General features: G+C 71.8%; 50 protein-coding genes and 1 riboswitch. Of the genes, 7 read left to right on the plus strand and 43 right to left on the minus strand.

Annotation, left to right across the window (positions count from 1 at the left end; translation table 11 throughout):
• Nucleotides 1-20: 20 nt before the first annotated feature.
• From ACFVS6_RS31470 to rpsB, 9 genes are all read right to left on the minus strand, one after another.
• On the minus strand, nucleotides 21-1,049 hold the full coding sequence (locus ACFVS6_RS31470; RefSeq protein ID WP_389709212.1) for an ABC transporter ATP-binding protein: 1,029 nt from the start codon (nucleotides 1,047-1,049) through the stop codon (nucleotides 21-23).
• Nucleotides 1,049-2,665, minus strand: a complete 1,617-nt coding sequence (locus ACFVS6_RS31475) for an ABC transporter permease (RefSeq protein WP_389709213.1) — start codon at nucleotides 2,663-2,665, stop codon at nucleotides 1,049-1,051. Before ACFVS6_RS31475 ends, ACFVS6_RS31470 begins: the two co-directional genes overlap by 1 nt.
• A gap of 56 nt (nucleotides 2,666-2,721) precedes the next feature.
• Nucleotides 2,722-3,822: a thiamine ABC transporter substrate binding subunit gene (locus ACFVS6_RS31480; RefSeq protein WP_389709214.1), complete on the minus strand. Its 1,101-nt coding sequence runs from the start codon at nucleotides 3,820-3,822 to the stop codon at nucleotides 2,722-2,724.
• Between the two features lie 85 nt (nucleotides 3,823-3,907).
• Nucleotides 3,908-4,017: riboswitch (TPP riboswitch) on the minus strand.
• A gap of 65 nt (nucleotides 4,018-4,082) precedes the next feature.
• Complete coding sequence (gene rlmN, locus ACFVS6_RS31485) at nucleotides 4,083-5,195, minus strand: 23S rRNA (adenine(2503)-C(2))-methyltransferase RlmN (protein WP_281207361.1); 1,113 nt, start codon at nucleotides 5,193-5,195, stop codon at nucleotides 4,083-4,085.
• Between the two features lie 157 nt (nucleotides 5,196-5,352).
• Nucleotides 5,353-6,429: a phosphatidate cytidylyltransferase gene (locus tag ACFVS6_RS31490; protein WP_389709216.1), complete on the minus strand. Its 1,077-nt coding sequence runs from the start codon at nucleotides 6,427-6,429 to the stop codon at nucleotides 5,353-5,355.
• Nucleotides 6,429-6,986 carry a ribosome recycling factor gene (gene frr / locus ACFVS6_RS31495; RefSeq protein WP_389709308.1) on the minus strand — a complete coding sequence of 186 codons (558 nt, stop codon included), beginning with the start codon at nucleotides 6,984-6,986 and terminating at the stop codon, nucleotides 6,429-6,431. The genes ACFVS6_RS31490 and frr overlap by 1 nt, the downstream gene beginning before the upstream one ends.
• Nucleotides 6,987-7,081: 95 nt before the next feature.
• Complete coding sequence (gene pyrH / locus ACFVS6_RS31500; protein ID WP_281207363.1) at nucleotides 7,082-7,861, minus strand: UMP kinase; 780 nt, start codon at nucleotides 7,859-7,861, stop codon at nucleotides 7,082-7,084.
• A 163-nt stretch (nucleotides 7,862-8,024) separates the two neighbouring features.
• Nucleotides 8,025-8,861 carry a translation elongation factor Ts gene (gene tsf / locus ACFVS6_RS31505; RefSeq protein ID WP_281207364.1) on the minus strand — a complete coding sequence of 279 codons (837 nt, stop codon included), beginning with the start codon at nucleotides 8,859-8,861 and terminating at the stop codon, nucleotides 8,025-8,027.
• A gap of 135 nt (nucleotides 8,862-8,996) precedes the next feature.
• Nucleotides 8,997-9,908 (minus strand): 30S ribosomal protein S2, encoded by a 912-nt coding sequence (gene rpsB, locus ACFVS6_RS31510; RefSeq protein ID WP_389709218.1) that lies wholly within the window; start codon nucleotides 9,906-9,908, stop codon nucleotides 8,997-8,999.
• 251 nt (nucleotides 9,909-10,159) lie between these two features.
• Here rpsB and ACFVS6_RS31515 point away from each other — a divergent pair, with 251 nt between their 5' ends.
• Entirely contained in the window at nucleotides 10,160-11,284 is a 1,125-nt protein-coding gene (locus ACFVS6_RS31515) for a peptidoglycan DD-metalloendopeptidase family protein (RefSeq protein ID WP_389709220.1), read from the plus strand.
• Nucleotides 11,285-11,546: 262 nt separating this feature from the next.
• On the opposite strand, the gene ACFVS6_RS31520 is transcribed toward ACFVS6_RS31515, so the two are convergent.
• The 18 genes from ACFVS6_RS31520 to proS all read right to left on the minus strand — a co-directional run bounded on the left by ACFVS6_RS31520 (nucleotide 11,547) and on the right by proS (nucleotide 26,288).
• The gene (locus tag ACFVS6_RS31520) at nucleotides 11,547-12,104 is read right to left on the minus strand and encodes a TetR/AcrR family transcriptional regulator (protein WP_389709309.1); all 558 of its coding nucleotides are present in this window, start codon (nucleotides 12,102-12,104) and stop codon (nucleotides 11,547-11,549) included.
• A gap of 71 nt (nucleotides 12,105-12,175) precedes the next feature.
• Nucleotides 12,176-13,012 (minus strand): RNA polymerase sigma factor WhiG, encoded by an 837-nt coding sequence (gene whiG, locus ACFVS6_RS31525; RefSeq protein ID WP_389709222.1) that lies wholly within the window; start codon nucleotides 13,010-13,012, stop codon nucleotides 12,176-12,178.
• A 209-nt stretch (nucleotides 13,013-13,221) separates the two neighbouring features.
• Complete coding sequence (gene dprA, locus ACFVS6_RS31530; protein WP_389709311.1) at nucleotides 13,222-14,421, minus strand: DNA-processing protein DprA; 1,200 nt, start codon at nucleotides 14,419-14,421, stop codon at nucleotides 13,222-13,224.
• A 38-nt stretch (nucleotides 14,422-14,459) separates the two neighbouring features.
• On the minus strand, nucleotides 14,460-16,085 hold the full coding sequence (locus ACFVS6_RS31535; RefSeq protein WP_389709224.1) for a YifB family Mg chelatase-like AAA ATPase: 1,626 nt from the start codon (nucleotides 16,083-16,085) through the stop codon (nucleotides 14,460-14,462).
• Nucleotides 16,085-16,456, minus strand: a complete 372-nt coding sequence (locus ACFVS6_RS31540) for a YraN family protein (RefSeq protein WP_389709226.1) — start codon at nucleotides 16,454-16,456, stop codon at nucleotides 16,085-16,087. Before ACFVS6_RS31540 ends, ACFVS6_RS31535 begins: the two co-directional genes overlap by 1 nt.
• Before the next feature lie 150 nt (nucleotides 16,457-16,606).
• A complete protein-coding gene (locus ACFVS6_RS31545) occupies nucleotides 16,607-16,915 on the minus strand; it encodes a DUF2469 domain-containing protein (protein WP_281206306.1) in 309 nt (102 codons plus the stop codon).
• Between the two features lie 55 nt (nucleotides 16,916-16,970).
• On the minus strand, nucleotides 16,971-17,438 hold the full coding sequence (locus ACFVS6_RS31550; protein ID WP_389709312.1) for an NUDIX hydrolase: 468 nt from the start codon (nucleotides 17,436-17,438) through the stop codon (nucleotides 16,971-16,973).
• A gap of 61 nt (nucleotides 17,439-17,499) precedes the next feature.
• A complete protein-coding gene (gene lepB, locus ACFVS6_RS31555; protein WP_389709228.1) occupies nucleotides 17,500-18,282 on the minus strand; it encodes a signal peptidase I in 783 nt (260 codons plus the stop codon).
• A gap of 44 nt (nucleotides 18,283-18,326) precedes the next feature.
• The gene (lepB, locus tag ACFVS6_RS31560; protein WP_389709230.1) at nucleotides 18,327-19,223 is read right to left on the minus strand and encodes a signal peptidase I; all 897 of its coding nucleotides are present in this window, start codon (nucleotides 19,221-19,223) and stop codon (nucleotides 18,327-18,329) included.
• Nucleotides 19,224-19,336: 113 nt separating this feature from the next.
• Complete coding sequence (lepB, locus tag ACFVS6_RS31565; RefSeq protein WP_389709232.1) at nucleotides 19,337-20,050, minus strand: signal peptidase I; 714 nt, start codon at nucleotides 20,048-20,050, stop codon at nucleotides 19,337-19,339.
• 310 nt (nucleotides 20,051-20,360) lie between these two features.
• A complete protein-coding gene (lepB, locus tag ACFVS6_RS31570) occupies nucleotides 20,361-21,098 on the minus strand; it encodes a signal peptidase I (RefSeq protein WP_389709234.1) in 738 nt (245 codons plus the stop codon).
• Nucleotides 21,099-21,142: 44 nt separating this feature from the next.
• The gene (gene rplS / locus ACFVS6_RS31575) at nucleotides 21,143-21,493 is read right to left on the minus strand and encodes a 50S ribosomal protein L19 (RefSeq protein ID WP_030227407.1); all 351 of its coding nucleotides are present in this window, start codon (nucleotides 21,491-21,493) and stop codon (nucleotides 21,143-21,145) included.
• 133 nt (nucleotides 21,494-21,626) lie between these two features.
• Entirely contained in the window at nucleotides 21,627-22,448 is an 822-nt protein-coding gene (trmD, locus tag ACFVS6_RS31580) for a tRNA (guanosine(37)-N1)-methyltransferase TrmD (protein WP_389709236.1), read from the minus strand.
• Nucleotides 22,448-23,017, minus strand: a complete 570-nt coding sequence (gene rimM / locus ACFVS6_RS31585; RefSeq protein ID WP_389709238.1) for a ribosome maturation factor RimM — start codon at nucleotides 23,015-23,017, stop codon at nucleotides 22,448-22,450. The genes trmD and rimM overlap by 1 nt, the downstream gene beginning before the upstream one ends.
• Nucleotides 23,018-23,183: 166 nt before the next feature.
• Complete coding sequence (locus ACFVS6_RS31590) at nucleotides 23,184-23,423, minus strand: RNA-binding protein (RefSeq protein WP_030011889.1); 240 nt, start codon at nucleotides 23,421-23,423, stop codon at nucleotides 23,184-23,186.
• Between the two features lie 2 nt (nucleotides 23,424-23,425).
• Nucleotides 23,426-23,866 carry a 30S ribosomal protein S16 gene (gene rpsP / locus ACFVS6_RS31595; RefSeq protein WP_281206312.1) on the minus strand — a complete coding sequence of 147 codons (441 nt, stop codon included), beginning with the start codon at nucleotides 23,864-23,866 and terminating at the stop codon, nucleotides 23,426-23,428.
• Nucleotides 23,867-24,071: 205 nt separating this feature from the next.
• A complete protein-coding gene (locus ACFVS6_RS31600) occupies nucleotides 24,072-24,671 on the minus strand; it encodes a hypothetical protein (RefSeq protein ID WP_281206313.1) in 600 nt (199 codons plus the stop codon).
• A 204-nt stretch (nucleotides 24,672-24,875) separates the two neighbouring features.
• On the minus strand, nucleotides 24,876-26,288 hold the full coding sequence (proS, locus tag ACFVS6_RS31605) for a proline--tRNA ligase (RefSeq protein ID WP_389709241.1): 1,413 nt from the start codon (nucleotides 26,286-26,288) through the stop codon (nucleotides 24,876-24,878).
• Nucleotides 26,289-26,419: 131 nt separating this feature from the next.
• Here proS and ACFVS6_RS31610 point away from each other — a divergent pair, with 131 nt between their 5' ends.
• Nucleotides 26,420-27,100, plus strand: a complete 681-nt coding sequence (locus tag ACFVS6_RS31610) for a methyltransferase type 11 (RefSeq protein WP_389709243.1) — start codon at nucleotides 26,420-26,422, stop codon at nucleotides 27,098-27,100.
• 54 nt (nucleotides 27,101-27,154) lie between these two features.
• Here ACFVS6_RS31610 and ftsH read toward each other — a convergent pair whose 3' ends face one another.
• The 6 genes from ftsH to ACFVS6_RS31640 form a co-directional block, all read right to left on the minus strand.
• On the minus strand, nucleotides 27,155-29,050 hold the full coding sequence (gene ftsH, locus ACFVS6_RS31615) for an ATP-dependent zinc metalloprotease FtsH (protein WP_389709314.1): 1,896 nt from the start codon (nucleotides 29,048-29,050) through the stop codon (nucleotides 27,155-27,157).
• Nucleotides 29,051-29,310: 260 nt separating this feature from the next.
• Nucleotides 29,311-30,885 (minus strand): signal recognition particle protein, encoded by a 1,575-nt coding sequence (ffh, locus tag ACFVS6_RS31620; protein ID WP_389709245.1) that lies wholly within the window; start codon nucleotides 30,883-30,885, stop codon nucleotides 29,311-29,313.
• A 209-nt stretch (nucleotides 30,886-31,094) separates the two neighbouring features.
• Nucleotides 31,095-33,536, minus strand: coding sequence for a [protein-PII] uridylyltransferase (locus tag ACFVS6_RS31625; RefSeq protein WP_389709246.1), 2,442 nt, complete (start codon nucleotides 33,534-33,536; stop codon nucleotides 31,095-31,097).
• A 17-nt stretch (nucleotides 33,537-33,553) separates the two neighbouring features.
• Nucleotides 33,554-33,892, minus strand: a complete 339-nt coding sequence (locus ACFVS6_RS31630; protein ID WP_362875886.1) for a P-II family nitrogen regulator — start codon at nucleotides 33,890-33,892, stop codon at nucleotides 33,554-33,556.
• On the minus strand, nucleotides 33,889-35,232 hold the full coding sequence (locus ACFVS6_RS31635) for an ammonium transporter (RefSeq protein ID WP_281206319.1): 1,344 nt from the start codon (nucleotides 35,230-35,232) through the stop codon (nucleotides 33,889-33,891). The genes ACFVS6_RS31630 and ACFVS6_RS31635 overlap by 4 nt, the downstream gene beginning before the upstream one ends.
• A 305-nt stretch (nucleotides 35,233-35,537) precedes the next feature.
• The gene (locus ACFVS6_RS31640) at nucleotides 35,538-37,019 is read right to left on the minus strand and encodes a hypothetical protein (RefSeq protein ID WP_389709249.1); all 1,482 of its coding nucleotides are present in this window, start codon (nucleotides 37,017-37,019) and stop codon (nucleotides 35,538-35,540) included.
• A 406-nt stretch (nucleotides 37,020-37,425) separates the two neighbouring features.
• On the opposite strand from ACFVS6_RS31640, the gene ACFVS6_RS31645 reads away from it, so the two are divergent.
• Nucleotides 37,426-38,094 (plus strand): bifunctional DNA primase/polymerase, encoded by a 669-nt coding sequence (locus ACFVS6_RS31645; protein WP_389709315.1) that lies wholly within the window; start codon nucleotides 37,426-37,428, stop codon nucleotides 38,092-38,094.
• 88 nt (nucleotides 38,095-38,182) lie between these two features.
• Here the strand turns inward: ACFVS6_RS31645 and ftsY are convergent, their stop codons facing one another.
• Nucleotides 38,183-39,406 (minus strand): signal recognition particle-docking protein FtsY, encoded by a 1,224-nt coding sequence (ftsY, locus tag ACFVS6_RS31650; protein ID WP_389709251.1) that lies wholly within the window; start codon nucleotides 39,404-39,406, stop codon nucleotides 38,183-38,185.
• Between the two features lie 157 nt (nucleotides 39,407-39,563).
• On the opposite strand from ftsY, the gene ACFVS6_RS31655 reads away from it, so the two are divergent.
• Nucleotides 39,564-41,036 (plus strand): cytosine permease, encoded by a 1,473-nt coding sequence (locus tag ACFVS6_RS31655; protein ID WP_389709253.1) that lies wholly within the window; start codon nucleotides 39,564-39,566, stop codon nucleotides 41,034-41,036.
• 59 nt (nucleotides 41,037-41,095) lie between these two features.
• On the plus strand, nucleotides 41,096-42,082 hold the full coding sequence (locus tag ACFVS6_RS31660) for an LLM class flavin-dependent oxidoreductase (protein ID WP_389709256.1): 987 nt from the start codon (nucleotides 41,096-41,098) through the stop codon (nucleotides 42,080-42,082).
• 45 nt (nucleotides 42,083-42,127) lie between these two features.
• On the opposite strand, the gene ACFVS6_RS31665 is transcribed toward ACFVS6_RS31660, so the two are convergent.
• The 4 genes from ACFVS6_RS31665 to ACFVS6_RS31680 all read right to left on the minus strand — a co-directional run bounded on the left by ACFVS6_RS31665 (nucleotide 42,128) and on the right by ACFVS6_RS31680 (nucleotide 48,602).
• A complete protein-coding gene (locus ACFVS6_RS31665; protein WP_389709258.1) occupies nucleotides 42,128-43,558 on the minus strand; it encodes a sugar porter family MFS transporter in 1,431 nt (476 codons plus the stop codon).
• A 195-nt stretch (nucleotides 43,559-43,753) separates the two neighbouring features.
• Nucleotides 43,754-47,518, minus strand: a complete 3,765-nt coding sequence (locus tag ACFVS6_RS31670; protein ID WP_389709260.1) for an AAA family ATPase — start codon at nucleotides 47,516-47,518, stop codon at nucleotides 43,754-43,756.
• Between the two features lie 237 nt (nucleotides 47,519-47,755).
• Complete coding sequence (locus ACFVS6_RS31675; RefSeq protein WP_030227372.1) at nucleotides 47,756-47,971, minus strand: hypothetical protein; 216 nt, start codon at nucleotides 47,969-47,971, stop codon at nucleotides 47,756-47,758.
• Between the two features lie 349 nt (nucleotides 47,972-48,320).
• Complete coding sequence (locus ACFVS6_RS31680) at nucleotides 48,321-48,602, minus strand: acylphosphatase (protein WP_389709262.1); 282 nt, start codon at nucleotides 48,600-48,602, stop codon at nucleotides 48,321-48,323.
• Between the two features lie 130 nt (nucleotides 48,603-48,732).
• Here ACFVS6_RS31680 and ACFVS6_RS31685 point away from each other — a divergent pair, with 130 nt between their 5' ends.
• Nucleotides 48,733-49,641 (plus strand): CAP domain-containing protein, encoded by a 909-nt coding sequence (locus ACFVS6_RS31685; protein ID WP_389709264.1) that lies wholly within the window; start codon nucleotides 48,733-48,735, stop codon nucleotides 49,639-49,641.
• Nucleotides 49,642-49,666: 25 nt separating this feature from the next.
• On the opposite strand, the gene ACFVS6_RS31690 is transcribed toward ACFVS6_RS31685, so the two are convergent.
• The gene (locus ACFVS6_RS31690; RefSeq protein WP_389709266.1) at nucleotides 49,667-50,281 is read right to left on the minus strand and encodes a flavodoxin family protein; all 615 of its coding nucleotides are present in this window, start codon (nucleotides 50,279-50,281) and stop codon (nucleotides 49,667-49,669) included.
• Nucleotides 50,282-50,399: 118 nt separating this feature from the next.
• Between ACFVS6_RS31690 and ACFVS6_RS31695 the strand changes: the two genes are divergently transcribed.
• Entirely contained in the window at nucleotides 50,400-50,804 is a 405-nt protein-coding gene (locus ACFVS6_RS31695; protein ID WP_389709268.1) for a winged helix-turn-helix transcriptional regulator, read from the plus strand.
• Here ACFVS6_RS31695 and mutM read toward each other — a convergent pair.
• From mutM to ACFVS6_RS31715, 4 genes are all read right to left on the minus strand, one after another.
• Nucleotides 50,777-51,646 carry a bifunctional DNA-formamidopyrimidine glycosylase/DNA-(apurinic or apyrimidinic site) lyase gene (mutM, locus tag ACFVS6_RS31700; protein WP_389709270.1) on the minus strand — a complete coding sequence of 290 codons (870 nt, stop codon included), beginning with the start codon at nucleotides 51,644-51,646 and terminating at the stop codon, nucleotides 50,777-50,779. The genes ACFVS6_RS31695 and mutM overlap by 28 nt on opposite strands.
• 159 nt (nucleotides 51,647-51,805) lie before the next feature.
• Nucleotides 51,806-52,639, minus strand: a complete 834-nt coding sequence (rnc, locus tag ACFVS6_RS31705) for a ribonuclease III (protein WP_389709272.1) — start codon at nucleotides 52,637-52,639, stop codon at nucleotides 51,806-51,808.
• Nucleotides 52,640-52,658: 19 nt separating this feature from the next.
• Nucleotides 52,659-52,832: a 50S ribosomal protein L32 gene (gene rpmF, locus ACFVS6_RS31710; RefSeq protein WP_003965982.1), complete on the minus strand. Its 174-nt coding sequence runs from the start codon at nucleotides 52,830-52,832 to the stop codon at nucleotides 52,659-52,661.
• A 2-nt stretch (nucleotides 52,833-52,834) separates the two neighbouring features.
• Nucleotides 52,835-53,370, minus strand: a 536-nt coding sequence (locus ACFVS6_RS31715; RefSeq protein ID WP_389709274.1) for a YceD family protein, incomplete at its 5' end; no start/stop codon positions are given.

Raw genomic sequence — 53,370 nt, forward strand, 5'->3', positions numbered from 1 at the left:
CCGCCGCTTCCTGCCGGGGTTCAGCCGGTCCCCGTCGGCAGTACGACCACCTCTGCCGGGGAGAAAGCCACCGACACCCGGTCGCCCACCGCCGGCGCCCCGGCCAGCCCGCATTCGGCCTCCAGGACGGGCCCTGCCTCGGGCCGCAGCGACAGCGCGACGTGCGTGCCGCGGAAGGTGCGGGACAGCACCTCGCAGCGCAGCCCCTCCTCCCGCAGGAGCACCCCGGCGGGCCTGATCAGCAGCTGCCGTTCGCCCTCCGCCGATCCCGCCGGTACGGGGACCTTGCCCCACGGGGTGGCGGCGCCCCCCGCCGTCACGGTCGCCGGGACCACGTTCTCGAAGCCGAGGAACCTGGCGACGAACTCCGACGCGGGCCGCTGCCACACCTCCAGCGGGGTGCCCGTCTGGGCGATCCGCCCGTCCCGCATCACCACGACCCTGTCGGCCAGCGCGAAGGCCTCCCCCTGGTCGTGGGTCACCGCCAGCACGGTCGTGCCCAGCCGGGAGAAGAGCCCCTGGAGCTCGACGACGAGCCGCTCGCGCAGCCCCCGGTCCAGCTGGCCCAGCGGCTCGTCCAGCATCAGGAGCCGCGGCGACGGGGCCAACGCCCTGGCCAGCGCGACCCTTTGCTGCTCGCCCCCGGACAACGAGGCCACGGCCCGGCCCTGGGCTCCGGGGAGCCCGACCAGCTCCAGCAGCTCGGCGACCTGGCCCTCGTAGGCCTTCTTCGCGGAGCCGCGCATCCGCAGGCCGAAGGCGACGTTCCCGCCGACGTCGCGGTGCGGGAACAGCTGGTGGTCCTGGAACATCAGCCCGACGCCCCGCCGGTGGACGGGCACCGCGTCCTGGTCGGCCCCGGCCAGCAGGACCCGGCCGGCCGACATCCGCTGGAGGCCGGCCACCACCCGCAGCAGGGTGGACTTGCCGCTCCCGCTCGGCCCGAGCACGCACACGATCTCGTGCTCGGCGACCTCCAGGTCGACGGCGTCCACGACCGCGCGCCCGCCGAAGCGGACCGTCACCCCTTCGAGGCGGAGCAGGGTCATCAGAACTCTCCCGAGGTCTTGTCGGGGCGCAGCCGCTCCAGCACCAGCAGGGACACCGCGCACACCAGCATCAAAATCGTGCTCAGGGCCATGGCCTGCCCGTAGTTCAGCTCACCGGCCCGTCCCAGCAGCCGGGCGACGGCCACGGGCAGGGTCGGGCTGTCCGGCCGGGCGATGAAGACGGTCGCCCCGAACTCGCCGAGGGACACCGCGAACGCGAAGCCCGCCGCGATCAGCAGCGCCCGCCGCACCAGCGGCAGGTCCACCTCGCGCCAGGCCCGCAGCGGTGAGGCGCCCAGCACGGCCGCGGCCTCCCGCAGCCGTCCGTCCACCGCCCGCAACACCGGCAGCATGGTCCGTACGACGAAGGGCACCCCGACGAGCGCCTGCGCGAGCGGCACCAGGATCCAGGAGGTCCGCAGGTCCAGCGGGGGTTCGTCCATGGTGATCAGGAAGCCGAAGCCGACGGTCACGGCGGACACCCCGAGCGGGAGCATCAGCAGCGCGTCGAAGCCGCGCACGAAGCGCCCGCCGCGCCGGGTCAGCGCGGCGGCGGCGAGGCCACCGATGAACAGGGCGATGGCGGTGGCGGCCAAGGCGTAGCGCAGTGAGTTCCCGATGGCCTCCAGCGGCGGCACGAGGAACGTTCCGCCACCGGAGCCCGCGTCCTGCAGGGCCCGGTAGAAGCCGAACCCGTAGCCGCCGGGGGCGTCGAAGGACCGTTCGACGAGTACGCCCAGAGGCAGCACGATCAGCAGCGCCACCGTCAGCAGCACCCCGCCGAGCAGGCTCCGCTGGGCCCAGCCGCGCGGCCGGTGCGCCGTGCCCGCCGGGTCGACCAGCCGCAGCGCGGTCTCCCGCCGGCGCACGGTCCAGGCGTGCAGGGCGAGGATCGCGCCGACCGCGACGAACTGCACCATCGTCAGGACGGCGGCCGTCGGCAGGTCCAGCAGCTGCGCGGTCTGCCGGTAGACCTCCACCTCCAGGGTGGAGTACGCGGGACCGCCCAGGATCTGCACGACGCCGAAGGAGGTGAAGGTGAACAGGAAGACCATCAGCGAGGCGGCGGCGACCGCGGGCCCGAGCGCCGGCAGCGTCACCCGGAGCCAGGCCCCGAAGCGTCCCGCGCCGAGGACGCGGGCCGCCTCCTCCTGACGGGGGTCGAGCTGGGCCCAGAGCCCGCCGACCGTACGGACGACCACGGCGTAGTTGAAGAAGACGTGCGCCAGCAGGATCGCCCAGACGGTGGTGTCGAGGCGGACGCCCCACAGCTCGTCCAGCAGACCGCCGCGCCCGACCAGCGCCAGGAAGGCCGTGCCGACGACCACCGTCGGCAGCACGAACGGAACGGTGACGACCGCGCGCAGCAGTTGCTTGCCGGGGAACTCGAAGCGCGCGAAGACGTACGCCCCGGGCAACGCGATCAGCAGGGTGAGCAGCGTGGAGGCGAGGGCCTGCCAGGTGGTGAACCACAGCACGTCGGCGATGTCGGGCCGGGCCAGGACCTCGCCGATCCGGCCGAACTGCCAGCCGGAGTCCGTCTTGAGTCCGCGGCCGACGATCGCCGCCACGGGGTAGGCGAAGAACAGCCCGAAGAAGACGAGCGGCACCGCCATCAGGCCGAGCCTGACGGCGGTGGCGCGCCCGTTCTCCTTCGGGGAGCTCCCGCGTCCTACTTCACGACGAGCGAGGACCATGCCTTGACCCACTGCTCACGGTTCTTGGCGATGGCGTCCGGGGTGACGTTCTCCGGCTTGTCGATCACCACGCCGTGCTTCGTGAAGATCTCCGGCAGCTGCGCGTCCTTGACCACCGGGTTCACGAACATCTGGAGCGGCATGTCCTCCTGGAACTTCTTGCTCACCAGGAAGTCGAGGAGCGCCTTGCCGCCCTCGGGGTTCTTCGCCCCGTTCAGCAGGCCCGCGAACTCGACCTGGCGGAAGCAGGTCCCGGTGGAGACGCCCGTGGGGGCCTCGGCCGGCTGCGGCTCGCCGTAGAGCACCTCGACCGGGGGGCTGGAGGCGTAGGAGACGACCAGCGGACGGTCGCCCTTGGCCTTCTTGCCGCCCGCGGAGCCCGAGAAGCGCTCGTTGTATGCCTGCTCCCAGCCGTCGACGACCTCGACGCCGTTGGCCTTGAGCTTGCTCCAGTAGTCCTTCCAGCCGTCCTCGCCGTACTTGCCGACGGAGGCGAGGAGGAACCCGAGACCCGGCGAGGAGGTCGCGGCGTTCTCCGTGACCAGCAGGTTCTTGTACTCCGGCTTGATCAGGTCGTCCAGCGTCTGCGGCGGGGCGATCTTCTTGTCGGCGAAGTACTGCTTGTCGTAGTTGACGCAGACGTCACCGGAGTCGATCGGCGTGACGCGGTGCTGCGGGTCGAGCATGAACTCGGTCTTGATCCCGTCCATGCCCTTGACCTGGTACGGGGTGAAGATCCCGTTGTCGAGGGCCCGCGAGAGCAGCGTGTTGTCGACACCGAAGAAGACGTCGCCGCGCGGGGAGCCCTTGGTGAGGATCTCCTGGTTGAGCGCCGTGCCCGCGTCCCCGGACTTCAGCCGCTTGACGGTGTAACCGCTCTGCTGCTCGAACTCCTTCAGGACCGAGTCGGTCACGTTGAAGGAGTCGTGGGAGACGAGCGTGACCGTCTTGGACTTGGGGGCGTCGCTCGCGCCGGCGGTCTTGTCGTTGGCGTCGCCGCCGCCGCAGGCACTGAGCGTGGTGACGCCGAGCGCGGCCGCGAGCGCGGCGCCCGCGATCTTCTTGGTGGTGCTCACTGGTTGATTCCTCCTGGGATGACCAGGAGAAGACGCGGCCCTGCCCGGCGCTCTGCGAGAGCGGACGCCGGGCAGGGCGCAACAGCATGAGTGGTGACCGAACTTCCTACCCCGAATGACCGGGGCGAGGTTCAGAGGGTCTGCGGATGACGGATACCGCACTCTCAGCGCTGTGGCGCTCCCCTGTCGGAATATGAAATTGGTTCGGCCACAGGGTACCCCTGCGGCCGAATGTGATCGACCATGGCCGAATTTCGGCCTTATCGCTCCGAGGCGGCCAGCTGGCCGCACGCACCGTCGATCTCCTGACCGCGGGTGTCGCGGACGGTCACCGGCACGCCGTGGCGGGCGATGGCCTCGACGAACGCCTTCTCGTCCTCGGGCCGCGAGGCGGTCCACTTCGAGCCCGGGGTCGGGTTCAGCGGGATCAGGTTGACGTGGACCCGCTTGCCCTTGAGCAGCTTGCCGAGCAGGTCACCGCGCCAGGCCTGGTCGTTGATGTCGCGGATCAGGGCGTACTCGATGGAGATCCGGCGACCGGACTTCTCGGCGTACTCCCAGGCCGCGCCCAGGACCTCGCGGACGTTCCAGCGGGTGTTCACCGGGACGAGGGTGTCGCGCAGCTCGTCGTCGGGGGCGTGCAGCGAGACCGCCAGGCGGCACTTGAAGCCCTCGTCGGCGAACCGGAGCATGGCCGGGACCAGGCCGACGGTGGAGACGGTGATCCCGCGCTGCGACAGGCCGAGGCCATCGGGCTCCGGGTCGGTGAGGCGACGGATGGCGCCGACGACGCGGTTGTAGTTGGCGAGCGGCTCGCCCATGCCCATGAAGACGATGTTCGACAGGCGCGCCGGGCCGCCCGGTACCTCTCCGTCGCGCAGGGCGCGCATGCCGTCGACGATCTGGTGCACGATCTCGGCGGTGGAGAGGTTGCGGTCCAGGCCGGCCTGGCCGGTGGCACAGAACGGGCAGTTCATGCCGCAGCCGGCCTGCGAGGAGATGCACATCGTGACCCGGTCGGGGTAGCGCATCAGCACGGACTCGACGAGCGTGCCGTCGTGCAGCTTCCACAGGGTCTTGCGGGTGGTGTCGTTGTCGCAGCTGATGTGCCGCAGAACGTTCATCAGGTCGGGCAGCAGCTCCTGCTGGAGCTTCTCGCGGGAGGCCGCGGGGATGTCGGTCCACTCCGCCGGGTCGTGGGCGTAGCGGGCGAAGTAGTGCTGGGAGAGCTGCTTGGCCCGGAACGGCTTCTCGCCGATCGCGGCCACCGCCTCCCGGCGCTCGGCCGGGGTGAGGTCGGCGAGGTGCCGGGGCGGCTTCTTGACCCCACGAGGGGCGACGAAGGTGAGCTCTCCCGGAACGGGGCGGGCCATGGCAGGTACTCCTTGTAAGACGAAAGGCGCGCCGCAGAAGCAGCGCGCCCTTCAAGAGTAACCGCCCCGCCCGACCGGAGCTTTTCCTCCGATGCCGCCCCGGTACCGCGGGGGGGCGGAGGATCGGCCGGTGATCAGCCGTGGACCGGCGGGTGGATCAACCGGTGCCGACGAAGGCCGCCAGCAGCAGCCACACGACGGGGGCGGTCGGCAGGAGCGAGTCGAGCCGGTCCATGATGCCGCCGTGACCCGGCAGCAGCGTGCCCATGTCCTTGATGCCCAGGTCCCGCTTGATCATCGACTCGCCCAGGTCGCCCAGGGTCGCGCTGACCGCAACGGCCAGACCGAGGATCAGGCCCTGCCACCAGGAGCCCTCCTCGATCAGGAACTCCATGCACAGCGCGCCCGCGGCCATCGCGAAGGCCACGGCGCCGAACAGTCCTTCACGGGTCTTCCCGGGGCTGATGCGCGGCGCCAGCTTGGTCTTGCCGAAGCGCCAGCCCACCGCGTAGGCCCCGGTGTCGCTGACGACGGTCAGGACCAGGAACGTGACCACGCGCTGCGGGCCGTCGTCCGCGGTGAGCAGCATCGTGACGAAGGTGGCGAGGAACGGCACGTAGAACGCCGCGAACACGCCGGCGGTGACGTCCTTGAGGTAGTCCTCGGGCGGTTCCGTCATCCGCCACACCAGGACCGCGAGCGCGGTCAGGGCCATGGCGACCCAGGCGCCCTCGGCCCCGCGGACGTAGCCGGCGATGACCATGGCGGCGCCACCGACCGCGAGCGGGACGAGCGGCGCCTTGATGCCCTTCTTCTCCTGGAGCCGGGAGGTGAGCTCCCACAGGCCCACCACGACCGCGACGACGACGACACCGACGAAGACGGCCTTGACGATGAACAGCGAGGCGAAGATCACCGCTCCGAGGCCGACGCCGACCCCTATGGCGGCACGCAGATCCCGCCCCGCGCGCTTCTTCTGCGGCGGCGGGGAGGCGTCCTGCGGTGCCTGCGAAGGCGGAGGCGGAGGGCTGGGCATGGGCTCCTGCAACGGCGTCTCGGCGCGGAGCGGGGGGGCGCCCGCGAAGGCGGCCCCCCGATCGCGTGCTTCCCGGTCGTCGAAGGCACGGCCGGCGGCATCGGGCACGATGGGCATGGGCCGAGTGTGCGGGCCCACCAGCGCATCGTATGCGGGACCCGCCGGAACCGGCTCCGTGGCCCAGGGAGAGTCGTTCATCAGACCTCTAGGAGCTCGGATTCCTTGTGCTTCAGCAGCTCGTCCACCTGCGCGACGTACTTCGCGGTGGTGTCGTCGAGCTCCTTCTCGGCGCGGCGCACCTCGTCCTCGCCGGCCTCCTTGTCCTTGACGAGCTTGTCAAGGGCGTCCTTGGCCTTGCGGCGCACGGACCGGATGGAGACCTTGGAGTCCTCGGCCTTGTTCTTGGCGACCTTGATGTACTCCTTGCGGCGGTCCTGCGTCAGCTCGGGGAAGGTCACCCGGATGATGCGGCCGTCGTTGCTCGGGTTGACCCCGAGGTCGGAGTCGCGGATCGCCTGCTCGATGTTGCGCAGCGCCGACGCGTCGAACGGCGTCACGATGGCCATGCGCGGCTCGGGAACCGCGAAGGACGCGAGCTGGTTGATGGGCGTGATGGCACCGTAGTAGTCCGCCACGATCTTGTTGAACATCGCCGGGTGCGCACGGCCCGTGCGAATCGCGGCGAAGTCTTCCTTCGCCACGAGGACTGCCTTCTCCATCTTCTCCTCGGCTTCGAGGAGGATTTCTTCGATCACCACGTGCTCCTGCATGTCAGATATGGATGGTTCGGGCGGGCGGGGCGGGTCGGGCCGCCCGGACCGGGCCGGTGGACGACCCGGTCACGGAACGCTCAGGCCCGGGTGCCCTGGTCGCTCACGAGCGTGCCGATCTTCTCACCCTTGACGGCGCGGGCGATATTGCCCTCGGCGAGGAGTTCGAAGACCAGGATCGGGAGTCGGTTGTCGCGGCACAGCGTGATGGCGGTGGCGTCGGCGACCTTGAGGTCCCGGGACAGCACCTCGCTGTACTCCAGCGCGTCGAACTTCACCGCGTCCGGGTTGGTCTTCGGGTCGGAGTCGTAGACCCCGTCGACACCGTTCTTGCCCATGAGGAGGGCCTCGGCGTCGATCTCCAGGGCGCGCTGGGCGGCCGTGGTGTCGGTGGAGAAGTAGGGCATGCCCATGCCGGCGCCGAAGATGACGACGCGGCCCTTCTCCAGGTGCCGGACGGCACGGAGCGGGATGTACGGCTCCGCGACCTGACCCATGGTGATGGCGGTCTGGACCCGGCTGTCGATGCCCTCCTTCTCCAGGAAGTCCTGGAGGGCGAGGCAGTTCATGACGGTGCCGAGCATGCCCATGTAGTCGGACCGCGCGCGGTCCATGCCGCGCTGCTGCAGCTCGGCGCCGCGGAAGAAGTTGCCGCCGCCGATGACGATCGCGATCTCCGCGCCGTCACGGACCACGGCCGCGATCTCACGGGCGATGGCGTGCACGACGTCAGGGTCGACGCCCAGCCCGCCGCCGCCGGAGAAGGCTTCGCCGGACAGCTTCAGCATGAAGCGGCGACCCTTCTTGCCGTGGTCGCTCTTGTCGTCGGAAGCGGTGTGGGGGTCCACGCCCTGATTCATGGAGATCTCCTCGTGCACATACGAAGAAGGCCATTGCCGGTGGGTCCTCGCGGGTTCCCTCTTCGGCAATGGCCTCCTCGTCAGATCTGCGGTCGCCTCGCGCGTGCGCGGACGACTGCTTCAGACCCTATCGGGGTCCGGTGTCCGTCGCTTACGGACGGACTCAGATGCCGACCTTGATGCGCGCGAAGCGCTTCAGGGTGACACCGGCCTCGTCCAGAACCTTCTGGACGGACTTCTTGTTGTCCAGCGCGTACGGCTGGCCCAGGAGCGTGACGTCCTTGAAGAAGCCGTTGACGCGACCCTCGACGATCTTGGCGATCGCGGCCTCGGGCTTGCCCTCGGCGCGGGTGACCTCTTCGGCGACGCGGCGCTCGGACTCGACGACGTCGGCCGGAACCTCGTCGGCGGTCAGGTACTTCGGCGCGAACGCGGCGATGTGCTGGGCGATGCCCTTGGCCAGGTCGGCGTCGGCCTTGTCCAGCTCGACCAGGACACCGATCTGCGGGGGCAGGTCGGGCATGGTGCGGTGCATGTAGGAAGCCACGAAGGCACCCTGGTACTGCGCGAAGCGGTCCAGGACGATCTTCTCGCCGAGGTTGGCGTTGGCCTCGTCCACGAACGCCTGGACGGTCTTGCCGGCCTCGATCTCGGACGCCAGCAGCGCCTCGATGTCCGCCGGGGAGGTGGCGGCCACGTGGGCGGCGAGCTGGTCGGCGACGACCAGGAACTTCTCGCTCTTGGCGACGAAGTCGGTCTCGCACTTGAGCTCGAGCAGCACACCGGAGGTGGCGTCGGCGGCGATCAGGGAGGTGACGGCACCGTTCTCGGCGGAACGGCCCTCGCGCTTGGCGACACCCTTCAGGCCCTTGACGCGCAGGATCTCGTTGGCCTTGGTGACGTCACCGTCGGCCTCGACGAGCGCGTTCTTGCAGTCCAGCATGCCGGCGCCGGTGAGCTCGCGGAGCTTCTTGACGTCAGCGGCGGTGTAGTTCGCCATGAGTCTGTGATTCTCTCTCGAAGTCGTAGATCTACGGGTGAACGGCGGAGGAGTCGCGCTCGTGGCGCGGCTCCCCCGCCGTCATCGTCCGTGCTGCGAGTGCCCGGCGGATGAACGCCGGGCTCTCTCAGAGGGTCAGGCCTGCTCGGCGTCGGCGGCCGGAGCCTCGACGACGGGCTCGGCGACGGCCTCGGCCGCGGGGGCCTCGGCGGCAGCGTCAGCCTCGACAACGGCCTCGGCCGCGGGGGCCTCGGTGTCGTCGGCCTTCTTCTCGCCCTCGAGCAGGTCGCGCTCCCACTCGGCGAGCGGCTCGGCGGCGGCCTTCTCGCCCGGCTTCGAGTCACCGGTGGCGGCACCGGAACGGGCGATGAGGCCCTCGGCGACGGCGTCGGCGATCACGCGGGTGAGCAGGGTGACGGAGCGGATCGCGTCGTCGTTGCCCGGGATCTTGTAGTCGACCTCGTCGGGGTCGCAGTTGGTGTCGAGGATCGCGACGACCGGGATGTGGAGCTTGCGCGCCTCACCGACGGCGATGTGCTCCTTCTTGGTGTCGACGATCCAGACGGCGCTGGGAACCTTCGACATCTCGCGGATACCACCGAGGGTCTTCTCCAGCTTGATCTTCTCGCGAGAGAGGACCAGGAGCTCCTTCTTGGTGAGACCCGAGGCCGCGACGTCCTCGAAGTCGATCGCCTCAAGCTCCTTCAGACGCTGGAGGCGCTTGTAGACGGTGGAGAAGTTGGTGAGCATGCCACCGAGCCACCGCTGGTTGACGTACGGCATGCCAACGCGGGTCGCCTGCTCGGCGATGGCCTCCTGGGCCTGCTTCTTCGTACCGACGAACATGATGGAGCCACCGTGCGCGACGGTCTCCTTCACGAACTCGTAGGCGCGGTCGATGTACGACAGCGACTGGAGCAGGTCGATGATGTAGATGCCGTTGCGCTCCGTGAAGATGAAGCGCTTCATCTTCGGGTTCCAGCGACGGGTCTGGTGACCGAAGTGGACGCCGCTTTCCAGCAGCTCCCGCATCGTTACGACGGCCATGGCCATCTCCTTGGTTTCTCGGTTTGGTTCCTGACGCCCCGACGCGCCCTGCCCCGAAGAGGGACCGAGAGGCGCTTTCACCCGACCTGGTACGGGTCGGTGCTGGGGCGTGCGAAGTCGACCCGGTGACCCGGATCGCCACAAGAAGTGTACGGGACCCGGTGGTATGCCGGGTGACGCCGTTGTCCACACCCCCGCTGCCGTCCACAGGCACGGACGCGTCGAGCCCCGGTGGCGGGACCCTGTGCGACATGACGAAACTGCTGCTCATCCTGCTCGTGGCCCTGACGTCCCTGCCCCTCGCACCGGCGGTACGGGCCCCGCTGCCGCCCCGCCCCGGGGCCCTCGCCGCGGCCGTCCACCCGCTGCCGGAGCCACGGGCCCCGGCCCCGGAGACCCGCGCCCCGACCCCGACGGGAGGCCACACCCCGAGGGGTCACCCGGCGCTCCTCCCGCGGCCCGTCCCCGCGGCCGCCCACCCCGCGCCCTCCGCCCCCGCCCCGCCGGACCGCCCGCCGGCCTCGCCCCCTGCCGGGGCCGCCGGCCCGGCGGACGGCGGCCCCGTGCGCCCGGCCGGAACCCGGGGGGCGGCCCCCGGTGGCCGACCCCTGCCCGCGCCGCTGTCCGTGCTGCGCTGGTGGGACCCGCCGCCGACCCCGTACGCGGCCGGGCACCGGGGTGTCGACCTGGCCGCCCCGGTCGGCGCGGAGCTGCGCGCCGTCGGCCCGGGTCGGGTGCACCACGCGGGGCCGGTGGCAGGCCGCGGGGTCCTCTCGCTCACCCTCCCGGGCGGCCTGCGCACCACCTACGAGCCGGTCCGGCCGTTGGTCGCGGAGGGCGAGGCGGTGGAGGCGGGCCAGGTCGTGGCGGTCCTCACCGAGGGCTCCCACTGCGCGACCCCTTGCCTGCACTGGGGCCTGCTCGCGGGCGAGGACCTCTACCGCAACCCGCTCGCCCTGCTCCCCCGCCCGACGCCCCGACTGCTCCCGACCACGACGGGCCCCGAGGGACCGACACCCACGCCGGCCCCGAAGGCCCCGACGGACGAGGGCTCGCCCGCCCGACCGGGAGGACACCTCGCGGCCGACACGGGCAGCGACTCCTCCCCGCCCGGCACCGACCGACACCGGTCCGCCGTGACTTCGCGGGCCACAGGCCGGCGGACGGGGTTCCGCGCACGCCCCCGCGCCGAACCGCGAACCCGGCAGCGCCGCCCCGCGCCGCAGCGGCGAGCGGGGTCGGGGCCGGACGACGGCCGGCGGCCCGGGTGGGGGCGACCATCGGCCGCAAGGGGGCCGGAGCCGAACGGCGGCCGGTGGCCCGGGGTGTCGGCCGTCGGCCGTCGGCCGTCGGCCGCAAGGGGGCCGGGGCATTGACCCGGTCACGGCCACCCGTCATGACGTCGATCCGGACCGGCGGAGACCGAAGACGGGGAACGGGGAACAGGGAACAGGGGACGGGAACCCCGGACCGGACCTGAGCCCCCGTGAGCGCCGCCCGGCCATGGCCTGGCCCCACCCTTGCCGGCGGATCGCGCTGCCGAGCCGAAGGTCTCGACCGCGGCCGGCGAACCGGGGCCACGGGCCGGGCGCCCCGGCCCGAACCGGTGGGTCGGGGAGCGGGCCCCCGCCCGGGCGATCAGCCGCGCACGCCCCGCAGGGCCATGGCGACAGCAGCGTCCGTGACCACGACGGGGTCCTCCGCGGCGCCGAGCTCGATCCGCCGGACGGCCGCGTCGACGACGCCCTGCAGCAGCATCGCGGCCAATCGCGGCTCGTTCTGCCCGAGCGCCGCCAGCGCCTCGACGATCATCGCCACCAGGCCGCCGTGCGCGGCGCGGATCTTCTCCCGCGCGCCCGCGTCGAGCTCGCTCGCGGAGATCGCCACCACCGCCCGGTGTCGCCGGTCCCCGACCAGTCCCAGCTGACTGCGCACGTACGCCTCGATCTTCGCCTCCGGCGTCTGCGCCGCCTCCATCGCGGCTTCGATCTCGGCGGCCCAGACGGGGAAGTCCACGGCGCAGAGCTCTTCGACGACAGCCGCGCGCGAGCGGAAGTACTCGTACACGGACGACCGGGCGAGGCCGGTGCGTTCCGCGAGGGCGGGGAAGGTCAGCGCCTCCGTCCCGCCTTCGGACAGCAGGGAACGCGCGGCGTCCAACAGGGCGCCGCGCTGCATCGACCGGTGCTCGGCCACGGAGGCCGCTCGAATCCTGGGCACGTGACCACTCTACGGAGGTTCTGCGAGGTCATCACGGGCTGTTCGGCTCAGCGGCCGACATCGGCCAGCTTCGCGCGCAGCTGGAGGACCGATTTGGTGTGGATCTGACTGACCCGGCTCTCGGTGACGCCCAGGACGTTGCCGATCTCGGCGAGCGTGAGGCCCTCGTAGTAGTAGAGGGTCACCACCGTCTTCTCCCGCTCCGGCAGGGTGTTGATGGCGCGGGCGAGCAGCCTCCGCAACTCCCGGTCCTCGGCCACCGCCACCGGGTTGTCGGCGGCGTGGTCCTCCAGGGTGTCCATCAGTGAGAGGCGGTCACCGCCCTCGCCCCCGACGTGCAGCAACTCCTCCAGGGCCACCACGTTGGCCAGGGACAACTGGCTGAACACCGTGTGGAGTTCCTCCACCGCGATGCCCATCTCCGCGGCGACCTCGCCCTCGGTGGGGGTGCGCCGCAGCTGCGCCTCCAACGTGGCGTACGCGCGCTCCACGGCCCGCGCCTTCTGTCGTACGGAGCGCGGGATCCAGTCCAGCGCCCGGAGTTCGTCGATCATCGCGCCGCGGATCCGGGTGATCGCGTACGTCTCGAACTTGATGGAACGCTCGATGTCGAACTTCTCGATCGCGTCGATCAGGCCGAAGACCCCGGAGGAGACGAAGTCGGCCTGCTCCACGTTGGGCGGCAGACCCACGCTGACCCGGCCGGCCACGTACTTCACCAGCGGCGAGTAGTGCAGGATCAGCTGCTCCCGCAGCCGCTCGTCACCCGAGTCCTTGTATGAGCGCCAGAGGACCTCCAGGGACGAGGGCGCGGTGGACCGCACGCTGCCACGAGCAGCGGGGGGCACCGCAGCGCGGTCGGACCCTGAGGTGTGCTGGGGCATGCTTCGCCTTTGCCGGAGCGGGATTCCTTGGGAGCGTAGCGTGACGGAAGTGTCGCGGTGCGCGAAGAGTACGGGATGGCACGGGGCCGCCGGGGCGCCCGGACTCGCGCGGGCGGCCCGGGACCGGCGCCTGGCGCTCGGCCCCGGCGGTTGCCACCGGGAAGACCGCGTCTCTCATCGCCGTCACTCTTTCACCGGAACGCCCCAGGTCAACGACCGCCTCGCCGGGCGGCTCCCGATTGCGCCCCCTCTCCCGGCCCCGGCCTGGTCAACTGCCAAGCGTCGCCCTGCCGTTCGACGAACCCCAGGGAGTGAAGTTCGTACAGTCTGCCGATGACTTCATCGGTACCGACGCCCGCGGCGAGGGAGATCGCGTCGAGGTCCGCGGGCCGGCCGGCGGGCAGGGCTTCGAGCACCCGTGCGGTGCCACGGTTCAGGAGGTCGCGGGCGAGTACCGGGCCGCGGCGCTCGGGTGCCAGCTCCCCGATGGCGCCGACCAGTTCGACGACCTCGGCGGCGTCCGTCACCAGCAGCCCCTCGCCGCGCAGGAGTTCGTGCACCCCTCCCGACAGCCCGCTGGTCGCGGGACCCGGGACGCCCATGGTCAGGCGGCCGAGCTGCATGGCCCGCCGCGCCGTGACCAGCGAGCCGCTGCGGTGGGCCGCCTCCACGACGACGGTGCCCCTGGTGAGGGCGGCGATGACGCGGTTGCGCAGCACGAACCTGCTCGGGGTGGGATGGCTGCCCGGCGGCAGTTCGCCGAGGACGAGTCCCTGGTCGCCGATCCGGCCGAGCAGCTCCGCGTGCCCGCGCGGGTAGGCCACGTCCACCCCGCAGGCCAGCACCGCCGCGGTGGCGCCGCCCGCGGCGAGCGCGCCGCGGTGGGCGGCGGCGTCGATCCCGTACGCCGCCCCGGACACCACGACCCAGCCGCGCTCCGAGAGCCCCGCGGCCAGGGTCTGCGCCATGTGCGCCCCGTACGGGGTACAGGCGCGGGCCCCGACGACGGCGACCGAACGCAGGACCCAGGTCCGCAGGTTGGGCCTGCCCCGCAGCCACAGGCCGACGGGGCGCGCGTCGCCGAGGTCGTCGAGCTGGGTCGGCCACTCCGGGGATCCGGGGCGGACGAACCTGCAGTCGGCCTCCGCGGCCTCCGCGAGGTCGCGTCGGGGATCGGCGGCGACGGCCCGCCCTCGGTATCCCGCGAGCCGTTCGGGCCCCGCTCCGGTCAGGGCGGCCGCCTCCCGCACCGGGCCGGTCAGCAGCCGCATCAGCCCGACGGCGCCCATGTCCCGGAGCCAGCGCCCGCCGCGTTCGTCCCCGGGTTCCAGCACCCGGGTCAGCGCGGCCCGGGCCAGCGTTTCCGCATCGTGCCCGTGCGCCGTGCCCAGCCCGTCCGCCGCGTCCAGCCCGTCGGGCGCGTCGGGCGCGTCGGGTCCGTCGGCGGTCACGGCGCCACCCCCTCGGCGAGCACCGCGCCCCGGGCGATCCCGGTGCGCAGTTCCAGCGCGACGGCCGCGTCCAGCGAGTCGGGGCGGTCCCGCCCCCGCAGGTCGGCCACGGTCCAGGCGACCCGCAGCACCCGGTCCAAGCCCCGGGCGGTGAGCAGTCCGCGCTCCATGTCCCGCTCGGCCGCCGCCAGGGCGCCCGGTCCGGCGGGCCAGCGGGTCCGCAACTCGTACCCGGGGACTTCGCTGTTGAGCTTCCAGGGCGTGTCGGTGAGCCGGGCGGCGGCCCGCTCGCGGGCCTCCCGGACCCGATCCGCGACGACGGCGCTGGTCTCGCCCCGGCCGCTGCCGCCGAGGAGGTCGGATCGGGTGACCGGCTCCACCCGGACCCGCAGGTCCACCCGGTCGAGGAGGGGTCCGGACAGCCGGGCCTGGTAGCGCCGGACCAGTGAGGGTGGACATTCGCAGCCGGATCCGAGCGCGGTGTGCCGCCCGCAGGGACAGGGGTTGGCCGCGAGGACCATCAGGAACCGGGCCGGCAACCTCACCACGCCCGCGGCCCTGGCGATGACCACGTGCCCGGCCTCCAGGGGCTGGCGCAGGGCGTCGAGGGCCTTGGCACTGAACTCGGCGGCCTCGTCCAGGAACAGCACGCCCCGGTGGGCCAGGGACACCGCCCCGGGCCGGGGGATCCCGGCCCCGCCCCCGACGAGGGACTGCATGGTCGCGGAGTGGTGCGGGGCGCAGTACGGGGCCCTGCCGACGAGGGGTTCCCCGGGCGGCAGGATTCCCGCGACCGAGTGCACGGCGGTCACCTCCAGGGAGTCCTGCCGGGTGAGGGGCGGGATGATCCAGGGGATCCGCTCGGCCAGCATCGTCTTCCCGGCGCCCGGGGGCCCGCTCAGGAACAGGTGGTGGCCGCCGGCGGCCGCGACCTCCAGGGCCCGGCGGGCTCCGCGCTGCCCGGCGACGTCGGCGAGGTCCGGGTGGTCCCCGCCGTCGCCCGCGCTCCGTGCCAGACCCGTGCCGAGCCCGGCTCCCGGGAGGGCGAGGCCCGCGAGCATGGCGTCGGGCCGCCCCGCCCGGTCGGGCGGCTCCTCCTCGGGCGGTTCCGCGTCGGTCAGCACCGCGATCAGTTGCCGCAGGCTCCGCACGCCCAGCACCGACACGTCCGGGACGAGGCAGGCCTCCGCGGCGCACTGCTGGGGCACCACCACCTGCCGGTAGCCGGCCTCCGCGGCGGCGAGCACCGCCGGCAGGATGCCGCGGACGGGACGGACCCGGCCGTCGAGACCGAGTTCCCCGATGAGGACGAGGTCGGCGATGACGGAGGGGTCGATCACCTCGGCGGCACCCAGGACCGCCACGGCGACGGCGATGTCGAAATGGGCTCCGGCCTTCGGGACGGACGCCGGGCTGAGCCCCACGGTGAGCTTCTTCTGCGGCCATTGGGCACCGGAGTTGACCACGGCGGCCCGCACCCGGTCCCGGCTCTCCACCAGCGTCTTGTCGGGGAGCCCGACCAGCGTGAACGCCGCGACCCCCGGCTCCAGGTCGGCCTGGACCTCCACGACCACGCCCTCGACGCCCACGAGGGCCACGGAACAGGCCCGGGCGAACCCCATCAGGCCACCCCCCGCACGTGCTCCACCACGGGCGCACCGCGCTGCGGCAGCAGGACCGCGACCAGGTCGATCCGTACTCCGCCGGGCGGCGGTCCCCCGTGGTCGGTGAGCCAGCGCTCGGCGAGCCAGCGCAGTCGCGCGGCCTTGGCCGCCCGGACCGCGGCCATGGGGTGTTCGAAGTTCCCCACGCGCCGCGTCTTGACCTCGCACACGACGAGGGCGTCCCCGTCCCGCGCGACGATGTCGACCTCGCCGCCCCGGCAACGCCAGTTCCGCGCGATCACCGTCATCCCCGCCCGGGTCAACGCCCGCGCGGCGAGGTCCTCGCCGTACCGCCCCAACGCCTGCTGTGCCACGCCCTTCGCGTTCATCCGGCACCACCTCCGGCACCGAAGATCCCGCGTCCCCGCCCACCGTGTGGATCTTGGTGGACAGGCGGACGGTTGTGGAAAACCCCCTCACTCCCCCGGGGGAACCATGTCGCCCCGCCGAACCCCGGAGGCCATGGATCAGGCCGCGGATCAGGCCCCCGGCAGCTCCAGGTCGGTCTTGTTGAGCTCCTCGATGTTCACGTCCTTGAAGGTCAGCACCCTGACCTGCTTGACGAACCTGGCCGGCCGGTACATGTCCCAGACCCAGGCGTCCGCCATCGAGACCTCGAAGAAGACCTCCCCCTGAACCGAGTGCACCTGCATCTCGTAGTCGTTGGTGAGGTAGAACCGGCGTTCGGTTTCGATCACGTACTTGAACAGCCCGACGACGTCGCGGTACTCCCGATAGAGCTTCAGCTCCATCTCGGTCTCGTACTTCTCGAGGTCCTCGGCACTCATGGCATGTTCCCCTTCAGCCGTGCGTCCCCCTATTGTGCGCCGGCACCCCGTGCCCCTAAACGATTTCCGGGGCCAGGACCACCGGAGCACCCGGAGGGCCGTCGTCGAGCAGTGTGCGGAGCAGCTCGGCGAGTCTGGTCGGGTACACCGTCTCACGCGCCGACAGCAGTTCCTCGGAGGTCCACCACCGCGCTCCCGTGACGCTGCGCCGTTCCAGTTCGGTGAGGCCGTCCAGCACGGTCTCGGTCCGGGCGGTGCGGGCGAGGAAGTACCACTCGTCCTGCTCCCAGCGCCGCCCGTCGAAGGGGAAGGCGCAGTACCTGCGCCACAGCACCGGCCCCAGGTCCACCTCGGTGATCCCGGTTTCCTCGGCGAGCTCCCGCAGCGCGGCCTCCTCCCTGGTCTCGGTCCCCTCCAGCCCGCCGCCGGGGGTGAACCACCAGGTGTCGGAAGGGTCCCCCGGTTCGAATCCGTGGAGCAGCAGGATCCGGTCCGCGGGGTCGAGCAGGACCACCCGGGACACCTTCCGGGGCTCCCGCCCCGGCTCCGCGCCCGGCCCCGCGCCCGGCTCCGTAGCGGCCCGGTCAGCGGCCACCGGAACGCTCCCGCCGGCCGCGCCCCCGAAGGCGTGCCAGGGGCCCGTACGCGGCGCCCAGCAGCACCAGCGCCGCTCCGGCCACCACCGCGGTCACCTGGAGCCGCAGCGGCCCGGGCTGCGAGATGCCGCCGGGCAGGTCCGCGTAGGTGTCGGCCGGGTCCAGCATCCTCATCGACGGCCACGCCAGCGCGTCGACGCGCGCCGTCACCGCGGAGCGGGGCACGGTCCCCTGCCCGGCCTCGGTGAGGTGGGCCCGCGAGTCCAGGGAGGCCCCGCGCCGGTCACCGAGCAGGAAGAGGTTGCCCTCGGGCACCTTCACCTCGAACGGGGTCCCGGACGCCGTCCCGGCGGCCACGGCCGCCGGGTCGGTCTGCGCGGGGGCCAGGTAGTCCTCGTTCAGCTCCTTGCCGTTCACGGTCAGCCGGCCGCCCTTGCCGCAGCAGGACACGGTGTCGCCGCCGACCGCGACGACCCGCTTGACCATGGGCGAATCGCTCCACTGGGCGTCCTTGAAGACGACCACGTCCCCGCGCCTCACCTCGGCGCCGTCGATCCGCTGGGCGAGTACCCGGTTGCCGGGGTTGACCGTCGGAACCATCGAGTCCGTCGGCACGGTGTACGGCTGGTACACGATCGCGCCCCATACGAACCCTCCGAGGAAGAGCACAAAACCGATGGCCACGGCCAGTCCCGACAACGTGTTGCCAAGACCGCCGCGGCCATCCTTGCCACCACGTATACGTGTACCGCTCGCCTGCGTTCCGCCCATTGCAGCGCCCCCACACCTCGGAGATCGTCGACCTGGGCGGCACCCTACCGGGCGGTACGCCCCTTGGTCAGCCTCCGCCGGCGCCACAGCACCAGCGGTACGGCCCCGGCGAGGCCGAGGGCGGCCGGGCCGAGCCCGACGGGCGCCAGTCCGGCGGCTCCGAGGCCGAGGGCGGTCGCCGCGGCCTGGTTGCCGATGCCGGGCTGGTCGAAGGTTTCCGGGATCGGCAGCGTGGACCAGCGGGTGACCGGCCAGGCGACGACCACGGCGCGCCCGACGACCTTGTCGACCGGCACGAAGCCCTGGGTGGAGTCCTGCATGTGCCAGCGGGAGTCCCGGGAGTTCTGGCGGTGGTCACCCATCACCCAGATCTTGCCCTTGGGCACCTTGATCGGCCCGAAGGGGGCGTCGTCGCACGGGCTGTTGCCGGGGAAGATGTACGGCTCGTCGAGCTCCTTGCCGTTGACGACGACCGGTCCGCCCTTCTTGCACGACACCGTGTCCCCGCCGATGGCGATGGTCCGCTTGATCAGGTCCTTCTCCTCGGCGGACGGCATGAGGCCGATCCAACTGAGGGCCTTCTGCGCGAAGTTCGGCTCCGGCGTGGGCTGGTCGGACAGCCAGTCCGCGGGGTCGTGGAAGACGACGACCTCGCCACGCTCGGGCTCCGAGCCGAACCACGGGGTCAGCTTGTCCACGAGGACCCGGTCGCCCCGCTGCAGCGTGTTCTGCATCGAGTCGGACGGGATCGAGAAGGCCTGGACCAGGAACGTCTTGATCAGCAGGGCCAGCAGCAGGGCGATACCGATCAGGAGCGGCAGCTCCTTCCAGAAGGAACGCTGCGGGCTCTCCTCTGCGGCGTCCTCCTCGGCCTCGCGCTCGACGGCGTCGTCCGGCCGCTCCTCGCCCTCGTCGCGTCCGGATCGTGCGCCTACTGCCACATCCCCCACATCCACTCCTCAATCGAGAATCACGGCCCGCTCCAAAGGGAAAACGGGCCCTCCCCTCCCTTAACGAGCGGGAGTTCCCTAAGGCGCGGGAGACCAAGGACACACTATGCGAACGGCGTGCCCGCACGGCGCCCGCCCGGCCCGCGCCGCCGGCCCCGCCGGGCCTGGTCGGGCACGGTGAGGAAGGTCGCCGGCTGCTCCAGCCTGCGCCAGTGGTCGAAGGGCCAGGCGATCACCACGGCCTCCCCGACCACCTTCTCCACGTCGATCGTGCCCTCGAACGCCTCGTCCAGGTGGAACCGGGAGTCGGCCGAGTTGGCCCGGTGGTCGCCCATGACGAACAGCCGTCCGGCCGGCACCTTCACCTCGAATTGGATCTCCGAGGGGGCGTTGCCCGGTGACACGTACGGCTCATCGAGCGGCGCGCCGTTGACGGTCACGCGGCCCCGGTCGTCGCAGCACTTCACGGTGTCGCCGCCCACGCCGATGACCCGCTTGATCAGGTCCTGCTCGTCGGCGGACGGCAACAGGCCGATGAAGGTCAGGGTCTCCTTGATCTGCTTGATCCCGGCCGGGTCCTTGGGCGGCCTGGCCGCCTCCCCCTTCAGCCAGCCACCGGGGTCCTCGAAGACGACGACGTCCCCGCGCTGGACCTCGGAGCCGAACCACGGCGTCAGCTTGTCCACGAGGACGCGGTCGCCGATCCGGATCGTCTGTTCCATCGATCCGGAGGGGATGAAGAAGGCCTGTACCAGGAAGGTCTTGAGCACCAGGGCGATGCACAGCGCGACCACCACGAGCAGCGGCAGTTCGCCCACCCGGCGGGTACGCCGGCGCCGCCGGACCCGCCGCGCCACCCGCCGCCGCTCAGCCCTGCTTCCGCCCTCACCCGAACCGGAACCGGAACCGGAACCAGAAGCCGACCCCGACCCCGAACCCGAACCGGTGTCCGGCTTCCGTCCGGGCCCCGCCCCCGCGGCGTCCGATTCCATGCCGATGCCGCGCCACGCGCCGAAGTCCGTCCGTCCGGAAGGGAGCTTCGGCTTGCGGGCCGTCCGCCCGGAGGGGGTCTCCGCGGGGTCCTGCGACCGCGATCCCGGCTTGCGTCCGCCCTTCGGGCGCCCCCGGCTACCCATGCGGGCCACCGCCCGGCCCGTCGCCGGCGCCCGCCACGGAACCCCAGCGCGAAACGGGCCAACCGATCCAGTCGGCCCGCCCGATCACCTTCTCCACCGGCACCATCCCCCCGCCCGGCTCACCGAGGTGGTCGCGCGAGTCCCGGGACTGGGACCGGTGGTCACCCATCACCCACAGGGTGCCCAGTGGCACGACGATGCGGAAGGGCACCTTCGAGGGTGTGTCACCGGGAAAGAGGTACGGCTCGTCGAGCGTGACGCCGTTGACCTGGATCCGGCCGCCCGCGTCGCAGCACACGACGTCGTCGCCGCCGACGCCCACGACCCGCTTCACGAAGTCGGTGTCGGGCGGCTGGGCCAGCCCGAGCGCCGATCCGGCGCCGCGCAGGATCTCGCCGACCGGGTTGCCCTCGGCGCGTTCCCGCACGAAGGACCCGGTGCCGTCGAAGACCACCACGTCCCCGCGCCGCGGCTCGTCGCCGAACCGGTACGCCAGCTTGTTGACCAGGAGCCGGTCGCCGACCCGGAGCGTCGGTTCCATCGAGTGGCTCGGGATCAGGAAGGGCTGGACGACGAAGTTCCCGAGCAGCAGCAGGAAGACGGCGCAGATCACGCCGAGCAGCCCGGCACGCCGCCAGGCCCGAACCCCCGAAAACACAGAACGCGACCCCTCCGCCCCCTTCTCGGGGACGGAGCGGCCGCGCTGTGTGAGATCTGCTTCGGTGTCCATCGCAGGCGAGCCTATCCGGCCGCCCACTGGATCCGGAGCGGAGATCAGCGGTCGCGCTTCTCCTTGATCTTCGCGGCCTTGCCGCGGAGCTCACGGAGGAAGTACAGCTTGGCGCGACGCACGTCACCGCGGGTGACGAGCTCGATCTTCTCGAAGATCGGGGAGTGGACCGGGAAGGTACGCTCCACGCCGACGCTGAAGGAGACCTTGCGGACGGTGAAGGTCTCGGAGACGCCAGAGCCCTGGCGACGGATGACTACACCCTTGAACTGCTGGATACGGGAGCGGTTGCCCTCGATCACGCGGACGTGCACGTTGATCGTGTCACCCGGGCGGAAGGCCGGGACGTCGGTGCGCAGCGAGGCGGCGTTGACGCCATCGAGCAGGTGAGACATGGAGTTCGTCTGCTTTCTTCGCACGACGCCACAGGTCGCCGGTGCGGATTTCCGTAGAGAATTCGGGAGTCGTGTCACGTCGCCGACGACGGTCCCCCTGTGGCAGGGGCGCCTGCGAGCACACAACAGCCGCCTATTCTTCCACGGCGGCGGGCCTGCGCCAAAATCGGCCGTCGGCGGTCGGCTTCCAGCCCAGGATGCTCAGGATCTCGCGGTCCTTCTTGTCGAAGGCGGCGGCCTCGCAGCGCTCGATCAGGTCCGGGCGGTTCCGCGCGGTGCGGCGGAACGCCTCGTCCCGGCGCCAGCGGGCGATCTTCCCGTGGTGGCCGCTGAGCAGCACCTCGGGGATGCCGCGCCCGCGCCACTCCGGGGGCTTGGTGTACACGGGGCCTTCGAGCAGGTTGGCCATCTCGCCGGGCGCGAAGGAGTCGTCGCGGTGCGATTCGGCGTTGCCCAGCACTCCGGGCAGCAGCCGGGCCACGGCCTCGGTCACGACCAGGACGGCGGCCTCGCCGCCGGCCAGGACGTAGTCCCCGATGGACACCTCGTAGACCGGCAGGCGCGTCGCGTACTCGTCCATGACGCGGCGGTCGATGCCCTCGTACCGGGCCGGCGTGAAGATCAGCCAGGGGCGCTCGGACAGCTCGACGGCGAGTTCCTGGGTGAAGGGCCGACCGCTGGGGGTGGGGACGACCAGGACCGGGCCGTGCGCCCCGGACTCGTAGCCGTCGGCCAGTGCCGTGTCGAGCGCCTCGCCCCACGGGTCGGTCTTCATGACCATGCCGGGGCCGCCGCCGTACGGGGTGTCGTCGACCGTGTTGTGCCGGTCGTACGTCCAGTCCCGCAGGTCGTGGACGTGTACGTCGAGCTGTCCGCGGGCCCGCGCCTTGCCGACGAGGGAGACGTTCAGCGGTTCGAGGTACTCGGGAAAGATCGTGACGACGTCCAGCCGCATCAGGCAGCGCCCTCGGCGTTCGCGTCGGCCTCGGCGTCACGCGCGGAGGCGATCTCGGCGCGGTCGTCGATCAGCCCGGGCGGCGGGGTGATGACGCAGCGCTGCTCGTCCAGGTCGATCTCGGCGACGATCTCCTCGACGAAGGGGATCATCACCTCGGTGCCGTCGGGGCGTTCGACGATGAAGAGGTCCTGCGAGGGCAGGTGGGAGATCTCGGTGATGCGGCCGACGGGGGTTCCGTCGGCGAGCACGACGTCCAGGTCCATCAGCTGGTGGTCGTAGTACTCGTCGGGTTCCTCCGGCAGCTCCGCCGGATCGACCTCGGCGATGAGGAGGATGTTGCGCAGCGCCTCGGCGCCGGTGCGGTCCTTGACGCCGGCGAAGCGGAGGAGGAGCCGGCCGCTGTGGACCCGGCCCGTCTCGATGGTCAGCGGACCCGCCGACGCCGGTTCGGTCCGCAGGACGGCGCCCGGCCCGAGCCGCAGCTCGGGCTCGTCGGTCCGTACCTCGACGGTGACCTCACCCTTGATCCCGTGGGCGCGGCCGATCCGCGCGACTACCAGCTCCACTGTCTGTCCCTCTCCATTTCGCGGCCGACCCGCCGCCGCTCCCGCGGAGGTGTACCTCTCCGTCGTGGCTTCTCAGGTCAATGGTGACTCCGCCCGCGGGCGGAAACGACTCGGGCCGGGGTGGGCGACGAACGCCCTCCCCGGCCCGTGCCGGTGATTCAACTTCTCAGCGGACCTGGTCCACGTCGACGAGGTCGACGCGGATGCCCCGTCCGCCGATGGCACCCACGACGGTACGCAGGGCACGTGCGGTGCGGCCGTTGCGGCCGATCACCTTTCCGAGGTCATCCGGGTGGACCCGGACCTCGAGCACCTGCCCGCGGCGCAGGTTGCGCGAGGCGACCTGCACTTCGTCGGGGTTGTCCACAATGCCCTTCACGAGGTGCTCAAGAGCCTCCTCGAGCATGCTCAGGCCTCGGTCGACTCGGCGGCGGCCTCAGCCTCGTCCGCCTTCTTGTCGGCCTTCTTAGCCTTCTGCGTGATGGCCTCGCCCTTGGTCTCGCCGATGCCCTCAAGGGCCTTGGCGAACTCGTCGAAGGTACGACGCTTGCTTTCCTTGGTCTCCGGCTGCAGCAGCGGCGCGGGGGCCGGGAGGCCCTTGTGCGCCTGCCAGTCACCGGTCAGCTTCAGGATGGCGAGCACGGCCTCGGTGGGCTGGGCGCCGACCGACAGCCAGTACTGCGCACGCTCGGCGTTGACCTCGATGCGCGACGGGTTGTACGTCGGGTGGTAGATACCGATCTCTTCGATCGCGCGACCGTCCCGACGGGTACGGGCGTCGGCGACGACGATGCGGTAGTGCGGCTGGCGAATCTTGCCGAGGCGCTTGAGCTTGATCTTGACTGCCACTGGAGTGGTGTCTCCTGAACTTGACGTGGTTGGGCACATGAGATGCCACGTGGGGTTGCGGTACTCGGGTGCCCGATGGACGCGTCAGCCGGAGGAGAGAGGGGTCCTATGCGACTGTCGAGTACAGCTAGCCATTGTGCCATACGCCTGCGGCACGCTCGCCCGCGAGAGGCGCGCCGACCCGGCCCGGAGCCGCCCCGGGCCGTTACGAGGCGGCCGCGGTGACGACCACGTCCGGGATGCGGAACGGCTTCATGCAGCCGCCGCACACGATCGGCGCCTGGGCCAGCACCGACGGGACCACGCGTACGTTGCGCCCGCAGTCGCAGACCGCCTTGACCCGTACGCCGCCGCCGGAGGAACCGTGGCGGGCGGCGGGGCCGCGGAAGCTGCGCTTGGTGTCGGCCGCGGTGGCGACCGTGTGTGCCTTGAGGGCGCGCTGGAGCCGCTCGATGGTGGGGCGGTAGCGCTTCTTCGCCTCGGGATTGAGCGAGACCAGGGAGAAGCCGCTGCTGGCGTGCGGCTCCTCGGAGTGGTCCAGCCCCATCTCCTCGGCGATCGCGAGGAATCTGCGGTTGTGGTAGCGGCCGGCCCGGGAGGTGTCCCGGACTCCGCGGGCGGCTGCGATGCCGTGGACTGCCTCGTGCAGCAGTCGCTCGAAGGAGAGCTCGGCGCCGCAGGCGGACGAGGACTCTCCGATCAGGGACTCGGGCGCGGCAAGGTCAGGCAGCTCGGGGTGGTACCGCTGAATGTCGGCCCACGCCTGCGCCAGCTCTGCGGCGAGAACAGGTGGTGTCGTGCTCACGTCGTGACAACGAGCCGGGGTGCCCCGGTGTTCCGATTCCGGGCCATTCCAAATTTTTTGCACGTACCAGTCAGTTCAGCCTCATGCGTCCGGAGGAGGACGGGTGCGTCGATCTCAGGAGGAGTCGGTACGTAACGAGGACCAAAGACGGCCACGCCCCCGGTGCGCGGCCGAAGCCGCACGCCGGGGGCGTGGCCCTGGAACTCAGTACGAGCGCGCGACGATGGCGAGCGTACCCGGGGCGTCGTCCGTCGCCGGAACCGACCCGTCCGGGGCGATCAGGCAGCGTACGGAGACGGCCTGCTCGGCGAGCTTGGCCTCGCCCTCGGGGCCCAGGTCGGCCCACGGGATGCGCGCCCAGCCACCGGCGATGGCGGCCTCGGCGGCCTCCTCGATGGTCGCGACGTCCGACGTGCGGGACTCGCGGCGCTCGCGGGACTCGCGCAGGAGCTGCGCCTGGTCCTCGTCCAGCACCTTGGGCAGCAGGTCGGCGAGCGCGTCGATCTGCACCGGGGTCTTCCCGCCCGGGATGCGGCGGGCCAGCATCGCGGTACCGGCCTCCAGGTCGCGGGGGCCGATCTCGATGCGGACCGGTACGCCCTTGAGCTCCCAGTCCACTGCGCGGCGGCCGAAGGGGGTGTCGACGCGGTCGTCGACGAACACCCGCAGTCCGGCGGCCTTGAGCTGGGCGCCCAGCTCGCGGACCTTGGCCACGGCCTCGTCGCCCTTGATCGCCATGACGACGACCTGGACGTGGGCCAGGCGCGGCGGGACCCGCAGGCCGTTGTCGTCGCCGTGGGACATGATCAGGCCGCCGACCATGCGGGTGGAGACGCCCCAGGAGGTCTGCCAGACGAGCTCCTGCTTGCCTTCCTTCGACAGGTACTGCGTGTTGAAGGCCTTGGCGAAGTTGGTGCCCAGCTCGTGGCTGGTGCCCAGCTGGAGGGCCTTGCCGTCACCCATCATGCCTTCGAGGGTGAGGGTGTTGATGGCTCCGGCGAAGCGCTCCTTGGCGGTCTTGCGGCCGAGGACGACGTCGATGCCGAGGACGTTCTTCATGAAGTCGCCGTAGACGTCCGTGTGGATCCGCGCCGCGTAGTCGCGGGCGTCCTCGTAGGTGGCGTGGGCCGTGTGGCCCTCCTGCCAGAGGAACTCGCTCGTACGGAGGAACACCCGGGGGCGCATCTCCCAGCGGACCACGTTGGCCCACTGGTTGATCAGCAGGGGCAGGTCGCGGTAGCTCTGGACCCACTTGGAGAAGTAGTCGTTGATGATCGTCTCGGAGGTGGGCCGGACGACGACCGGCTCGTCGAGCTCCTTGCCGCCGCCGTGCGTGACGACCGCGAGCTCGGGGGCGAAGCCCTCGACGTGCTCCGCTTCCTTCGTCAGGTAGGACTGCGGGATGAAGAGCGGGAAGTACGCGTTCTGGGCGCCCGCGTCCTTGATCCGCGCGTCCATCTCCTGCTGCATCCGCTCCCACAGGCCGTAGCCGTACGGTCGGATGACCATGGTGCCGCGGACCGGACCGTTGTCGGCCAGCTCGGCCTTGTTGATCAGATCCTGGTACCAGCGGGGGAAATCCTCCGCCTGCGGGGTGAGAACGGGTGCCTTTGCCATGGCGCGAATGGTACGGCGCCGCGCGCGCCGAGCGTGAATCGGGTGGCGCGCTCCTCTGGACGCGGGGGCGAATGGGGAGTTCCCTGGCAACGGGGGCAAGGGGGCGATACGGAATCAGGAGCGCTCTTTCGATGACACCGACGCCGACGGCGACGCTCGTCGCCCGGGACTGGGCTGAGATCCAGGAACGGATGCTGGTACCGCTCTACGAAGCGGTCTACGACCGGCTGGAGGTCGGGCCGGGTGACCGGCTGCTGGGCCTCGGCTGTGGGGCGGGTCTGCCCCTGCTGCTGGCCGCGGGGCGGGGCGCCGCCGCCACGGGTGTGGAGGCGGATCCGGCGCGCCGGGCGCTGGCCCGGGAACGACTGCTGGAGGTGGTGGCGGATCCCCCGGTGCCCGCCGCACGGCCCTACGACGTCCTGCTGGCCTTCTCGCCGTCCCCGGGGGCGCTGGCCACGGCGCTGCCCGGGGTCCGGCGGGGCGGGGCCGTGGTGCTGGCCGACTGGGGCCCGCCGGAGCGGTGCACGGTGCCCGCGGTGCTGGGCGGCGGCCCGGTGGGGCGGGACCTGGACACCATGGCGGCCCGGGCCGGGCTGGTGCCGGACGGCTCGGGGCGGGTGTTCTGCCCCTTCGGGTACGCGGACGTGGACAGCGCCGTACGCGGTCTGCTGTCGACGGGGTTGTACGACGGCGCGGCCGATCCGGCGCTCGCGGAGAAGGAGCTGTCGGAGGCGCTTCACCCCTTCGAGCGGGGCGACGGCGCCGTCTGGCTGCCGAACATCTTCCGGTACGTCGTCGCCCGCGTGGCCTAACGCGGGCGTTCCGGTTCCGGCTCCCGTCGGGAGCGGGAACCGGACCGGATCCGGTCAGTCGGAGTCGTCGGCGTCGGCGGCGTCCGTTGCGTCCGTTCGGGCCGCGCCCTCCGACGGGTCGTGGTCCTTGGTGAGGCGCGGGATGCCGGCGGCCGCGTACGCCGCCGCCTCGTCGAGGGTTTCGGCGGCCAGCAGGGCCCGCGCGAGGTCGTCGAGCTGGGGGCGGTGCTCGCGCAGCAGCCGGCAGGCGTCCTCGTAGCACTCGTCGACGATCCGCCGCATCTCGTGGTCGACCGCGTCGAGGGTGGCGGGGGCGGCGGCGAGTCCGTAGGGGCTCTGGCCGTCGGAGGGGATCGCGGTGAGGCGGCCTACGCGTTCGCTCATGCCCCAGCGGCCGGCCATGCCGCGGGCGATGTTGGTGACCTGTTCGAGGTCGCTCTCCGAGCCCGTGGTGATGACGTCGTAGACGACGTGTTCGGCGGCCATGCCGCCGAGGGCCCCGATGATCCGGCCGCGGAGGTACTCCTCGGTGTAGGCGTAGCGGTCGGCGTCCGGGGTGGAGAGCGTGACGCCGAGCGCACGGCCGCGCGGGACGATGGTGATCTTGCGGACGGGGTCGGCACCCGGCTGGAGCATGCCCAGGAGGGCGTGCCCGCTCTCGTGGTAGGCCGTGCGGCGGCGCTCCTCCTCCGGCATGACCAGGGAGCGCTCGGCGCCCAGTTGGACCTTCTCCAGCGCGTCGGAGAGGTCGGCCGCGGTCACCGCGTCCTGGCCGCGTTTGACGGCGAGCAGCGCGCCCTCGTTGGCGAGGTTGGCCAGTTCGGCGCCGGTCATGCCGGGGGTGCTGCGGGCCACCCGGTCGAGGTCCACGTCCGGGGCGAGCGGGATGTCCCGGGTGTGGATGCGCAGGATGGCCTCGCGGCCGGGGCGGTCGGGCGGGGAGACGACCACGGTCCGGTCGAAGCGGCCGGGGCGGGTCAGGGCGGGGTCGAGGACGTCGGCCCGGTTGGTGGCGGCGAGGACGACGACGCCCTCGGATCCGGAGAACCCGTCCATCTCGGTGAGGATCTGGTTCAGGGTCTGTTCCCGTTCGTCGTGGCCGCCCATGCCCGCGCCCGCGCCCCGGGCCCGGCCGATGGTGTCGATCTCGTCGATGAAGATGATCGCGGGGGCCACCTTGCGGGCCTCGGCGAAGAGTTCGCGGACCCGGGAGGCGCCGACGCCGACGATCATCTCGATGAACTCGGAGGCGGAGGCGGAGAAGAAGGGCACCCCGGCCTCGCCGGCGACGGCCCGGGCCAGCAGGGTCTTTCCGGTTCCGGGAGGGCCGGAGAGCAGGACTCCGCCGGGCATCCGGGCGCCCATCCTCCGGTACTGCTGCGGGTTCTTGAGGAAGTCGACGACGTCGTTGAGTTCGCCCTCGACCTCGTCGATCCCGGCCACGTCCTCGAAGGTGGTGCGCTGCGCGCCCTCCAGTTCCACGGGTTTGGGCGGGGCCTTGCGGCCCAGGCCGCCCGCGCCGCCCATCGCGGCGCCCATCCGGCGGGCGATGAGCACCCACAGCAGGACCAGCAGGAGCATCGGGGCGAGGGAGATCAGCAGGTTGGCGAGGAAGCTGCGCTGGACGACGACCGGTGAGGCGGTCACGGTCACGTTCTGCTTGGTGAGGTCGGCCCACAGGGCGTCGTCGGCGAAGGCGGGGCGCTGCGTGACGAACTTGGTGTAGTCGCCCTTGTCCCCGTCGGGCAGGGGCTGTTTCGCCTTGAGTTCGCCCTGGATGGCGTCGCCCTTGGAGTAGATCTTCGAGACGTTGCCGTTGGTGACCTGCTTGCTGAACTCCGTGTAGGAGATGACCGGCTCGTCGCCCTCGTTGAAGAACGACAGGACGAGGTTGGTGATGAGGTAGACGATCAGGGCGGCGAGGATCAGTCCGCGCCAGCCGCCGGGCATCTTCTTGCGGGGCGGCGGGGAGGGCGGCGCGCCCTCGGAACGCCAGGGCGTGTCGGCCCGGTCGCGCGGCGGTACGGGGGTGGGGCTGGGCACGGGGCCTCCTTATGCCGTCCTCCCGGCCGACGATAAGGGACAAACGTGATCATCGCCCCCGCAGGTCGCGGGTGGGGAACCCCGGAAGAACGGGGGGAGGGCCCCGGCCGGGCGACCTCGTCGGTCTCCTGCGGCCGGGGCCCTCCCCGACGTGCGTGGCGTGCGCCCTACTTCATGAACTTCTTGAACTCGTCCGGCAGGTCGAAGTCCTGGCCGGCCTGGCCGCCGCCCGCGGGGAGCCCGAACGGGTTGCCGGCCGCGGCCGGCTCGTCCGCCTGGGGACCCTGCTCGCGCCGGGCCGCGGCTGCGGCCTCCTCTTCCTTGCGCTTCATCGGGTTGCCGCTCTTGCGCTTGCCCTTGGCCTGCTTGATCTGCTTCTTCTGCCGGCCGGGGCCGCCGCCCATGCCCGGGATGCCCGGCATGCCGGGCATGCCGCCGCCCTGGGCCATGCGGGACATCATCTTGCGGGCCTCGAAGAAGCGCTCGACGAGGCTCTTGACGGCGCTGACCTCGACGCCGGAGCCCTTGGCGATGCGGGCGCGGCGGGAGCCGTTGATGATGTGCGGGTCGTGGCGCTCGGCCGGGGTCATCGACTTGATGATCGCGGCGGTGCGGTCGACGTCGCGCTCGTCGATGTTGTTGATCTGGTCCTTGATCTGCCCCATGCCCGGCAGCATGCCGAGGAGCTTGGAGATGGAGCCCATCTTGCGGACCTGCTCCATCTGGGCCAGGAAGTCGTCGAGCGTGAACTCCTTGGGACCCTTGGCGAGCTTGGCCGCCATCTTCTCGGCCTCGGCCTGCGAGAAGGTCTTCTCGGCCTGCTCGATGAGGGTGAGCATGTCACCCATGTCGAGGATCCGGCCCGCCATGCGGTCCGGGTGGAAGGCGTCGAACTCGTCGAGCTTCTCGCCGTTCGAGGCGAACATGATCTGCTTGCCCGTGACGTGCGCGATGGAGAGCGCGGCGCCACCGCGGGCGTCACCGTCGAGCTTGGAGAGCACCACGCCGTCGAAGCCGACGCCGTCGCGGAAGGCCTCGGCGGTGTTGACCGCGTCCTGTCCGATCATGGCGTCGACGACGAAGAGGATCTCGTCGGGGCTGACGGCGTCGCGGATGTCCGCGGCCTGCCGCATCAGCTCCTCGTCGATGCCGAGGCGGCCGGCGGTGTCGACGATCACGATGTCGAACTGCTTGTTGCGCGCGTACTCGACGGAGTCCTTCGCGACCTGCACCGGGTCGCCGACGCCGTTGCCCGGCTGGGGCGCGTAGACCGCGACGCCCGCGCGCTCGGCGACGACGGAGAGCTGGTTGACGGCGTTGGGACGCTGGAGGTCGCACGCCACGAGGAGCGGGGAGTGGCCCTGCCCCTTCAGCCAGAGGCCGAGCTTTCCGGCGAGGGTGGTCTTACCGGCACCCTGGAGGCCGGCGAGCATGATCACCGTGGGCGCGGTCTTGGCGAAGCGCAGTCGGCGGGTCTCACCGCCGAGGATGCCCACCAGCTCGTCGTTGACGATCTTCAGGACCTGCTGGCCGGGGTTCAGCGCCTTGCTGACCTCCTCGCCACGGGCCCTTTCCTTGACGTTCGCGATGAAGGAGCGGACCACGGGGAGCGCGACGTCGGCCTCAAGGAGGGCGATACGGATTTCCCGCGCCGCAGCGTCGATGTCCTGCTCGGAGAGGCGGCCTTTGCCCCGGAGGGACTTGAAGGTCGCGCTGAGGCGGTCGGAAAGCGTATCGAACACGGTGGTCGCGATTCCTCGGGTCGGGGGCGTGGTGGTCGTCCCCCAGGGTATCGGGCCGCGCCGCCTGCCCGGCCCTGCGGGCGCCATTGCCTTTCCCGTCCCCTTTCCTCCCCCGTCCCGCCCCGTTCACCGTCCGGGGAGCACGGCGACGGACCGCGGACGGGGAACGGGGACGGGAACGGGCGGTGGGGGCCCCGAGCGCGGACGGCCTACGTCAGCGCGGTCTGCACCGACGCGGCCAGGGCGGCGGCGTCCGCCCCGGTCAGGGGTTTGCCGTCGGCGTCGACGACGTAGACGGTGTCCACGGCGTTGGCGCCCAGGGTGGAGACGTGCGCGCTGCGCACCCGGACCCCGGCCGACTCCAGGGCCCGGCCGATGCGGTGCAGCAACCCGACCGCGTCGGGGGCCCGTACCTCCAGGACGGTGGCCAGCGAGGAGACGTCCGGCACGACCCCGACCCGCGGCGGCGGCGGTACGACTCCCCGCCGCCGCGGGTAGGCCGCCTCGCGGTCCGCGAGCTTCGCCGGGACGTCGAGCGAGCCGTCCAGGGCCCGCATCAGGTCGGTCCGCAGCCGGGCCGCCTGGGGCAGCGCGCCGTATTCGGCGGCCACCCGCCAGCGCAGCACCAGGACCTCGCCGGGCAGGTCCGGGAGTTCCATGGAGCGCAGGTCCGCCGCCCGGACGGTCAGCCGGTGCAGCGCCAGGACCCCGGCGGCGGCCGGGAGCACGCCGGGCTGGTCGGGGACCGCGAGGACCAGTTCCACCCCGACCGCCTCGTCCTCCTCCTCACGGGCGCGCAGCGCCAGCACGGGTTCCCCGGTGCGCAGCGCCTCCACCGCCAGACGTTCCTGTTCGGTGCTCGGGATCTCCGGCTCTCCGGCGGCGGGCGGCGCGCCGCGCAGGACGGCGGCGACCCGCTCCACGAGGTCGGCCACGAGGGAACCCCGCCAGGTGCTCCAGGCCGCGGGGCCCGTCGCGAGGGCGTCGGCCTCGGTCAGGGCGTGCAGGATCTCCAGCGTGCCGACCGAGCCCAGGGCCTCGGCGACGGAACGGACGGTGGCCGGGTCGTCCAGGTCGCGCCGGGTCGCGGTGTCGATGAGCAGCAGGTGGTGGCGTACGAGGACGGCCAGCACCGCGGCGTCCTCGGCGTCGAAGCCCACCCGGACCGCCATGTCCCGGGCGATGGTCTCGCCGGCCACCGAGTGGTCCCCCGGCCACCCCTTGCCGATGTCGTGCAGCAGGGCGGCCATGAGCAGCAGGTCGGGGCGGCCGACCCGGCGGGTCAGGGCGGAGGCCCGTACCGCCGTCTCGATGAGGTGCCGGTCCACCGTCCAGGTGTGCACCGGGTTGCGCTGCGGCCTGCACCGCACCCGTTCCCAGTCGGGGAGCAGGCGGGTGATCAGCCCCTCGGCCTCCAGCGCCTCCCACACCCCGACGGTCGGCTCGCCCGCGCCCAGCAGGGTCACGAGCTGTTCCCGCGCCTCGGCGGGCCAGGGCACCGGCAGCGGTTTCGCCTGGGCCGCGAGGCGGCGCACGGCGTGCAGGGAGACGGGCAGCCCGGCCTGCGCCGCCGCCGCCCCGAACCGCAGGGGCAGTACGGGGTCGCGGTCGGGCCGCGCGGCCAGGGCCAGTACGGCTTCCCCGTCGGACTCGACGACCCCTTCGGCCAGTGGTGCGCGCTCGACTGCCGGGACCCCCCGTGTCCCCAGCAGTCCGCGCAGGCGCGGTCGGGCGGCCCGGGCCCGTAGGACCCGTCCGACCTCGCGCCAGGTGACGTCGCCCGCGTAGGCGATGACCCGTGCGGCCTCGTACACCTCGCGGAGCAGGGCGTCGGAGTCCATCAGGCCGAGCCGGGCGGCGACCTGTTCCTGTTCCTGGAGGGCGAGCCGGTCGGTCGCCCGGCCCGTCACCAGGTGCAGGGCGTCCCGTGCGTCCAGCAGCCGGCGCCTGGCCTCGGCCAGTCCCTCGCGCGGGGCGTCGGCCAGCCAGGACGCGGCCACGGCCCGTAGCGCGGTGGCGTCGCGCAGTCCGCCGCGGGCCTCCTTCAGGTCGGGTTCCAGCAGGAAGCGGAGCTCCCCCGCCCGGTCGGCCCGGTCACGGCACAGGGCGTGCAGTTGCGGGAGCCGTTTGGCGGCCTGGTTGCGCCAGTCGGCGAGGACCGAGGTGCGCAGGCCGGCGAGCAGTCCGGCGTCCCCCGCGACGGGTCGGGCGTCGAGCAGTCCGAGGTGCACCTTGAGGTCCTCGGCGGCGGTCCTGCGGGCCTCCCCCGGGGTGCGCACCGAGTGGTCCAGTGCCAGGCCGAGGTCCCACACGGGGTACCAGAGCCGGTCGGCGAGGGCGGCGAGGGCCCGTGGTTGCGCCTTGCCGTCGTGGAGCAGCAGCAGGTCGAGGTCGCTGCGCGGGGACAGTTCCCCCCGCCCGTAGCCGCCGACGGCCACGAGGGCCGCGCCGCGCACGCCGGTCTCCCGTGCGGCGGTGGCGAACAGGGCGGTCAGCCATTCGTCCGTCAGCGCGGACAGGGCGGATCGCCGGGACGGCCCGGACCGCGACTCCTCCTGGAGGAGTCGCAGCCGGGCCGCGGCGTAGCCGCTGGGTCCCGCGTCGCGCGGATCGTTGTCCGGACCGGTCGTGGTCGGTTCGACGCTCGTCACCCAGGAGCTCCTGTCAGCTAGAGCGCGTCGGCGCCGCGCTCGCCGGTGCGGACCCGGACGACCGAGTCCACGGGGACGCTCCACACCTTGCCGTCGCCGATCTTGCCGGTGCTGGCGACGCGCACGATGAGGTCGATCAGTTCCTCGGCGTCGGTGTCCTCGACGAGGACCTCGACGCGGATCTTCGGTACGAGGTCCACGGTGTACTCGGCGCCCCGGTAGACCTCGGTGTGGCCGCGCTGGCGTCCGTACCCGCTGGCCTCGGAGACGGTGAGTCCCTGGACCCCGAACGCCTGGAGGGCTTCCTTGATCTCGTCCAGCTTGTACGGCTTGACGATCGCGGTGATCAGCTTCATGCGTCTACCTTCTTGCTCGCTGCGGCGGTGGCGGGTGCGGGGGCGGTGCGCGTGGCCGCTCCGCCGCCGGCTCCGCTGAAGTCGTAGGCGGTCTCGGCGTGCTCGACCTGGTCGATGCCGGAGACCTCGACGTCCTCGCTGACCCGCATCCCCATCGTCTTGTCGAGGAGGAGGGCGAGGATCGCCGATGCGACGAGAGAGTAGGCGAGGACGGCGAAGACGCCGATGGCCTGCTTGCCGAGTTGTTCGAGGCCGCCGCCGTAGAAGAGGCCCGCCGCGTCGGACTGGACCCCGCCCGTGGCGAAGAAGCCGACGAGGAGGGAGCCCGCGATGCCTCCGACGAGGTGCACGCCGACCACGTCGAGGGAGTCGTCGTAGCCGAACTTGTACTTGAGGCCGACGGCCATGGCGCACAGGACACCGGCGATGGCGCCGACGGCGATCGCGCCGAGCGGGCTGACGGATCCACCGGCGGGGGTGATGGCGACGAGGCCGGCGACGGCGCCGGAGGCGGCGCCGAGGGTGGTGAAGGAGCCGTGGCGCAGCTTCTCGTAGGCGAGCCAGGCGAGCATGGCGGCGGCGGTGGCGACCTGGGTGTTGACGAACATGACGGCGCCGACGCCGTCGTCGTTGCCGAGCCAGGATCCGGCGTTGAAGCCGAACCAGCCGAACCACAGCAGGCCGGCGCCGAGCATCACGAGGGGGAGGCTGTGCGGGCGCATCGGGTCCTTCTTGAAGCCGACGCGCTTGCCGATGACCAGGATGACGCCGAGGGCCGCGGCGCCCGCGTTGATGTGGACGGCGGTGCCGCCCGCGAAGTCGATGACGCCGAGCTCGAAGAGCCAGCCGCCGGCGCCCCACACCCAGTGGGCGACGGGGAAGTAGACGACGGTGACCCACAGGGCGGTGAACAGCACCCAGGCGCTGAACTTGACGCGGTCGGCGAGGGCGCCGCTGATGAGGGCCGGGGTGATGACGGCGAACATCAGCTGGAAGACGGCGAAGACGTACACGGGGATGGTGTAGCCGTCCCAGAGCTCGGTGATCCCGATGCCGCTGAGGCCGACGTAGTCGGAGTTCCAGCCGATGAGGGAGCCGTGGTCGGTGCCGAAGGCGAGGCTGAAGCCGTAGAGGACCCACAGGATCGTCACGATCCCGAGGCTGATGAAGCTCATCATCAGCATGTTGAGGCTGCTCTTGACGCGGACCATGCCTCCGTAGAAGAAGGCGAGTCCCGGGGTCATCAGCATGACCAGGGCGGAGCAGATGAGCATGAACCCGGTGTTCGCGGCAGACAGCGTCGGGGCGTCTGCCGCGAGGGTCGTGATGGCTGATGCCATCGGCGTCTCCTCGTCGTCGGTACGTTCGCGTGCGGGCGATCGTGAAAACCTGAGCGGCGTTAAGGGGTCCGGTCGGTGGGGGCCGGCCGGTTAATGGCCCTGAGATTCGCGCAGGCCGGTTTCCGGCGGCGCCGCTGGGTGTTTCGCCCCGATGACGAAGAGGTCGGGCGTGTTACGCGTCCATGAACGGATCATGGTGGGGGTCCGGCCGCGGCGGTGACCCGGGAGACCTGGCTGGGGGAGCCTGATCGGGCTTCACGGGGTGACTGCCGCGGCCGGGGCCTTGGGGGCGGCCGCGAGGGCCGTCAGACGGCCTCGGCCGCTTCGGGGAGGCGGGAGGCGAGGAGGTCGGTCAGGCGGACCACCTCGGCGACGTCGCCGTACTCACGGGCGGCGGTGTCCACGGTCTTGCGCAGTCGGGTGTTCACCCGTTCGGAGCGCACCTTTCGCGCCACGTCGAGTGCTTGGTCGACGAGGACGGCGGCCTGCTCGGGCTCGCGCTGGAGCAGGTGGACGGTGGCCATGCCGACGAGGTTCAGGGCGTACGAGCGCTGGTGCACGTCGTCCTTGGCGAAGAGGTCGACGGCGCGTTCCATGACCGGTTCGGCGAGGGAGGCGTAGGTGGGGCTGCGGCCTGCGACGTAGGCCAGGTCGCGGTACGAGTGGGAGTTCTCGCCGTTGAGTTCGGCCTCGGAGAAGAAGCCGATCCAGTCGGGTTCGGGCTCCCCCCCGAGGCCGACGTCGGAGAAGGTGTCCTCGGCCATCCGGACGGCGCGCTTGCAGCGGCTGGGCTGGCCCATGTTGGCGTAGGCGCGGGCCTCCATCGCATACAGCATGGCCTGGGTGCGGGGGCCGGCGCAGTCGCGGCTGCCGTACTGCGCGAGGTGGATGAGTTCCAGCGCGTCCTCGGGGCGGCCCAGGTGGATCATCTGGCGGCTCATGCTGGACAGGATGTACGAGCCGAGCGGCTTGTCGCCGCCCTCCTTGGCGGCGTGCAGCGCGAGGACGAAGTACTTCTGGGCGGTGGGGTGCAGGCCGATGTCGTAGCTCATCCAACCGGCGAGCTCGGCGAGTTCGGCGGCCACCTTGAACAGCCTCTTCATGACCGGGGCGGGGTGGTTCTCCTGGAGGAGGTCGGTGACCTCGTGCAGTTGGCCCACGACGGCCTTGCGGCGCAGTCCGCCGCCGCACTGGGCGTCCCACTGGCGGAACATGACCGTGGTGGCTTCGAGGAGGTCGAGTTCCGGTTCGGACAGCCGGGGCGGGCGGTGGCCGGTCTGCTGGACGAGGTCGCGCGATCCGGGGTCGGCGGCGGGGACGGGGACGAGCCAGCGCTGCATGGGCTCGATGAGGGCGGGGCCGGCGGAGAGCGCGAGCGAGGTGCCGAGGAAGCCGCGACGGGCCAGCATCAGGTCGCTGCGGGAGAACTCGCTGAGCAGTTCCACGGTCTGCGGTCCGGCCCAGGGCAGGTCGACGCCGGAGACGGACGGGGTCTGGTGGGCGGTGCGCAGGCCGAGCTGTTCGATGGCGACGACGGACCCGAAGCGTTCGGAGAACAGCTCGGAGAGGATGCGCGGCACGGGTTCGCGGGGTTGTTCCCCGTCGAGCCAGCGGCGGACCCGCGAGGTGTCCGTGCTGATGTGGTGGGCGCCCATCTGACGGGCCCGACGGTTGACCTGGCGGGCGAGTTCGCCCTTGGACCAGCCGCTGCGGACGAACCACGACGTCAGCTGGACATTGCGGTCGGCGGATTCATCGACCGTTCCGCTCGCGCCGTTGCCGCTCACTGGAACGCCCCCATCCGCATCGCTTCTCCACACGGAACCCTGGCCGTGGCGGCCCGGACCGTCGGGGACCTTCACAGGTCCTCCACGGATTGCCTCCGGCATACCCATCATCGGGTACGCGTCCAGGTTCGTGCACCGAAAGTAATCCTACGATCACCCCTGCCGCGAGGTCGATTCCAGAAACGCCACCATTCGCCACCCCTTCGAATGAACTCGCCACCGGCCAGGCGCGATTCACTTGACACGAAGGCGGAACGGAGTGGTTGGTCGGGAGTGCGCTCGGGGCGCGCGCGGCGAGGAGTGCGCCGGGTGGGTCCGACCGGAGGACGCGACGCGCCCGACCGCCCACAGGTCCCGCCGACGTCGTAACCACCGGCGCGTCCGACCCGTTGGAGGGGGCATGGGCATGGGCTTCACGATCGGCGGCAGCCGCGGCACCAAGGAGTTCCGTACCGGCGCCCGGCGCCGCGGCCGGACCTCGGAGTGCACGACGGTGGCGGAGTACACGGGGCTGTGGGGCTGGGACGTGAGGCCCGGCGCCAGGGCCGCCGGTCCCTCGCGGGATTGCTCCTGCGGTCATACGAACTGCGGTGCGCCGGGGGCGCATCCGCTGGACTTCGCTCCCACCGTCCCCGCGGGCGCCACCCTCGACGAGGTCACCGAGGTCTGGGGCGAGTACCCGGGCGCGGCGATCATGCTCCCGGTCGGCCGCGCCTTCGACGTCATCGAGGTGTCCGCGGAAGCGGGCCGTCGGGCCCTGGTCCGACTGGAGCGGATGGGGCTGCCGCTGGGACCGGTGACGACGACCCCGGACGGCCGCGCGCAGTTCTTCGTGGCTCCCGGCGCCGCCGCCGAGCTGCCGCAGCTGCTGTACCGGATGGGCTGGGACGACGCCGATCTGGACCTGCGCGCCCTGGGCCCCGGCGCCTTCCTGACCGCCCCGCCCTCCGACCACGCGGGCCTCGGCCCGGCCGACTGGCTGCGCAGGCCCGCCCTGGACTGCGCGGGCGGCCCGCCGCAGGCCCGGCTGCTGCTGGGCACGCTGGCCTACATCTGCCACCGCTTCCGGCGCTGACGCCCCCCACACGCGACGGTGCCCCCGGTCCGATCGGACCGGGGGCACCGTGGTGCGGAGCGGCGCCCTCGGGCGCTTCCGGGCGTTCTCAGTCGCCGATCAGGGCGTCGACGAACGCCTCCGGCTCGAAGGGGGCCAGGTCGTCCGGACCCTCACCGAGGCCGATGAGCTTGACCGGGACGCCGAGCGCGCGCTGGACGGCGACGACGATGCCGCCCTTGGCGGTGCCGTCGAGCTTGGTGAGGACGATGCCGGTGATGTCCACGACCTCGGCGAAGACGCGGGCCTGCGTCAGGCCGTTCTGGCCGGTGGTGGCGTCGAGGACGAGCAGGATCTCGTCCAGCGGGCCGTGCTTCTCCACGACGCGCTTGACCTTGCCGAGCTCGTCCATGAGGCCGGTCTTGGTGTGGAGCCGGCCGGCGGTGTCGATGAGCACCACGTCGGCACCCTCGGCGATGCCCTCCTTGACCGCGTCGTAGGCGATCGACGCCGGGTCGCCGCCCTCGGGACCGCGCACGGTGCGCGCCCCGACCCGCTCGCCCCAGGTCTGGAGCTGGTCGGCGGCGGCCGCGCGGAAGGTGTCGGCGGCGCCGAGGACCACGCTGCGGCCGTCGGCGACGAGGACGCGGGCGAGCTTGCCGGTGGTGGTGGTCTTGCCGGTGCCGTTGACGCCGACGACCATCACGACGGCCGGGGTGTCGACGCCGCTCTCGGTCTTCACGGAGCGGTCGAAGTCGGTGCCGACCAGCGCCACCAGCTCTTCCTTGAGCAGGGCGCGCAGCTCGGCGGGGGTGCGGGTGCCGAGCACCTTGACCCGCTCGCGGAGCCGCTCGACCAGCTCCTGGGTCGGCGCGACGCCCACGTCGGCGATGAGGAGGGTCTCCTCGATCTCCTCCCAGGTGTCCTCGTCGAGGTGCTCGCGCGAGAGCAGCGTGAGCAGCCCCTTGCCGAGGGAGTTCTGCGAACGGGCGAGCCGCGCCCGCAGCCGGACCAGGCGGCCGGCGGTGGGCTCGGGCACCTCGATCTCGGGCGCGGCGGGGGCCTCGACGACCGGATCCTCGACCGCGACCGGGGAGGCGAGGGCGGCCTCGGCGTCGGGGAGGGTGACCTCCTCGATCGTGCGGCGCGGCTCTTCCGCCGTCGGTGCGGCGTCCTCCCCCACCTGCGGTTCGGCGGGCGGGGCAGTGATGGTCGGCGTGCTCGGCGGCGCCGTGGGGGGCAGCTGCTTCTTCTTGCGGCTGCTGACCACGAGCCCGCTGATCGCGCCGACCGCGACCAGGGCGATGACTACAGCAAGGATCAGGATTTCCATAACAGAGTCAGTATGCGCGACCACGTCCGCGGCGGTCCGTCGGTCCCGCCCGGGCGTTTTCGGCCGTTCCCCGGGAGCACTAAGACTCTATTTGGGCTTTTAGCGAGGAATCTATGATGATGGTCGACTCCCCCTCCCTGCCCCCACGGAGTAGCGCATGCCTGCCGAGACCGCCGACGGCGCGATAGTCGCCCCGGCCGAGACCGCCGTCGAGACCCGCGGCCTGGAGCCCGTACCCGACGGCGAGCGCACCGGCCGGGTCCGCGAGCTCGTGCCCACCTGGGTCGCCGCGAACATCAGCGTGCTGCTGCTCACCATGGGCGCGGGCCTGGTGATCCTGAACGGACTGAACATCTGGCAGGTGCTGGTCGTGGCGGTCGCCGCGCCCGTGATCTCGTACGGGCTCGTCGGGCTGATCTCCATCGCCGGCAAGCGCGGCGGGGCGCCCGGCATGGCGCTGTCCCGGGCCGTCTTCGGCCAGCGCGGGAACCTGTTCCCGGGCGCGCTGATCTGGGTGGCCCGGTGGGGCTGGGAGACGATCAACGCGGTCAGCGGGGCCTACGCCGTCCTGACCGTCCTGGACCTGCTCTTCGGGATCCGGAGCAACACCGCGCTCATCGTGCTCACCCTGCTCCTGTTCGTGGGCTGCACCTTCGTGGTCTCGGGGCTCGGCATCAACGCGCTGCGCGTCTGCTCCACCTGGTCGACGTACCTGTTCGGCGGCTTCAGCGTGCTGGTGCTCGGCTACCTGCTGTTCACGACCGACTGGTCGGCCGTCTTCGACAAGCCGGCCGGCTCCACGGCGATGATGATCGCGGGCATCGGCACCATCGCGGCGGGCGGCATCAGCTGGGTGCCCTCCGGCCCGGACTTCACCCGGTACCTGCCCCGCACCGCCTCCTCGCGGGGCATGGTCGGCGCGACGATCGGCGGCGCGGGCGTCGTGGTGCTGCCGATGGTCCTGATGGGCGCCGTGATGGCCGTCGGCACGCCGGACCTGGCCACCGCCCAGGACCCGGTCTCCTTCATCGGCGAGCTGCTGCCCATCTGGCTGGCGGTCCCGTACCTGCTCATCGCGCTGATCGGCATGCTGCTGATCAACTCGATGTCCATGTACTCGGCCGGTTTCACCGCGCAGACGCTCGGCATCAAGGTCCCGCGCGCCTGGGCCGTGAGCGTCAACGCCGTCATCAGCCTGGTCTTCGGCTTCCTGCTGATGGTCGTGGCCACGAGCTTCTTCGGCTCGTTCATCTCCTTCCTGACGCTGCTGGCCGTGGCCTTCTCCGCCTGGATCGGGGTGTTCGGCGTGGACATGCTCCGCCGCCGGACGTACGACGGCGCCGCGCTGCTGGACACCACCCCCACCAGCGCCTACTGGTACCGGGGCGGGTTCGCCTGGCAGGCGATGACGGCCTGGGCGCTCGCCCTGGTGACGGGCCTGCTGTTCACCAAGGTGGACTGGTTCAGCGGGCCGCTGGCCTCCACCTGGATCGGACAGAACGGCCTCGGTTGGGTGACCGGCATCGTCACCTCCGGCGTGCTCTACGCCGTCCTGCCGCGCAGGGCGCCGGTCGGGCCCGCGGCCGCCTCCCCGGAGGACCGCGCGCCCGCGCGGACCCTGTCCAACTGACGCTGCGTCAGCTAACGTCCCCCTTCGCCCACCCACCTCAGGCGAAGGGGGACTCCTCCATGCCCATCACCGTGGCCCGGTTCAATCTGGTCGACCCGAACGGCACCCCCGAGACCCTCTCCGCCCGCTACCGTGCGGCGCTGGAAATGGCCGTCTACGCGGACCAGCACGGCATCGACACCCTCCAGACCGAGGAGCACCACGGCACCGCGAACAACTGGATGCCCTCGCCCTTCACCTTCGCGGGCGCGGTCTTCGGCGCGACCCGCCGGCTCACGGTGACCGTCTCCGCGATCATCGGCCCGTTGCACGACCCCCTGAAGGTCGCCGAGGACATCGCGGTCCTGGACCTGCTGAGCGGGGGGCGCCTCGTCACCGTGGCGGGGATCGGCTACCGGCCCGAGGAGTACGAGCAGCACGGCGTGGAGTGGGGCCGTCGCGGCAGGCTCCAGGACGAGCTGTTGGAGACCCTGCTGAAGGCGTGGACCGGCGAGCCGTTCACCTTCCGCGGCAGGACCGTACGGGTCACCCCGCGCCCCCTGACCCGGCCGCACCCGCTGCTCCTGGTCGGCGGCAGCTCGGAGGCGGCGGCCCGCCGCGCGGCCCGGCTGGGGCTGCCCTTCTTCCCGAGCGCGCACCTGCCGGAGCTGGAGGCCTACTACCGGGAGAAGCTCGCGGAGTACGGCACGGAGGGGTTCTGCATGATGCCCGCGGCCGTGACGCCGCTGCTGCACCTCGCGGAGGACCCCGACCGGGCGTGGGCCGAGTACGGCGGGCACTTCCTGCACGAGGCCGCGACGTACGCCTCCTGGCAGTCCAAGGACATCCGCAGCGCGGTGCGCTCGCGCGCGCGCACGGTCGAGGAGCTCCGCGCGGAGGGGGTGTACCGGATCCTGAGCCCGGAGCAGGCGGTGGACTTCGCCCGGGAGGCGGGCGAGGCGGGGAACCTGGTGCTGCACCCGCTGTGCGGGGGGATGCCGCTGGACGAGGGCCGGCGGAGCCTGCAGTTGCTGTGCGAACGGGTACTGCCCCGACTCAAGGACTGAGCCGGGGCAGCGCCGAGGGAGGAGAGGGGGTGGTGGCGGGGATGATTACCCCATCTCCTCCAACGCCTTGCCCTTGGTCTCCGGCACCCATTTGAGGATGAAGGGGATCGAGAGCACGGCGAAGACCGCGTAGATGACGTAGGCGCCGGACAGGTTCCAGTCCGAGAGGGTCGGGAACGACACGGTGATGACCCAGTTGGCGATCCACTGGGCGGCGGCGGCCACGCCGAGGGCCGCGGCGCGGATGCGCCCGGGGAACATCTCGCCGAGCAGCACCCAGACCACCACGCCCCAGGACAGGGCGAAGAAGAGGACGAAGGTGTTGGCGGCGATGAGGGCGACGAGGCCCTGGGTCTGCGGCAGGGCGATCTCACCGCCGCTGGTGTCCTTGTAGGAGAAGGCCCACGCGGCGAGCGCGAGGGAGATCGCCATGCCGACCGAGCCGATGAGGGCCAGCGGCTTGCGGCCGATCCGGTCGACGAACAGCATCGCGATCACCGTACCGATGATGTTCACGACGGACGTCTCGAAGGAGTACAGGAACGAGGAGCTGGGGTCGATGCCGACCGACTGCCACAGCGAGGAGCTGTAGTAGAAGATCACGTTGATGCCGACGAGCTGCTGGAACACGGAGAGGCCGATGCCGATCCAGACGATCGGCAGGAAGCCGAAGCGGCCGCCGAGCAGGTCCTTGAAGGTCGACTTCTGCTCCGAGTGGATGGCGCTGTCGATCTCGTGGACGCGGGCGTCCGCGTCGATGCCCTCGCCCTCGACCTCGCGCAGGACCGTCTTGGCCTTCTCCATCCGGCCGACGGAGACGAGGAAGCGCGGGGACTCGGGGATCGCGAAGGACAGCAGGCCGTAGAGCACGGCCGGGACGACCATGACGCCGAGCATCCACTGCCAGGCTTCCAGGCCGCCGAGCTCGCCGCGCTGGTCGCCGCCGGCGAGGTTGAGGATGCCCCAGTTGACCAGCTGCGAGACGGCGATGCCGATGACGATGGCGGCCTGCTGGAAGGAGGCGAGCCGGCCGCGGTAGGCGGGCGGGGACACCTCGGCGATGTAGGCGGGACCGATCACCGAGGCCATGCCGATGCCGAAGCCGCCGATGACCCGCCACAGCGCGAGGTCCCAGAGGGCGAACGGCAGGGCGGAGCCGATGGCGCTCGCGGTGAAGAGGACCGCTGCGATCTGCATGCAGCGGATTCGGCCGATCCGGTCGGCGATGCGGCCGGCCGTGGCCGCGCCGAGGGCGCAGCCGATGAGTGCCGCGGCGATCACCTGGGCGAGGGTGCCGGAACCGACGTCGAAGCGGTCACGGATGGCTTCGACGGCTCCGTTGATGACGGAACTGTCGTAGCCGAAGAGGAATCCGCCCATGGCCGCGGCCGCGGTGATGAAGATGACGTGCCCGAGGTGTTCGGGCTGCGGCGAGCCGCCGCCCGGCGCGGGTGCCTTCGCTGTGCTGCTGGTCAAGGTGCGCTCCGTGGGGGTTTTGTCCGTTCTCCTAGTGGCGCACAGGTCAAGATCGGGCACCACCCGAAGGCGGGAGACAGCGGAGCGAGCCTATGTGTTCATTTCCTGAAGTCAAGAGGTCATGTGAAGGTCTCGTTAACTGAGGGAATCGCCACTTGGGTTAACTTCTTGAAGACTCAGGGTTCACGACCGGCCTCAGCGCAACCGCTGGCTGATCACCTTGGACACCCCGTCGCCCTGCATCGACACCCCGTAGAGGGCGTCGGCGACCTCCATCGTCCGCTTCTGGTGCGTGATGACGATCAGCTGGGAACTCTCCTGGAGCTCCACCATGATGCGGATCAGCCGCTGCAGATTGGTGTCGTCCAGGGCCGCCTCCACCTCGTCCATCACGTAGAACGGACTGGGGCGCGCCTTGAAGATGGAGACCAGCAACGCCACGGCCGTCAGCGACCGCTCACCGCCGGACAGCAGTGACAACCGCTTGACCTTCTTGCCGGGCGGCCGGGCCTCCACGTCCACTCCCGTGGTCAGCATGTTGTTCGGGTCGGTGAGGATCAGCCGGCCCTCGCCACCGGGGAACAGCCGGGAGAACACGCCCTCGAACTCCCGGGCGGTGTCGTGGTACGCCTCCGTGAAGACCTGCTCGACCCGCTGGTCGACCTCCTTCACGACTTGAAGGAGGTCGGTCCTCGTCTTGCGCAGGTCCTCCAATTGCTCGCTGAGGAACCGGTGCCGCTCCTCCAACGCCGCGAACTCCTCCAGCGCGAGCGGATTGACCTTGCCGAGCTGCTGGTACGCCCGCTCCGCCGCACGGAGCCGCTTCTCCTGTTCGGCCCGTACGAAGGGCCCGGGCAGCCGGCTCGGATCCCGCTCGTCCCCGTCCCCGGCAACGGGGCCACCCGGGCCCCCCTCGCCCCCGGCGGGCGGGACGGGCTGGTCGGGGCCGTACTCCGCCACCAGGGCGACCGGGTCCACGCCCAGCTCCTCCAGGGCCCGCGTCTCCAACTGTTCGATCCGCAGCCGCTTCTCCGCACCGAGCACCTCGCCCCGGTGGACGGAGTCGGTCAGCTTGTCCAGTTCGCCCTTCAGGTCACGGCCCCGGCCGCGGGCCTCCCCGAGCTCCCGCTCGCGCAGGCCCCTGGCCCGTTCCGCAGCCGCCCGCTCCTGTTCCGCCCGACCGACCGACACCTCCAGGTGCGCCAACAGCTGCCGCGCCCCGTCGGCCACCGCCCGGGCCACCTCGGCCTCGTGGCGCAGCCGCGCGCGCCGCCGCTCCGCCCGCGCCCGGGCCTCGCGTTCCGCCCTGGCCCCCCGATCGAGGGCCTCGGCCCGCCCGGCCAGGCCCTTGACCCGCTCCTCGTGCGTCCGCAGCTGGAGCCGGGCCTCCATCTCCGTCTGTCGGGCGTTCGCCCCGTCGGCCGCGAGCCGGTCCCGCGCCGAGCTGTCGGGTTCCTCCTCGGCGGGCATCTCCTGCGCCACCGCGAGCCGTTCCGCGCACTCCTCGACGTCGATCCGCGCCCGTTCCAGCGACTCCTGTGCCGTCGACGCCGCCAGGGCGCTGCGCTCGGCCTCGCCCAGGGCCCCCTTCGCCTGCCCGGCCAAGCGCCCGAGTTGCTGCGCGACCCCGGCCCGGGCCTGCTCACCCGCCCGTCGCAGCTCGGCCAGCTCCTCGACCCGGGCGGCGGCCCCGGTGCGCCGCTCCCGGGCCCCGTCCTGCGCCGCGGCCAGTTCGCGGCACTGCTCCTCCAGCCGGTCCAGCTCCGCCACCGCCTCGTCGACGGCGGCCTGCACCTCGATCAGGCTCGGCGCCCCCGCCGAACCGCCGTGCGCGGCGTGGGCCCCGAGTACGTCGCCCTCCGCGGTCACCGCAACCAGGTGCGGGTGCTCCGTCACGACCGCCTCGGCCTCCTCCAGGCCGGCGACCACCACGTGGTCCCGCAGCACCCAGGCCACGGCCCGCCGCACCTCGGCGTCCCCGCCGACCAGGGTCGCGGCCTCCCGCCACGCGGGCGCCAGCACGCCGACGGCCGTCCGGACGACGGCTGCGGCCCCCTCGGTCCCCGCCTGCGCGGCGGCGCTGCGGTCCCGGCCCGCCGCCGGGTGCGGAACCCCACCGGGGGCGGGGCGGGGGCCGCCCGGTCCGGAACCGTTCGCGCCCGTCCCCGGGCCGGCGCCACCCGGTTCGGCGCCGCTCCCGGCCGCTTCGGATTCGGGCCGGCCCGGCTCCGGGGCCCCGCCCACCGATGCCGGGGCGATCAGGAAGGCGGCCCGACCCGCGTCCGCGTCGCGGAGGTGACGGATGGCGCGCGCCGCCGACCCCGGGGAGTCCACCGCCACCGCGTCGGCGGCGGCCCCGAGCGCCGCGGCCACCGCGACCTCGTACCCCGGGGTCACCGTCAGGCGCTCCGCCGCCGGTCCGAGCAGCCCGGCCAGCTTCTCGCGCGCTGCGAGCAGCGCCCCCGTGCCGTCCTTGCGCCGCAGCCCCAGGGCGAGGGCGTCCCGGCGGGCCGACACCGCCGCGCGGGAGCGTTCCGCGGCGGTCAGCGCCTCCCGGGCGGAGCCGAGGGCCGCCTCCGCCTCGACCAGTTCGGCCCGGGCGGCCTCGTACTCCCCCTCCGCCTCGGGCTGCTCCAGCCCTCCGACCTCCTCGGCCAGGGCCTCGTACTCCTCCCGGGCCGCCACGGCCCGGGCCTGCGCCCCGTCCCGGGCCGCCACCAGCCTGTCGATCTCCGCCTCGGCGGCGCCCGCCCGGGAGCGGGCCGCGCCGAGGCGCCCGGTCAGGCGGGCCAGTTCCTCGCGCCGGTCGGCGATGGCCCGCGCAGCGTCCCGCAGTCGGCGCTCCTCCGCGGCGAGCGCCCGTTCGAGCTCGGACCGGTGCGCGGCCGTGTCCTCCAGCGCCCGTTCGGCGGCCTCCAGGGCGGCCGTCAGTTCCACCTCCTGCTCGCGGATCCGCTCGGCCTCCTTCTCCATGTCCTGCGGGTCGCGCCCGCGCCGTTCCTCCTCCACCGGGGCCGTCGCGCTCCTGATCCGGGCGTCGGCCAGCGAGGCGGTGCCCCGGACCCGCTCGGCGAGCTGCGCCAGCTCGTGCCAGGTCTGCTGGGCGCGCTGGAGCCGGGGCGAGAGCTCCCGCACGGCCGCTTCCAGCTCCGCCTCCCGGCGCAGAGCACCGGCGAGGTCCCGTTCGGCGGATTCCTTGCGCTCCTTGAGCGCCGCCTCGTCCGCGATCTCCGCGTCGAGCGCGACCCGCAGCGTCACCAGGTCGTCGGCGAGCAGGCGCAGCCGCGCGTCGCGCAGGTCCGCCTGGATCACGGCGGCCTGCCGGGCCACGGCGGCCTGCCGGCCGAGCGGCTTGAGCCGGCGCCGCAGTTCGTCGGTGAGGTCCTGCACCCGCGCGAGGTTGGCCTGCATCGCGTCGAGCTTGCGCAGCGCCTTCTCCTTGCGCTTGCGGTGCTTCAGTACGCCCGCCGCCTCCTCGATGAAGGCGCGCCGGCCCATGGGGTCGGCGTGGAGCACGGAGTCCAGCTGTCCCTGGCCGACGATGACGTGCATCTCGCGGCCGATGCCGGAGTCGGAGAGGAGTTCCTGGATGTCGAGGAGCCGGCAGGTGTACCCGTTGATCTGGTACTCGCTGCTGCCGCCGCGGAACATGATCCGCGTGATGGTGACCTCGGCGTACTCGATCGGCAGGGCGCCGTCGGAGTTGTCGATGGTCAGGGACACCTCGGCGCGGCCGAGCGGCGGGCGGCCGGTGGTCCCGGCGAAGATGACGTCCTCCATCTTGCCGCCGCGCAGGGATTTGGCTCCCTGTTCCCCCATGACCCACGACAGCGCGTCCACCACGTTGGACTTGCCGGAACCGTTCGGGCCGACGACGCAGGTGATCCCCGGTTCGAAGCGCAGGGTGGTCGCGGAGGCAAAGGATTTGAAACCGCGGAGGGTCAGGGACTTGAGGTGCACGCCGCCGGACTCTACCTTTCGCGTCCGGTTTCACCCATGAAGGTGCAGGGCAGATCAGACGCCAAAGGAATCAGCCCCCCGCCCGGCCCAATGTGAATCCGGCGACGCGTACGGAACGCCGACGGGGAGGGCGGGGCGGACGACCGAGGGGGAAAGCGCGCGGGTGAAAGAAAGAAGGGACGCCGGAGCGTCCCTTGCAGATCATGCGGGGCTGGAGTTGCGACGGGTGAGCGCGGATCAGGTGAGCGCAGGCTCCGCCTGGGGTACGTCGAGGTCGATGCTGTCGAGCAGCGAGTCTCCGTGCTGAGCGGCGGCCGCATTCAGAGCGTCGTTCTCGGACTGGATTCGTCCGAGCTCGGACTCGAGGTCCTGGACGCGCTGCTGAAGCCGTCGCATCTCGGCGAGGAGTCGCGGGTCGGAACCGCCGACGTAACCGAGAAGCGCCTTTGCCATGATGGATGGTCCTCCACACTGAGTGACCGACCGAAGCGGTGTGGGTCGTGAGGGAATCGCACCCGCGGATGTCCGGCAGCGACTGTCAGTCACTGCGCTTACTACTGCCAACACTGCCAAACAGCTCAGGTGCGCGGGGCTTCCAGCGTCTCACCAAAAAGTTTGACGGTCAACACGATCACGCCCCGTATCGGCGGGCGGCCCGGTCCGCGCAAGGGTCGCGGAGATCATCCTCGTCTCCGAGCCTTCCACGGATCGGCGCCCACGGCAACGCGTCGGCGATGAATGCGCAGATCCGACCATGTGCGCGCCGGCCGCGGGTCCGATCAGTTCATGATCGGTCGAAAGATCACCGCATCCCGAAGCCGTCGTAACCGCCGCGCGGTGTGCCCCAGATCTCCGTCACACCGTCCACCCTCCCGGGCGTGTCGGCGGAGTGGAGCCAATCCAGCAGCCGGTGGCAATTCTCACGTTGACCTTCGGCCACCACCTGGACCCGTCCGTCGTCCAGATTGAGGGCGAATCCGACCATGCCGCCGATCTCCAGAGCATTCGCCCTGGTGAACCAACGGAAGCCCACTCCCTGTACACGGCCACGCACCCAGGCGGTCAGCCGGACTTCTTCATTCATGCGTGAACGCTAACGGGGCAAACACTTTCGGGTCACATCGCCCCCTGGCGTCATGGGCTACAGTCCCCCACCAATGCCTCACCCGTTCGGGTGAGTAAGGGTTGATCTTGCAAGGAAGGGCGAGCCGCCGATGGGACGCCACCGACTCCACGCCGCGCCGCCCCGCCGGGGCGTCACGCGCCGCACCGCCGTGCGCACCGGCCTGCTCGGCGTCTCGGTGGCCGTGGCGCTCGGCACGGCGGCCGTCACGACCGGCTTCGTCCCGGTGGGCGGTTCGTTCCCCTACGTGGGACCGGGCGCCGACCGCACCGAGGCGAAGGCCGAGCCCGCCGCGAGCGCGGACCGGACCCCGGAACCGCAGGGCGGCCTCGCCGGCCTGTCGGGCCGGGCCTCGTCGGCCCCCGCCGGCAAGGGCGGCGTGACCGGCCCCTCCGCCTCCACCGGCGCCTCGGCCTCGCCGTCCCCTTCGGCCTCGGCCTCGTCGTCATCGTCGCCCTCGGCCTCCCCTTCCACGGCACCCGCGCCCTCGACAGCCCCCTCCTCGAAGGAAGCGGAGCCGGAGCGGAGCACCGCCCCGCCGGCCCCGAAGCCGCCCGCGCCCAAGCCTGCGGAGCCCGAGCCGCCGGCGCCGAAGCCCACTGCCCCGAAGCCCGACGACGGCCACAACGCCGAGGAGGCGGCCGTCCTCACCCTGGTGAACCAGGAACGCGCGATGGCGGGCTGCGGTCCGGTCCGGGCCAACCCGCCCCTCGCCGCGCTGGCCGGGGCCTTCAGCAAGGACATGGCGGTCCGGGGCTTCTTCGACCACACCGATCCGGACGGGAACACCCCCTGGATGCGGGCCGACAAGGCCGGGATCTCGGGCATGGGCGGCGAGAACATAGCGCGCGGCCAGGGTGACGCCGACGCCGTGATGAAGGCCTGGATGAACAGCCCGGGCCACAAGGCGAACATACTCAACTGCGAATTCCGCACCCTGGGCGTCGGCGTGTACGTCGCGTCCGGCGGCCCCTGGTGGACCCAGGACTTCGGCTTCTAGAAGCCCCGGGCGCTCCCCCGTCCGATCAGACGGCGACGGTCGCCGTCAGCGCCGCCCGGCCCGCCACGACCACGCGGGTGTGGTCGGCCACCCGGCGGCCGAGGTGCTCGGCGGTCGCGAGGTCGGCCTTGTGCACGCCCTCCGGGCCCTCGTCGGAGTTGGTCTGGGCCGCGGCGCCGGAGAAGAAGCCGAGGCGGTTCAGGTCGAACTCGGATCCCGTGGTGGAGTTCCAGCCGGGCTTCAGGCCCAGGTTGACCCAGCTCATGCCGTGCTGCGCGGCCAGCGTCTGGAAGAACTGCAGGGTGTGCAGCTTGTCGCCGCTCTTGGAACCGGAGTTGGTGAAGCCGGCGGCGACCTTGTCCTGCCACACGTCGCCGAACCAGCGCTTCGAGGTGGCCTCGGCGAAGACGTGGAAGGCGCCCGAGGCGGTGCCCATGTAGGTCGGGGAGCCGAAGACGATGGCGTCGGAGCCGTCGAGCAGTTCCCATTCGGCCTCGCCGATCTCGTCGACCTTGATCAGGTGGACGGTCGCGCCGGCCGCGGCGGCTCCCACCCGCACCGCCTCGGCGACGACCGCGGTGTGCCCGTACCCGGAGTGGTAGGCGATCGACACGACGGGGGCGGGGGTGACTGCGGACATGGCTGGTCTCCTCAAGAGCGGTGCGGTGGGTGCCGCTGTGCGACGAGAGAAAGAGAAGCACTAACTTTTCGAAAGCGCAAGCAGACAGTTAGCGCTACCCGGGGGTACGCTTGTGCGTATGGAGTCACCTGTCTGTACCGATGCCGCCGGCGCGGACCTGCCGTTCGACGTCTTCGCGCGCGCCTGCCCCTCCCGGGAAACCCTTGAGCACGTCACCGGCCGCTGGGGCAGCCTTACGGTCGGCGCCCTGCGCGAAGGGCCCTGCCGCTTCAACGAGCTGCGCCGCCGGGTCGACGGCGTGAGCGAGAAGATGCTCTCGCAGACCCTGCACGCCCTGGAGCGCGACGGCATCGTCCACCGCGAGGCGCAGCCGACCAACCCGCCCCGCGTCGACTACGAGCTGACGCCGCTGGGCCGCGAGGTCGCGGACCGACTGCTCGCGCTCATCCACTTCCTCGAAGGCAGCATGGACCAGGTCATGGTCTCCCGGGGGACCTACGACGCGGACCGCGGCGGGCGCTGACAGCGCGGGCAGAAGTAGCTGGACCGGTTCATCCAGGCGCGGCGCCGCATCGGCGTGCCGCAGCGGCGGCAGGGTTCACCCTCCCGGCCGTAGGCGTCGAGCGAGCGGTCGAAGTAGCCCGACTCCCCGTTCACGTTGACGTACAGGCTGTCGAAGCTGGTCCCGCCGACGGCGAGCGCGGCGTTCATGACGTCCCGCACGTGGGTGAGGAGTTCCGTGCTCCGGGGGCGCGTCAGGGTGGCGGTGGGGCGCTCGTAGTGCAGCTTCGCGCGCCACAGCGCCTCGTCCGCGTAGATGTTGCCGACCCCGCTGATCAGCGACTGGTCCAGCAGGGCCCGCTTCACGGTGGTGCGCTTGGCGCGCAGCGCCAGGTGGTAGGCGGCTTCCTCGAAGAGCGGGTCCAACGGGTCGCGCGCGATGTGCGCGATGACGTCGGGCAGCCCCTCGGCGCCGTCACCGACGATCTCGTGCAGGGACAGCCCGCCGAAGGTGCGCTGGTCGACGAAGCGCAGCTCGGTGCCGGCGGCATCGGTGAAGCGGACCCGGATGCGCAGGTGCTTCTCGTCGGGGGCGCCGGCCGGCTGCACCAGCAGCTGCCCGCTCATCCCGAGGTGGCCGAGCACGGAGAGGTCCCCGCCCTCCAACGGCAGCCACAGGTACTTGCCGCGCCGCCGCGGCACCCCGATCGTCCGGCCGGCCAGGCGCGCGGCGAAGTCGGCTCCGCCGGCGAGGTGACGGCGTACCGCGCGGGGATGCAGCACTTCCACGGAAGCGACGGTCCGCCCGGCCACCCATCGCTCCAGCCCGCGCCGCACGACTTCGACTTCGGGCAGCTCGGGCACGGCGTTCTCCTCCGGAGATCCACGGACGGGGGGCTCCGGCGAGCCTACCGGCCGCCCGCCGCCACTCGGAAAGGGATCGGGAAACAGCCCCGGAAACGGGTCCGCCCGCCTCCTGCCGGGGCAGGAGGCGGGCGGGAAAAGCCCGAAGGGGCGGTTCGATCAGGCGCCCGGCGTCGGTTCGGCGGGCGTCGGCGCCCCGTCGTCCTCGGCCGGAACGGCGGCGGGAGCCGCCGCGACCGCGGCGGCAGCCGCGATCCGCTCGTCCGCGGCGGCACGGATCCCGCGCCAGGCGGACTCCGCTGCCTGCTGTTCCGCTTCCTTCTTGCTGCGGCCGGTGCCGGTGCCGTACGAGACACCACCGACGCGGGCGGCAGCGGTAAAGGTCTTTTCGTGGTCCGGTCCGGTCTCGGTCACCAGATATTCCGGTACGCCGAGGCCTTCAGCCGCCGTGAGCTCCTGGAGACTGGTCTTCCAGTCCAGGCCGGCCCCGAGGTTGGAGGACTTCTCGATGAGCGGGTCGAAGAGCCGGTGAACCAGCTCCGAGGCCGCGTCGAGGCCCTGATCGAGGTAGACCGCGCCGATCACCGCTTCAAGGGTGTCGGCGAGGATGGAGGCCTTGTCCCGGCCACCCGTGCCCTCTTCGCCCCGGCCGAGCCGGATGAAGGAGCCGAGTTCGAGGCCGCGCCCCACCTCCGCCAGCGCACGCGAGTTGACCACCGCGGCCCGCAATTTGGCCAGCTGGCCTTCAGGCAGGTCGGGGTGGGTGGTGTACAGCGTGTCCGTGACCACCAGGCCCAGCACGGAGTCCCCGAGGAACTCCAGGCGTTCGTTGGTGGGCAGACCGCCGTTCTCGTACGCGTACGAACGGTGGGTCAGCGCACGCACCAGAAGGGCGGACTCGAGTTGGTACCCGAGCCGCCCTTCCAGAAGCGTGTGGGACGAGGCCGCGTTGTTACTGTCTGCCTGCTTCTCAGCGTTGGACAGCTCAGACATTGCGCCTCTCACCAGCCGCTCAGACCTCGAGGACCTGGCGCTTGTTGTAGGTGCCGCAGCTCGGGCACGCAATGTGCTGGAGCTTCGGCTCCTGGCAACGCTCACACGAAACCAGGGTGGGGACCGCAGCCTTCCACTGCGACCGGCGGTGGCGCGTGTTGCTGCGCGACATCTTCCGCTTCGGAACAGCCACGGCTACTTCTCCTGCTTCTCGGCGGCGCCCTGAACTCCGTCAGAGGCAGTGCCGCTCATGTTGTCCTTCTCGTCGTCCTGATCGGTCACGACGAGTCCCTGCAGTGCCGCCCAACGGATGTCGACGGCGTCATGGTGGTGTTCCGGGTCGTCGTTCAGGCTGAGCCCGCAATCGGGGCACAGTCCGAGACAGTCCTCCCGGCACACCGGCTGCATGGGCAGTGCGAGCACCACCACATCGCGCAGCACGGGTTCGAGGTCGAACAAGCCGTCCTCGAGGAAGAGCGTGTCCTCGTCGTCCTCGGCGTCGTCGGCCGGCTCCGCCTTGGAGCGGGTCCGGTCGTCGGCGTCAGGGTACGAGAACATCTCCTGGAAGTCCGCCTTGAGCTCACGCTCGACGGTCTCCAGACACCTTACGCACTCCCCCACGGCCGATGCACGGGCGGTGCCTGTGACAAGCACCCCTTCCATGACCGACTCCAAGCGGAGGTTGAGCTTCAGCGGGGTGCCTTCCGGCACTCCGATGACACCGGCGAGAC

It is taken from the genome of Streptomyces sp. NPDC057939 (assembly GCF_042887545.1).
In the GTDB taxonomy this organism is placed as follows: domain Bacteria; phylum Actinomycetota; class Actinomycetes; order Streptomycetales; family Streptomycetaceae; genus Streptomyces.

Excerpts from the sequence above, each read along its gene's own strand:
- ACFVS6_RS31470 (WP_389709212.1), bottom strand. The coding sequence starts at position 1,049 with ATGACCCTGCTCCGCCTCGAAGGGGTGACGGTCCGCTTCGGCGGGCGC.
- ACFVS6_RS31475 (WP_389709213.1), bottom strand. The coding sequence starts at position 2,665 with ATGGCGGTGCCGCTCGTCTTCTTCGGGCTGTTCTTCGCCTACCCCGTG.
- rlmN (WP_281207361.1), bottom strand. The coding sequence starts at position 5,195 with ATGGCCCGCCCCGTTCCGGGAGAGCTCACCTTCGTCGCCCCTCGTGGG.
- ACFVS6_RS31490 (WP_389709216.1), bottom strand. The coding sequence starts at position 6,429 with ATGAACGACTCTCCCTGGGCCACGGAGCCGGTTCCGGCGGGTCCCGCA.
- pyrH (WP_281207363.1), bottom strand. The coding sequence starts at position 7,861 with ATGAATCAGGGCGTGGACCCCCACACCGCTTCCGACGACAAGAGCGAC.
- tsf (WP_281207364.1), bottom strand. The coding sequence starts at position 8,861 with ATGGCGAACTACACCGCCGCTGACGTCAAGAAGCTCCGCGAGCTCACC.
- rpsB (WP_389709218.1), bottom strand. The coding sequence starts at position 9,908 with ATGGCCGTCGTAACGATGCGGGAGCTGCTGGAAAGCGGCGTCCACTTC.
- ACFVS6_RS31515 (WP_389709220.1), top strand. The coding sequence starts at position 10,160 with ATGACGAAACTGCTGCTCATCCTGCTCGTGGCCCTGACGTCCCTGCCC.
- whiG (WP_389709222.1), bottom strand. The coding sequence starts at position 13,012 with ATGCCCCAGCACACCTCAGGGTCCGACCGCGCTGCGGTGCCCCCCGCT.
- ACFVS6_RS31535 (WP_389709224.1), bottom strand. The coding sequence starts at position 16,085 with ATGGGGTTCGCCCGGGCCTGTTCCGTGGCCCTCGTGGGCGTCGAGGGC.
- ACFVS6_RS31540 (WP_389709226.1), bottom strand. The coding sequence starts at position 16,456 with ATGAACGCGAAGGGCGTGGCACAGCAGGCGTTGGGGCGGTACGGCGAG.
- ACFVS6_RS31545 (WP_281206306.1), bottom strand. The coding sequence starts at position 16,915 with ATGAGTGCCGAGGACCTCGAGAAGTACGAGACCGAGATGGAGCTGAAG.
- lepB (WP_389709228.1), bottom strand. The coding sequence starts at position 18,282 with ATGGGCGGAACGCAGGCGAGCGGTACACGTATACGTGGTGGCAAGGAT.
- lepB (WP_389709234.1), bottom strand. The coding sequence starts at position 21,098 with ATGGACACCGAAGCAGATCTCACACAGCGCGGCCGCTCCGTCCCCGAG.
- rplS (WP_030227407.1), bottom strand. The coding sequence starts at position 21,493 with ATGTCTCACCTGCTCGATGGCGTCAACGCCGCCTCGCTGCGCACCGAC.
- trmD (WP_389709236.1), bottom strand. The coding sequence starts at position 22,448 with ATGCGGCTGGACGTCGTCACGATCTTTCCCGAGTACCTCGAACCGCTG.
- ACFVS6_RS31590 (WP_030011889.1), bottom strand. The coding sequence starts at position 23,423 with ATGCTCGAGGAGGCTCTTGAGCACCTCGTGAAGGGCATTGTGGACAAC.
- proS (WP_389709241.1), bottom strand. The coding sequence starts at position 26,288 with ATGGCAAAGGCACCCGTTCTCACCCCGCAGGCGGAGGATTTCCCCCGC.
- ACFVS6_RS31610 (WP_389709243.1), top strand. The coding sequence starts at position 26,420 with ATGACACCGACGCCGACGGCGACGCTCGTCGCCCGGGACTGGGCTGAG.
- ftsH (WP_389709314.1), bottom strand. The coding sequence starts at position 29,050 with ATGCCCGGCGGCTGGCGCGGACTGATCCTCGCCGCCCTGATCGTCTAC.
- ACFVS6_RS31630 (WP_362875886.1), bottom strand. The coding sequence starts at position 33,892 with ATGAAGCTGATCACCGCGATCGTCAAGCCGTACAAGCTGGACGAGATC.
- ACFVS6_RS31635 (WP_281206319.1), bottom strand. The coding sequence starts at position 35,232 with ATGGCATCAGCCATCACGACCCTCGCGGCAGACGCCCCGACGCTGTCT.
- ACFVS6_RS31645 (WP_389709315.1), top strand. The coding sequence starts at position 37,426 with ATGGGCTTCACGATCGGCGGCAGCCGCGGCACCAAGGAGTTCCGTACC.
- ftsY (WP_389709251.1), bottom strand. The coding sequence starts at position 39,406 with ATGGAAATCCTGATCCTTGCTGTAGTCATCGCCCTGGTCGCGGTCGGC.
- ACFVS6_RS31655 (WP_389709253.1), top strand. The coding sequence starts at position 39,564 with ATGCCTGCCGAGACCGCCGACGGCGCGATAGTCGCCCCGGCCGAGACC.
- ACFVS6_RS31660 (WP_389709256.1), top strand. The coding sequence starts at position 41,096 with ATGCCCATCACCGTGGCCCGGTTCAATCTGGTCGACCCGAACGGCACC.
- ACFVS6_RS31675 (WP_030227372.1), bottom strand. The coding sequence starts at position 47,971 with ATGGCAAAGGCGCTTCTCGGTTACGTCGGCGGTTCCGACCCGCGACTC.
- ACFVS6_RS31680 (WP_389709262.1), bottom strand. The coding sequence starts at position 48,602 with ATGAATGAAGAAGTCCGGCTGACCGCCTGGGTGCGTGGCCGTGTACAG.
- ACFVS6_RS31685 (WP_389709264.1), top strand. The coding sequence starts at position 48,733 with ATGGGACGCCACCGACTCCACGCCGCGCCGCCCCGCCGGGGCGTCACG.
- ACFVS6_RS31690 (WP_389709266.1), bottom strand. The coding sequence starts at position 50,281 with ATGTCCGCAGTCACCCCCGCCCCCGTCGTGTCGATCGCCTACCACTCC.
- ACFVS6_RS31695 (WP_389709268.1), top strand. The coding sequence starts at position 50,400 with ATGGAGTCACCTGTCTGTACCGATGCCGCCGGCGCGGACCTGCCGTTC.
- rnc (WP_389709272.1), bottom strand. The coding sequence starts at position 52,639 with ATGTCTGAGCTGTCCAACGCTGAGAAGCAGGCAGACAGTAACAACGCG.